We start from the raw sequence: 57394 nt of genomic DNA, 5'->3' as shown, positions 1-57394 counted from the left end.
AATCGGCTCTCAGGTTGGTGATATAGCCAGAACAGAAGGGCAGCTTCGTGCCATAGAGGCGGGTAAGGCCGAACTGGCCAAAAATGGAACTAAAGAGCCGGAGGCAGGAGCAAGTCAGGATGAATGGAATAGATACAATAAGTCAGTTGAAAATACAGAAAGTTATAAATCAACAGCGCAACAGTATGGTACGGGCAGTGACCTGCAACGGGCGATTACTGCTGCCACTGCGGCAATAAGTGGCCTGGCGAGTGGCAATATAAACAGTTCGGTGGCTGGCGCAGCAGCGCCGTATATTGTGAATGAAATAGGGAAATACATCACCCCGAACAGTGCGATGGCGGGTGTCATGGCGCATGCGGTGGTGAATGCTGCCCTTGCCCGGGCACAGGGGCAGAACGCACTGGTGAGTGCAACCGGCGCAGCAGCCGGTGAAGCGACAGGGATATTACTGGCGCAGGAGATATATGGAAAACGCCCAGAAGCGCTGACGGAGTCAGAACGGCAGACAATCAGTGCATTATCGACCCTGACAGCAGGGCTGGCTGGCGGGCTTGCAGGGAACAGCACCGGTTCGGTAGTATCAGGCGCGCAGGCCGGGAAGACGACGGTTGAGAATAACTATCTGAGTGTGTCGGATAAGACAGAGCTTGAGATAGCAAAACAGACGCTTAAAAACAGTAAAGATCCGGCAGAGCGCGAAAAGGCACAGCAGAAATATGATTCATTGCTTGAAAAAGATATTAGCAGTGATGAAGCGGTAATCGCTGCGTGCAGTAATGGAAAGGCAGCCAGCGCGGCTTGTGCCGGTGAAAGATTGAAAGTTTTTGTGGCTAAAGGAGGTTATGAAACCGGAAACTACAACAACCAGATCAGCGATATGTATCCGGATGCTTACGGGCAGATAGTAAATCTGCTGAACATTACAAGCGTTGATGCACAGAATCAGCAGCAGGTGAAAGATGCCATGATTAACTATTTCATGGTCACCAAAGGTGTGGATCGTCAAACTGCAGAAAGCTACACCGAAACGAAGCAGGGCCTGGAGATCATTGCGGCTTCGGTAACACCAATTTTGGGTTCTGCTGCGGCAAAACAATTAAGTAAAATTGTTGATGCTAATCTGAAGGTAATTGCCAGGGGAAATGTGGATGGAGTGAAGTTTTCTGACACAAACCAAGGTATAAGACCTTCACAGTTATCTGATTTCAATAAACCGACGCTTATCAATGATGTTGTGCAGGCCAAGATAGACAAGCGGCCGGATAAAAACCTTCCCAATGGGAATATGGGAACAGCTCATGCAGAGGTAGGTGTAATTCAGCAAGCTTATGAAAAAGGAATGACTAACGGCAAAGATATGCTTATGTCGGTAAGTGGAGAGAAAGTTTGTTCATACTGTCTTAGCGATATAAAAATTATGGCTGAAAGATCAGGTCTTAAGTCGTTAACATTATTTGAAGAAACTACTGGTAGGACCTTATATTGGCAGTCAGGAACAAAGGGCTTCCGCGTAAAAGGAGCTAATGATGAATAGGTTGCTTCTTTCATGGTCGATATCACAAAAAGGTGGTACGAAGAAGCCTGGTTGCTGGGAAGATATTGTTAACTTATTAGCCAAAGTTCGTTTATTTAGTGGTTGTGTAACTGTCGACAGATTAGACTGCGAAGGTTATTTAATTTCAGAAGTACAAGTAAGAATGGAAAAAGGTTTTTATCTGGTTACGTTTTTGAACGAAGATGATGAGGTTATGTCAATTACTGATTTAACACAACCAGATGAAAAAGTGTTAATTCTCGGAGATTACTGGCCAGCAAGTCAGCTTACAAAAAATTATGACCTTGTTGTCAGGATCTTTAGGGAGTTCTTCGATACTGGCAACGTATCAAAAGAACTTCTTAATTGAAATATAAATCCAAGACTTCAGCATCCTAAGTGGTGCTGTAGTTTGCTTATATGATGGTGGCGCGATAGACCTTGTGTCACGGCAGGGCGGTAGTGTCAGTGGCCTCAAAAACGCTTAACAGCGCAAAAAGTTACCGTTCCGGAAGTACAGCAGGGAAAACAGGTTATAACTCACGGAAAAGACAGGTAAAAACTGGGTTCATTGCAGCAACCTGTAGTGGTCAACTATTTCCGGACAGTTTGTTGAGTCGTTTTTCCACATAGTCAGGTGTAAAGCCTGCATTATGGCTATGCGGTCGTTGTTGATTGTAATAACTCATCAGGTAGTAACTGATATCTCGCTGAGCTTCATCTAAATCACTGTAACCTCGTTTTGGCATCCATTCGCTTTTATAACTGCGAAATAGTCGTTCCATCGGCGCATTGACGCTCCTATGTCAAGAGCGGGCGATTGGCATAAGCGAGGTCCGATAAAATCAATGGATAGAGTTCACGAACAATGTAGCGTTTTAGGCATCTCAGGATCTCTTTGGTCGACAGCCCTTCACCAGTCCGTCGGTCAACATAGATTCTTGTGCGCGGATCACTACGCATACGCACAAGGGCTATTGTCCACAGGGCGTTGTTTGCTTCACGTGAGCCGCCACGATTTAATCTGTGTCTGACTGTTTTTCCTGATGATGCTGGTAACGGATTTACGCCACAGAGCGATGCCAGGGCCGCTTCATTTTTTAAACGTTCGGGGTTATCACCTGCAACAGCCAGCAGTGTTGCAGCCGTCTGTGGTCCTACCCCAAACTGGCTGCGAAGGTTACTGGCATATTTGCGGGTCAGTTTATCCAATGATTCGTCCAGTTCATTCAGTTCTTCAGTCAGAGATATCCATCGTTTCGCAAGGCTTCGAAGCGTGCCAAACAGGGCTATCCGCAATGGAGAGTGCTCTGACACTTCGCTGTTAATGCAGGCGGCTACGCATTCGTGCGGTTTCGATTTCCATAGTCTGTCGCGAACATCCTGTGGGGCACTAACCAGCAGCGCACGAAGCTGATTAATCGCCTGCGTGCGGGCTTTTACTGCGCTGCGTCGGGCAACACTGATAATTCGGAGAGCTTCACACGCGCCGGACTGCATTTTTGGTATAGCCTTGCTGCCCCCTGAAAGAACTGTCCGGGCAGCATTTTCTGCATCCAGGGGATCTGACTTCCCTTCAAGGCGACGTTTTGAACGATCTGGCCGGTTAACTTCAATCACATATATTCCATTCTTAATGAGATAACGTGTTAATGCCGCACCATAAGTTCCAGTTCCTTCGATGCCTGCTCGTTCGAGGCTCCCTAAAGAACGTGCCCAATCAAGTAGTTCCAGATAACCAGCTTGATTTGTTTGAATAATGTGAGTTCCAAGCAGTTTCCCTGCCTGACTGATAACAGCACCGACATGAATATCAAGGTGTGTATCGACACCCAGGATCACGCTTTCATAAGATTGGTGGTCGTTTTGCATGGCTTGCCCCCAGATATTGGTAGCACAACCATCCCCACCGCAGGACAGGACACTCGGGATGCAGCACAAAGCTCCTATCAGGTCACAAACGCTGGGCCCGGTTATGCCCGGGAAATACCAGAATCGGACGACAGGTCAACACAAAGGCATCTGAGCCAATCCCAGCACGGGTCAGTCCGATCCGGTATTTGAAAGTATATTAGAATGAGTATCCCAGCAGTTTCCACGCCGACTCATACTCTGCCTGATCCGGTATCGCCACAGTAACTGACGGAACTGCCTGCTCGTATAATGACTGCCTTGATCGCTGTGGAACATCACCCCCGACGGGCTTACCACGGGTTTCCCATGCCATTTCCAGTGCTTTCATGGTGAGCCTGCTGTCCGGCGAGAACGACATGGCCCAGCCCACTGGTTTTCTTGCGAACAGGTCGAGAACAACGGCGAGGTACGCCCAGCGCTTACCTGTCCAGATATAGGTCACATCACCGCACCACACCTGATTGGGTTCCGTTACGGCGAACTGTCGCTCAAGATGATTCGGGATAGCAACGTGCTCATGACCGCCACGCTTATACCGGTGAGTCGGCTGCTGGCAACTGACCAGCCCCAGCTCTTTCATGAGTCTGCCAGCAAGCCAGCGCCCCATCTGGCAGCCTCTCTGGGTTGCCATTGTGGCGATGCTTCTTGCTCCGGCAGAGCCGTGGCTGATGCCATGTAGTTCAAGTACCTGACTGCGTAATACAGCCCGTCTGCCGTCTGGCTTTTCAGGACGGTTTTTCCAGTATTTATAGCTGCTGCGATGAACCCCGAACACATGGCAGAGAGTGGCCACAGGATAACGCGCCCTGAGTTTCCCGATTATCGAGAACTGTTCAGGGAGTCTGACATCAAGAGCGCGGTAGCCTTTTTTAATATTTCATTCTCCATTTCAATACGTTGTAGCTTTTTTCTGAGCTCACGGATTTCAATTTGTTCCGGGGTAATGGGGGAGGCTTTTGGTGTTTTTCCCTGCCGCTCATCACGTAATTGTTTCACCCATCGCGTCATTGTGGAAAGGCCGACATCCATAGCGCTGGCTGCATCTGCCACGGTGTAATTCTGGTCAACGACCAGTTGAGCGGATTCGCGTTTAAATTCTGCGCTGAAACTTCTTCTTTTCATTGGGGCACCTGTAATGTTCTGAGGTGAGCATATCACCTCTGTTCAGGTGGCCAAATTCAGTAAACCACTTCACTATGACGCTCTTACGGTTTGCTGGCAGTAGGGTAATCGCCATTCTCACACAGGCTGTTGTGGGGACACCGGTTCCCTGACTGTGCCCGGAACATAGCATCAGCAGCGCCAGTTTCTATAAATAACGGGAAGAGTGTTGCTGGATGGATGCTGCACTCATGGGGAATCTCAAAGAACTCGAAAAGAATAGCGGTGGCTGAAAAATGTATGCCGAAGAGCAGGTTAAAGCCAAAATCGTTCAGGAAGCAATGACAAAAAAGGGGGGCAGCCATCAGTACGCAGGCAGATGGTGCAGCTATTTAGTGAAACGCCAGCTAACATTAAATTGTTCACAGAATAATGATTCTCAATTATCGCTTAAGATTAAATAATGTTATGCGTTGAATGAAGTAAAACGATTCTGGTATGTTTCTGAAACAGAGATTACTCTCTGAAGAGATTTCATTGTTTTATTGATCGTGACGAGAGCAATATGAATAAAACGCACTGGGATGAAAGTGGCTTATTTCAGGCAATTCTCGATAAATGCCCCGTCGGAATAGCTGTAATTGATTATGAAGGGCTTTATCTCACTGTTAATCCCGCTTATTGCGATATTTATGGCTATACAAAAAGTGAAATGCTGAATCACTCTTTCACAATGATTTTTCCTGCAGAAGCCAAACAATCGGTCCTTGAACGGCATCAGAAATTCCTGGCTGAAGGGATTCGCCTAGGTGGGGAATGGCCTGTGCTCCATCATGATGGACAACAGATGACTGTTTTTTCGGAGTCTGTCACATTTTATCCTGACAAAGGGTTACCAGCACGGCTGGTCTATGTACAGAATATTACCGAGCGCAAGAAGGCGCAGGAGCAAATGAGAATTGCGGCGGCTGTTTTCGAAGCCAGCCAGGAAGCCATTGTTGTGACCGATGGCGAAAATAATATTATTTCCGTTAATCCGGCTTTTAGTATTTTGACAGGGTGGTCATTAGAGGAAGTTAAAGGACATAATCCCCGGGAGTTCAAATCGGGCCGTCACCAACGCTCTTTTTATATCGAGATGTGGCAGTCATTAATGAACACCGGGCAATGGATGGGTGAGGTCTGGGACAGGCATAAAAATGGTACTGAATTTCTCAAGGAACTGAGTATTTCAGTAATTAAAGATCCTGACGGCAATGTTATTAATTATGTTGGTATGTTCTCCGACATTACCTTACGTAAGAAACAAGAAGAGTTAATCTGGCAGCAAGCTAATTACGATGCAGTCACCGGTTTACCTAACCGGCATCTTTTCCAAAGTAAACTTGAGCAGGCTGCTCTCCATGCTTCACGCACCTCTCATCTTATGGCGCTGATGCTTATCGACCTCGATCAATTTAAATCAGTTAACGACAGCATGGGGCACAGAGCAGGGGATGAATTATTAGGTTGCGTGGCGATGCGTTTACTCAAATGTGCACCTGGTGCTGACTGCATTGCACGGCTCGGTGGCGATGAGTTTGCGATTATTATCTCAGATATTAATGAACCATCTGCTTGCACCGGTATTGCCCATAATATTCTCAAGGAGCTGGAAGCCTCTTTTGCAATAAATGGTGAGACCATGTTTGTCTCCGCCAGTATTGGTATTTCTATTTATCCTACCGATACGGAAAATCTGGAGGATTTATTTAAGAATGCTGATCAGGCAATGTATGCTGTTAAAAATTCAGGCCGTAAGAGTTTTCGCTATTACTCACGGGCCCTGCATGATGCGATCCATGCACGTCTGCGCATGATAAGAAATCTCAGAAAAGCACTTGAAGAGAACCAGTTTGAGGTTTATTACCAACCTATTGTCTCACTGAAAACAGGGCATATTACCCGGATGGAGGCGCTGGTTCGCTGGATCCACCCGACTCAGGGAATTATCAGCCCCGATATTTTTATTCCGCTGGCTGAAGATACCGGCCTTATAGTTCCAATAGGTAACTGGATAGCAAACCAGGCCATTAAACAACTGTCATACTGGCGGAAAAAATATAATCCTGAACTCAAAATGGCTATTAATCTGTCTCCCGTACAGTTACGTAGTCAGGAATTTGATGATATATCCTGGATTCAGACTTTACAGCGTGAAGGGTTTCATAGCGGCGCTATCACTATTGAAATTACTGAAGGTCTGCTGCTTAATTCAGAAACACGCGTCAATCATAATTTAAAAATGATGCATCAGGCAGGTATTCAGATAGCCATAGATGATTTTGGCACAGGTTATTCATCTTTGGCTTATTTGAGAAAATTTAATATTGATTTTCTCAAAATTGACCGCTCATTTGTTGAAGATTTACAAGGCGTGGGTTATGAGCTTTGTACGGCCATTATTGCCATGGCGCACAGCTTAGGACTTGGCGTGATTGCTGAAGGTGTTGAAACTGAAGAGCAGAAAAAATTACTGATTGAACTGGGATGCGATTATATCCAGGGGTATTTGTATTCAAAGCCATTGCCAGTCGCTGAAATAGAAAAGCTGCTGATTTTACCCATGCATGACAATCATTCTGTTTAACAGTAAGGAAAAGCGCACTCTTGTCATGGTGACGATGGCATATCTTGTGTGCTGCTGGCGGGGCTTCGTTGGTAATGTAGCTACTCTGAGCGTGATGAAAATTCAAACCAGATTCGCAGACGTGCCATAGCCTGCGCTGTTGCGGGTCTGGTTCAAACCCGCATGTTGATGAATAAGCAGCTATTACCCACCCGGAAACGATTAGGTAAGAATGTCCCGGGTGGGGGTAGCCGCTGGTAATTACTGACCAGCCAGCAGTAAGGGAGTTTCCTGCCTTTGGTCACCAAGCAGGAATACAGAGACTGCTTCATTCAGAACATGTGCCTGGTCTTTGAGTGACTGAGCGGCAGCAGAAGCCTGCTCAACCAATGCCGCATTCTGCTGGGTAACGGTATCCATTTGCGCGACAGCCTGGTTTATCTGTTCAATGCCACGGCTTTGCTCGCCAGAGGAGAGCGCAATCTCTGACATCAGGGTGGTAACCTGGCTTACTGATCTGATAACACGTTGCATGCTTTCGCCGGTTTTTTTCACCAGTAAGCTACCATGAGTGATTTGCTCAGCAGATTGTTCAATCAATTCTTTAATCTCTTTGGCCGCAGTTGAAGAGCGCTGAGCAAGGTTACGCACTTCCGTTGCCACCACAGCAAAGCCGCGGCCTTGCTCGCCCGCTCTGGCTGCTTCAACAGCCGCATTCAGTGCCAGTATATTGGTCTGAAACGCAATACTTTCAATAATACTGATGATGCTGACTATTTTCCCTGAGCTTGCTTCAATGACGTTCATTGAGCTGACCACTTCACCCATTACTGTGTTGCCTTCCATTGCGGATGCCTGCATTTCACTGGCAAGGTGGCTGGTTTGAGCCGTGTTATCAGAGGTCTGCTTAATTGTGGACGTGAGTTGTTCCATGCTGGCTGCGGTTTCGCCTAACGAGGCAGCCTGTTCTTCTGTACGGGCAGATAGATCTTCATTGCCAGCAGCAATTTCTTCAGCTGCATAACCTACCATTTGGCTGGATTCCCGTACCCGGGAAATAATACTGACCAGAGACAGGCGCATTTCTTCAAGGGAACGCATCATGGCGCCAATTTCATCACGGGCGCGGGACGTAATCGTCATGCCCAATTGTCCCCTGGCAATGCTGTCACACAATGATTTCGCCTGATCCAAAGGAGCCAGAACCCGGCGGTTCAGTAAAACTATACTGGCGGCAATCAGTGCGATGAACACCAGTGCGAATACTGCGATAGTGACCAGGCTACCAGTAAAGTGGCTCTGTGCTTGTTGGTTGAGTTCGCGCGCATAGGTTTCATGAAATGCCAGCAGTTTATCCAGCGTTATTTCAAACTGGCGATCAAGTGCTGGTACCTTTGTGGTAACAAGCTCTCTTACTGTCTGGGCATCATTTCGTTTTGCCGCATCCATAAGAGGAAGTAAAGCCTGGGTACGGTAAGTTTCCCATGCTGTGCGATAAGCTTCGGTGAGTGCAGCTTCGCCAGCATATTTGGGGGCATCCATATACTGCTTAAAGGCGTTGTCGGCTTTTCCCAATACAATAGTTGCCTGATTAAGGGCGGTTTCGGCACCAGACATGTCACCTTTAGCCGCGTAGTTCATGGCTTCCATAGCTTTAACGCGCATGGTGCGGCTGTGATTAATGGGGTCAATGATGGAAAGCACCACGCGAATTTCTTTATTGACTTTGTCCAGCGATTCATTACTGCCTGTCAGGGACCAGGCGGTTGTACCGCTACTGCAAAGGTAAATAATCAGTAAAACAGTGAAGGTGATAAGAGAAAAGCGTCGAACAGTCATGAGCTATTCCTTTAGTAGTTTAGAGGGTTATGGGTAAGACATGTCACTTCATAAAGTGTTATCGGCCAGAATGGCTGATTTTTTAGTAGACCGGGTTGTCCTGGAGTGAATAAACCGGTGAATATTGGGCACAGGCTTCCTCCGGAAGGATCTAACCCTGTAAATGGCATGGGGGGCTGGTTGTGCGGGTGAAAGGTTTTTTAACATTAATCACTGGAAAAGCCAGGCAGGCAGTGTGAAGCTCGCTACACTGGTTTACAGGTATTCGGCTAGTATTAACAATATGAAATTACAGTTAAATAGATTGCATTTTGTTCTGGCGTGGCTGAAGCCACACTGCTGGTTAGGTTTGTTAACTTTATTTATCGGGGGGATTTTTCTTCACCCGGTGCTGATGCAGGTGTGGCACACATTACCTGTCGCTATGGAACATTTCACTGACTGGAAAGATGCCATTTCCACTTTTGGGTTACTGAGGTTGCCCCAGGTGGTGCTGGGCAGTGCGATTGGGCTGATGAGCATCGGGCTGTTTTTGCGAGCCAGAGTGGCATGGACGTTTGCGCTGCTGCTGCTGGTAGTGGTGGCATTATTTAATTTCTGGTTTACTGCAGGCAATTTGCGTATTGGCTATCTTGCCCTTTTCGATACCTTGTGTTTGCTTTACTTCTGGCGGGATTTCAGCCATTCAAGCCTGGCTGCAGGGTCATTATTCGCACTTATCAGTTTCGCATCATTACTGACTTATGCACTGTTTGGTTCACTTTACCTGGGCGCGCAGTTTCACCCGGCTATCACTGAGTTTGCTCAGGCACTCTACTTTTCGACAGTCAGTATGTCGACAGTGGGCTATGGCGACATTGTGCCGGTAACCAATACAGCACGCTTTTTTACCGTATCCATTATCATTATGGGAATTACCGTCTTCGCGACATCAGTTAGTGCGATTATTGGCCCGGTGATTGGTGGTAATCTTAATCGAATGATAAAAGGACGAATTTCACACGCTATGCGTAAAGATCATATCATTATTGTCGGAGCCAGCCCGCTGGCAATGAGTGTGTATGCGGGCTTAAAGCAGCGTAATAAAACGGTGACGGTCATCGTGCCACCGGGAATTTCTCATGAGTACCCGGCAGATGCAGACGTGATTGTCGATGATCCTTCAGCGAACCAGACATTACTCAATGCTGGTGCTAATAAAGCCAGCACTATTCTGGTACTGCGGGATGACGACTCAGATAACGCCTTCATTGTGCTGGCGGCTAAAGAAGTGGTTTCACCAGAAACGAAAATAATCGCACTGGTAAACTCAGATAAAAACCTGAACAAAATTAAGCGGGTTCAGCCGGATATCGTGTTTTCTCTGCAAACACTGGCAAGCGAGATGCTGCTGGCAAGGCTCAGCGGTGAAAAGATGACAAACCAGGATCTGATGCAACTGTTGTTCCACGAAAACCATTAGAGATGCGGCTCAATGCCGGCTGTTGCGCGTTGCCACTCACGGGCGAGTATTTCAACCAGCCGGGCAGCACTCTCCTGGCGGGCATAGGGTGCACCAGTTCCGGCCCACTGGGCGCTAAAGCCCTTGATGCCAGCTGACTGCGCGGCTGCGGCCAGTGCTTTACCCAGAGAATAGGCCACAGGGTAATCCGGAATATCTTCCGGCAAAACCGTGCGGGTAGCCTGGCAGAATGCGTTATTCAGGCTGCGTGCCGGGCGGCCCGAAATAGCCGATGTCATGCAGGTATCACCGGGGGTGGCCTTGCTGAGGGCCTCACGCCAGTCTGCGTTGGCAGCAGATTCAGGGCAGAGAATAAATGCTGTACCCATCTGCACACCTGTCGCGCCTTGCTTCATTACGCGCGCAATATCCGCGCCATTCATAATGCCACCGGCGCAAATTATGGGTAGCGAAGTGGCTTCCTGCAACAGGGGCAGTAACTCGGCGGTACTTAACTGGGTGTCTGTCGCGACATCCAGAAATGTGCCACGGTGCCCGCCAGCCTCAAATCCCTGAGCAATAATAAAATCCACACCAGCTGCGGCAATATACTGTGCTTCATTGGGTGATGTGGCGCTGGCGAGGGTTAGACAGCCTGCGGCTTTGAGCGCCTGAATGGCTTCAGGTTCCGGCAGGCCAAAATGGAAACTTACCACGGCCGGGCGTGTATCCAGCAATACCTGCAACATTGCTGTGTTGTGGCAAAAGGTGGCATAAATTTCGGCCAGTCCGGTGGGAGCAGGGTTGCCAAAACTGTGAAACATCTCGCTGAACTGGTTTATCCAGGCCTGCTCTTTGGTGGGGTTACGCCTGGCTGGCGGGTGGCAAAACACGTTCACGTTAAAAGGCGCAGTGGTCAAGGCCTGCGTATGGGCTATCATTTCCCGGGCTTGTTGTGTTGTTGCTGAACCAACACTAATTGAACCCAGCGCACCGCTGTTACTGACGGCGGCAGCCAACTCTGGTGTGGATACGCCAGCCATCGGTGCCTGAATAATCGGATATTTCAGATTTAAAACATCACATAATGGATTCGTCATGGTAATCATGTCGTTAGAAAGCACAGACCATCAAGTGTAGAAGACGTTACAAATAAAGGTAAGTTTATGGGGGGGGGCAACGGTGCTGTTGCTTTACTGGAAGGGGATACCGCCAGTAACAAGTGATGCGTATTTTTATGGTTTATTGTGCTGCTGACGGCGTACAGCATACCAGGCACTGCCTATAATCCCTGCTAACAGGCATAGAAGCGGTAAAAGAATCAGTACTGCCATACCCGCGGCTGAGTTATTTTTAAAGAGTTGTAGTTCTGCCAGATGGCGACCAGCCAGCAAGAGGGTTCCTACCCACAAGATAGCTCCGGGCCAGTTAAAAAGATGAAACTGGCGTTGTTTAAGTGCAGTGATACCGGCCAGTAAAGGAAGTAATGTTCTTACAAAACCGATAAACCGCCCAACCAGTAGTGCGGGGGGGCCGAATCGATGGGATAAGTTTTGGGCACGCTGGTGATAGTGAGCAGGAACTTTACCGAGCCATTTTTTTACCGGATGGGTGTGGCTGAGCCAGCGTCCTGATAAGTAATTTATCCAGTATCCGGTTCCTGTAGCGACAACCAGCAATACCAGAGTGGGGTAAAACGGCAGTATTTGTTTGGCAGTCATTGCTCCGGCAAGTAAAAGTAAGCTGTCGCCAGGCAGAAATGCCGCAGGCAGCAGGGCACTTTCAAGGAATATAGCAAGAATCAGGATGCAGTAGATCCAGCTAATTGTTCCGGGTTGGCTAAGTACAGCCAAATCCTGATGTAATAATGCCGTAATGAGCGCTGTCATTGTTGTCCTGTATTGTTATCTGCTGTAATTATCTTTCATGGAATCGTCATTGCTACATGGTATGGAGCTTACGCCTGTGAGACGAGGGCTGCTGACGGGCTTATGTAGGCCAGATGAAAAACAACCAACATCAGGCTATACCTGTTTTCTTAAGCTTGCCTTAATCAATTTGCTTTGAAAGGGCTCGTCGGCTAATTTCACCAACACAATGTGGCAGGGAGAACTGAAAAGATGGCTTGTCAGTAAGTAATAAGAATGGATGAAGAGCATCCATTCTTATAGTCAAACAAGTTAAGTTATTTATACAGCGTTGCTTCAATGGTCTTGTGATCTGGCTGGCCTTGTGAACCAGTGATAACATAATATTTCCCGCCTTGTTCTGCTGCTTCATGTTTCAGCTGTGTATTATCCATAGAAAAGCCTTGTTGAGTGACAGCAATAGTACCAATTTTTTGATGGTTAACAGCTTGTGCCTGGCTGATTTCTTGCGGTTGTGGCGATACTCTTGCCAGTGCATCACCATGGTCTGCAAAAAATGAGTTAAGCCCACTGGCATAAACGGAACCAGATAAAGATGCAAGAGCAAGGGTAATAATGGCGAAAGTTTTTACATTTTTCATGATATATCTCCGGTAATGGTTGTTCGCACCTTCTTGCGTGGTTCTGAGATTACCGGGGGAGACTTAGCCGACACTGAGTATTCTTTATATTTTTGTCGGGAAATGTCATTTTTTCCTGAGCTTAAAAAAATAACTGCCAGTGCAGGAAAATGGCCGGAAATAGCTTTTACCGGCAATAAATAATAACCGGCGCTGCAGAGTGGCAGCGCCGGCAGGGGAAGCTTAATAACCGTGTGGTTTATAAATTAAACGGAGCTTCACAGCTGTGATAATTGGGGTTGCAGTAATGACTGGTGCTGCCGGTTTTTTTGGCAATCTGCCCCGGGTTGAGATTGAACGGGGCTTCACAACTGTGGTAATTGGGGTTGCAGGTCCGCGCTGTCGGGTGGACGGCCGGGGCGATTTTATCCTTATTCAGGGTAAACGGTGCCTCGCAGCTGTGGTAATTGGGGTTGCAATACTGGGTTGTGGCTGCCTGAGCATAAGAGGCAGCAGTAAATGAAGCCAGGGCCAGTACAGTGGAAGTCAGCAGCATTTTAATATTCATAATCTTTCTCTCCGGTCATTATTATCCGCATCTTCTTGCGTGACTCTGAGATTACCGGGGAAAACTTAGCTGACACTGAGTTGATGTATCTGTGAAAAATATTTTTTTATCTCTCCAAAATACAGTATCTGTTTTATTTTGTAGTGGGTAATGAGAGGGAGAAACCAGGGCTTAATGTAAACACCCTGGAAGAGTTTAAGCAGAGCTTCTGAGGGCAGATAATTACACACCTAGTTTGCTATGGTATTGCTCCATTATACTCCGCAATTTTCGTGCTTCTGTTTTTACTTCGCTAATACTCTGTGTCTGCGCTTTTTGCTCAATGAGTGTCACTTCATTAAGCAATTTTTTCATACCTTCATCAAACGTGACCTTGCCTGAATCATTCAGCGATGTTTTCTGTGCTGCCTGTGCTGATAGTTTGAATGCTGACAGATCTTTTTTAAACGCGTTAATGTCGTTGTCTTTCATCATGGAACGGTAGCTTATGCTCATTTTTTCCATTGACTTTTGAACACTGACTGTACTGGCAGTTGCATTGCCGGCAACGCACATAAAAAAACCTGACAGCAACAAAGGAAGTACACTCTTTTTCATGATCACTCCAGAATAATCGATTTATCGTTTTTGATAAAAACTACCCTTTTAAGGGGAATAGAAAGAACAATTTACTGCTTATTGCTTCACACATTGTTGTGACTGTTTCACCGTATTTTTTCCATACCGGGGCGATGAGCATATTGGCAATAATCGCCATCAGTAGTGCTCCAAGCATGTCGAATGGAAAGTGAACACCAAGGAAAACCCGCGACCAGGCAACAAAAAGGCTGACAGCAAGCAGAAAACCACCTGCGGCTCTGGCTTTGTGCAACATAAATGCAATTGCTGCGCTAAAGAACAGGGTGCCATGGTCACTTGGAAATGAAGAGTCCGGGGCATGAACAATCCACGTATGCCCCAGGGGGATCATAAATGGACGGGGATGAAAGTAAAACGTACTACAAAGAGCCCCTAAAGAGAGCGCGAATAGTGCCGTAATCACGCATACCAATGCCTGGCTTCGGGTGTGTCTGTTGCCCATAAACCACATGGCTGCCAGGATAATGGGAATTAAGTACAAGGTGTATTGCGCACAAAACTTAGCAAATTCGATTAATCCATCGGGTGTACCTGGCGCTGCATTGATAGATAAAAACCATTTTTTGTTCAGTAATTCCAGCATAGCAAAGAGAACCATTTTATGTATCCAGTAAAGGTATTTTGGATGCGGCAGATTAATAAAACCTTAGGTGGTAAAAATGATGCCGGGCTTTTTATTAAGAAAAATTAATATTCTGATTTCTTACTTCCTTTTCATGATAGTGAATGTGTGTGTAAATGTTATCAATAATAACAAAGCATGAAGTCTTAAGAAAATATTGTGAATAGCTACAGTGGGCTAGCAATAAAGTAACTATATAAGCAAGAAAATAATTTAATTACCATTTGGTTTTTTTATTACGCTGCCGATAATCTCGTTGTGCAGTCAGCACAGTGAAATTAAGGAGTCCTTATGTCTGTCAATGCGATTACTAACAACACAGTGCATACACAATATCAACCGACCAGCGCAGGCGATGAAAGTAAAGAGATACGAGCCAAACCTGATCACGATGGCGACAGTGATGATTCAGCCCAGACCACAAAATCACCCTCAGTGAATGCAAATGGTAGTGTAGTAGGCAGTGTTGTGGATGTGAAAGTCTGACGTTATAAAGCCTGCGAGTTTCGCAGGCTTTATATTGTACAACATCGATTTTGAGCAATGTAAAAGATAATGACTGCCGTTAGCATATAAACCGTGCTGCCATTATTCGGCGTTGATGCTGATTAAGATAGCTTTGTGAATGTTTTTTATCCATGAAGGATAACCTTGCTATAACATGCCGGCTTACTTTTATGTAAGTTGACATGAATAGAGATAATATAACTGATAAATTTAAGCGCATAGCCGTCTCCTGTGTTGGGTTGGATATATTATGAGACAGAAGACTTAGTTGAATATGAGGGCTCATCTTTATGGGCGCAGGGAAGTGTTATCCTGGCCAGCAGCCCTGACTGGAAATGTTCGGTGTCATTGAGTGAAACGGTACCTCCTATCTTTTGAATGCAGGCACGCACAATAGATAAACCCAGCCCTGAGCCACTCTGCTCCTGGCCTTCCATGCGATAAAAAGCATCGAAAACGCGCTCTCGCAGTGCTTGATCGATACCCGGTCCATTATCCTCAACCTCTATAACCACCTGATTATGATGCTGATAAACACTCAGATCTATTTGCCCGTTTTCAGCAATATACTTTATTGCGTTCTCGACCAGGTTTTTCAGGGCGACATACAATGTATTTTTTTCAGTAAACAGTGAAATGTCAGGCTGTGAATTGGCACTGACACCAATATCGATATTCTTTTCCAAAGCAAGTGGCAGCACTGTTTCGAGGATTTCCCGGAAAATCTCCTCAACTGAGAAACTTTCATTTTTCTGGCGTTGCTCAGTTTGTTGCTGGCGAGCCATCGTCAGCAATTGCTCCAACAAATATTTGGTACGCTTTAACCCCAGACGCAAGGTGCTTAGCCTGTCGCTGGCCTCAACTGACATTGGTGATTGCGACAAACGTTCTGCCTGGAGTGTCAGGGCTGTGATGGGGGTTCGCAATTCATGAGCCGCATCAGCAATGAAACGTTTTTGTATGCTCATCGCTGTGTCAATGTTGTACAACAAGCGGTTAATACCTTTGACGAAAGGTAAAATTTCATAAGGGACCTGCTGTAGTGGGAGTGGTGCCAGGTCCTGCTCATTACGTGAACGAACTTCCTGAGCCAGTGTGGTTACTGGTTTCAGCGCAAACCGAACCAGCAATACAGCGACCACGACAAAGACTGGCAGCGAGACAGAAAATGGGATTAATGTCCTGAGCGCGCTTTGCATCGCTATTTCATCCCGTACATCCGTTTGCTGGCCAATAACGATTGCCTGTGAAGGGGATTTCCTGGTCACTAATACACGATAGGTTTCTCCGTCCGACTCTATATTATGAAATCCGGGTGCAGTGGAAACAGGAAGATTAAAATGTGTTTGGGAAGCATCATTAGCTAAGGCAGGGGACGATAAATAATCAACAAAAATACGTGCGTCGTTATCGCCTTCACTGCGTAGCGCTAATTTTTGTTGAGAGGCACTGATAGCTGGCGCATTCAGTACCACTGCACTCATTTGCCGTAGCATCCTGTCTTGCAGTTCATGCGCTTCATCAAGAGCTGAGGCGAAAGTCAGTCCACCGGAAATCAGGGCAATAATGATTATTGCCATGGTTAAGGCCAGAGATAATTGCCCCTGAACAGAATGAGTTATTCGCTTTTTGAAACCAGCCATCCAACACCTCTGACATTTTTGATTGCATCGCGCCCCAGCTTTTTGCGCAAAGCGTGGATAAGGAACTCGATTGCATTGCTTTCCACTTCTTCTCCCCAGCCATAAATTCGGTCTTCTAAATTGCTGCGAGAAAGAATACTGCCCGGGCGTAACATTAGCGCTTCAAGTAAAGAAAATTCCCGGTTAGAAAGCTGGAAACGGCTCTGGCTGGCCTGAACGATAACTTCATGTGTGGAGGGGTCCAGTGCTAACTCTCCATTGGTTAGCACTGGGTTGGCTGTACCGTTATTACGCCGCAGAACAGCCCGAATTCTGGCAAGCAGTTCGCTCATTTCAAAAGGTTTGACAATATAATCATCTGCACCGCCATCTAAACCTCGCAGGCGATCTTCCAGCGCATCCCTCGCGGTGAGAATCAGAACCGGTACCGGCGAGGTATTTTTACGGATTTCATTGAGTATAAAAAAACCATCTTTGCCTGGAAGCCCAAGGTCAAGTAATACCACATCATAGTGTTGTGTTTTGAAACTGGCTAAAGCATCGTTGCCATTTTTCACCCAATCGACAGCATAGGCGTTGTCTTTCAGTGAACAGGCGACGATATCGCCAATCATTGGGTCATCTTCAACAAGAAGTGCACGCATATTCTTAACCTTTGTAAGTTACTCTACAGATAAAGTAGTGATCTATTCTTTATCTGTAAGCCGCCATAATCACATTTACTGGATTAAAGTACAGCCAAAAAACTTAAATTTCATCATTGGATGCTGGCTTTTTAGCCAGGTGTAGATATGTGACCAGCACTAAAATGATAGTTAAAAAGCACAGGTTAATTGTTGTACTACCAATGTTCATACCACCACTGGTGACGGGTTGTGATAAAAAGTCACCCAAAGAAGCACCCAACGGACGTGTTAATATATAAGCTATCCAAAAACAAATCACACTGTTGCACTTGAAGAAGCTGTATGCAATTAAGCAGAAAGTAATCAAAAAGCCAAATAATAATGTTGCATTTAAGAAACCCAGTTGAAGTGTTTCAGAAACCCAGTCCCCGCCGGCAGTACCTAATGAAAATGTGAGTAAAATTGCTGTCCAGTAGAAGAGTTCTCTGCGCTGCGTGTTGATGCTGTGAATTGATAATGTCCGTTCTTTTCGATACCAAATAGCGAAAAAACCAACCAGTAAGAAAGTAAATACACCTGTTGATAATATGAGCGGAACACCAAAGTGATCAGTTAAATTATCTGTAACCAAAGTGCCAAATACACTGATTAATAATACGGTTGTCCAGTATTTCACTGGGACGTATTTGGGAGATTTTACTTGTATGAAAAGCGCAATGAAAAATAAGGCACCTATAAAAAGTGATGTATTAGTTAATCCCCAGTGTAGATTAACATTCAAAAAGTCTGCTGCTGTTTCACCGACAGTGGTGGACATCATTTTTATAATCCAAAAAACAAGTGTTACCTCAGGAACTTTATTCCTGTATGTAACTGGCAGGTTAGCGTTGGCTTGTTCCATGATGAACCTCTTTTAATGTTTGCTTTACTTTAAGGAAAATAAGTGTAACTAACTCATTAATGAGTTAATTTAAGTTAATTGGTGTGTTGCGGGTGTTTATTATGGTTTCATACTACTTGTGCATATTTTATAATTTGCTGCTTTCTTCGCTAATTCTTTTTCATGGTGGCGAAAAAAATAATAACTGCAGATGAAGAACAATATTGTGCTGCAAAGGATGGCGAGCCGTAATTCACTATCCAGGCTGAAAAGTTTATCGCCAAAAAAATAAGCAGCTGAGCCGAATAGAGATGCCCATGTGACACCTCCTAAGGCATTCATTAGCAGGAACGTTCTCCAGGGCATATGATTGGCACCTGCAAGAAAGGCAGCCAGTGCTCGCAGTAATGCAATAAACCGCCCGAAGAAGACAATTTTCCCACCATGGTGTAAAAAAAGGTACTCACCAATCTGGAGGCGGGTACTGTCAATGAAAATATATTTCCCGTAGTTTTGGAGTAACCGGGTACCGATAACCCTGCCGAGTAGAAAACCTATATTATCGCCAATGATAGCAGCAACCGACGCGACAAGGATGACACTCAACAATGTCAGGTTGTGGGATGTTCCGGCGTAAACCGCCATGCCAATTAGCATCGCTTCGCCAGGAAGTGGCAGTCCCATACTTTCAAGCATAATTATGGCGAGCAAACCCCATAATCCGTAATGCTGCATAAATTGCATCATGTGAGCTGATGATAAAAGTGTGAGCATGCCATCCTCCTGTTATTTTCAGCTATTTTTAGCCAGGTAAGCACGTTTCTTGTTGCATCGCTTTACAGCTATACACCCATGCGGGAGGAAAATTACGCACTTCGAATACCTTCTCCCAGGAGAAAAAACGTGACAGCGATTTTTCAGACCCATGAGTGTACTGAAACTGTATAAATGAACCATTTGGCGTGAGTTGTATTGATGCTTTTTTTAATATCTTCAGGCGTATTCTTGGTGGCAGTGATAAAAGAGGCAGACATGAAAAAATAATGTCATAGCGCTGCTCCAGTAACTCAGCTGAGTGGGGAATGATTTGCAGCCTGCTGTCATTAATCCGTGAGAGTGTTTTCAGAAAGGACGGATCGATTTCATAAGCATCAAGCTTTGCATCGTTCGGCATCATTGTCAGAATTTTTCGGGTCAGCACGCCTTCCCCGGCTCCCAGTTCTGCTACCCGGGTAATATTCCCCCAGGACACACTGGATATCATGGCGCGGCACAGCCACGGAGAAGAAGGAACCAGTGTGCCGATAGTCCGTGGGGAACGGATAAACTGGCGAATATAATTCCGCTGCGATTTCAGTAAAACATCAATTCGGTACATTATGGCTCTCCATAGATGGGCAACATGTGCAATATAGCGCACCACCCAAAAAACCGAGGATATCTTTGATGTCTGTTATTCTGGCAAATGAAACTTAGGACTTCCTTAGGGGTAAATGGTACGTTCTGTGGATGTCGCTTCAGGGCTGGCGCTTTTTGCCTCGATTGGGAAGGGTGAACGGGGAAGTGTAATAACCAGACAGGAAAACATATCTGGGTTATGAACCACATTCAGTGAGGGTTTCCCCAAAATAATTCGCCGTGCAGGAAGGCGGCAGCGCAGAGAGTTGCCGGGAGCTTACTGGAGTAAGTGACCGGTGCGAACGAGCACAGCCAACGCACCTGCGTGGTGAATTATGCAGGGGAATGACGAGGGTTCTTACCCTCCCTCTGGGAGTATCGGGCAATAAAAAAGCCCGTACCTAAGTATGAGCTTCTCTAAGAATATGGCGGTGAGGGAGGGATTGATTCGCTGCGCTCACCCCTTTGGGGCAACCTGTTGCACAGGTTGTCCTGATACCTGCGGTATCAGTCGAACCCTGACGAGGGTTCTCACCCTCCCTCTGGGAGTTTCGGGCAATAAAAAAGCCCGTACCTAAGTACGAGCTTCTCTAAGAATATGGCGGTGAGGGAGGGATTCGAACCCTCGATACGTTGCCGTATACACACTTTCCAGGCGTGCTCCTTCAGCCTCTCGGACACCTCACCAAATTATTGAACCACCGGAATGGAACGGCGCTTAATTTAGGGAAAAGCGCTGCCAGCGTCAATCAACTTTTTTGCAAAAAGAATCGTTTAGCTAAACTTCACGCAAAATGCTGGCAAAACCAACAAATAATGCCGTTTTTTCTCCCACAGACCTTGCGCTAATGTCACTTTGCAGTAAGCCTGTGCAAAACAGGAGGCGAAATGCAGATACTTTTCTACCACCCCGATTTTGATTCAGCTCGCTGGGTACACAGCCTGGAGCAAGCTATGCCCGGTACTACCGTGCGCATATGGCAACCGGGTGATAACGCACCCGCAGATTTTGCACTGGTATGGCACCCACCGCGGGAAATGCTTGCCGGGCGGCACAACCTGAAGGCCGTTATTGCACTTGGTGCCGGAGTGGATTCCGTGCTTAATCAGCTCAAACAGGACCCGGATTTTATCCCGGCCCATGTCCCGCTGTATCGCCTTGAAGATGCCGGTATGGGAAAACAAATGCAGGAATTCGCGGTAAGCCAGGTATTGCGCTGGTTTCGCCGGTTTGATGACTACCAGGCGTTACAGCGTGAAGGGCGCTGGGAACCTCTGGAAGAGTATCAGTCCAGTGACTTTACTATCGGCATCCTCGGGGCTGGTGTACTGAGCAAGCGTGTGGCAGAAAGCCTGTTACCCTGGGGTTTTCCATTACGTACCTGGAGCCGCCAACCGAAAGACTGGCCGGGTGTGAGCAGTTTTGCCGGCAACGAGTCGCTGGATGCATTTTTAGCAGAAACACGGGTGCTTATTAATTTATTACCACACACCCCGCAAACAGAGGGCATGATTAACCAGGCTTTACTGGCGCGTTTACCACAAGGCGCATTTCTGCTGAACCTCGGGCGTGGTGCGCATGTTGTCGAAGATGACCTCCTCGCTGCAGTGGAATCAGGGCAGATTCTGCGTGCTACGCTTGATGTTGTGCGTCAGGAACCTTTACCTGCAAATAACCCTTTGTGGAGACATCCGCGTGTAACAATTACCCCGCATATTGCTGCCTCCACCCGGCTTGATGACGCTGTCATCTATTTAGCAAAATTGATAAATGCTCTTAAGCAAGGCGCTATCCCACCAGGGCAGGTCGATAAAGAACGTGGTTACTGACACACAGCTGTATCAACATCCGGAAAGATAACTGTTATCATTGTTGTTGTTTTTAACAGGAGATTGCTATGTACCCCGTAGATTTGCATATGCATACGGTTGCCAGTACCCATGCATACAGCACCCTTCACGATTACATCGCTCAGGCGAAAGCTGCTGGTATCAAACTGTTTGCAATTACTGACCACGGTCCGGAAATGGCGGATGCACCGCACTACTGGCACTTCGTCAATATGCGCATTTGGCCGCGGATAGTTAATGGTGTGGGGATTTTACGTGGTATTGAAGCGAACATTAAAAATACCGATGGTGAAACAGATTGCGTGGGGCATATGCGTGATTCACTGGATTTGGTCGTTGCCGGTTTTCATGAGCCTGTGTTCCCTCCGGCAGATAAAGACACCCATACCACAGCAATGATTGCGGCTATGGCATCCGGTCAAGTCCATATCATCAGCCACCCCGGTAACCCCAAATTTCCTGTTGATATCCCGGCCATTGCTGAAGCAGCAGCGCGTTACAATGTGGCGCTGGAGCTGAATAACTCCTCGTTTACCCATTCACGTAAAGGGTCTGAAGCTAATTGCACTGAAATTGCTGCGGCAGTGAAGGAATCCGGAGGATGGTTGTCATTAGGGTCCGATTCGCATACCGCCTTCACTCTTGGGCATTTTCATGAATGTGAAAAGATCCTCAATAAAGTCGCTTTTCCTCGCGAACGCATTTTAAATGTATCGCCACGCCGGTTACTGGATTTTCTGGAATCCCATGGCATGACACCTGTTGAAGAGTTCGCAGCACTCTGAATTTGCTGCAATTGAATTAACCCTGCAGGCTGGTGCCTGGAAAAGGTCATGATAATGAATGAGTTTTCTATTCTTTGCCGTATTTTAGGTTCGCTATTTTACCGTCAACCTCAGGATCCATTGTTGGTACCGCTCTACACGGCGATTCAGGAAGGTAAGCTGGCACAAAGCTGGCCACTGGAGCAGGAGGAACTGCTGTCTCGCTTGCAAGAGCATACAGACATGGCAGCAGTAAGCGCAGACTACCACATGCTGTTTGTGGGAGATGAGTGTCGAGTGAGCCCATTGCGCAGCAGCTGGGTTGAAGGGAGTAGCGAAGCTGAAATCCGTGAGTTTCTCAGCAGCCGTGGTATGCCATTGTCAGATGCCCCGGCAGACAACTTTGGTGGCATTTTACTGGCGGCATCCTGGCTTGAAGACCAGGCTCAGGAAGGTGAGTCACTCGCGCTGCAAACCCTGTTTGACAGTTTTCTGCTTCCCTGGTGCGGCACTTTCCTTGGCAAAGTTGAAGCACATGCTACAACAGTGTTCTGGCGCACACTGGCCCAGGTGACTCGCGAAGCTATTCAGGCTATGTGGGATGAACTTCAGGAAGAAGGTGAGCAGTCACAACCGTAAATATTGCAGCCTGCCCTGCAGAACGATAAAAAAACAGAGAAACCGGCATCAGTGCCGGTTTTTTACATCATATGATTATTGGCCCAGGAAACAGCCTGGGTACGGTTCTTAACTGAAATTTTACGGAACAGATTGTACAGGTGAGTTTTAACCGTATTTTCACTGATAAAAAGCGAACGGGCAATTTCATTGTTGGATGCGCCAATGCGCAATTTATTCAGGATCTCTTTTTCACGCTGAGTCAGTGAAGAAGATTCGTAGATATAAGGTTCAGAGCGTTGTGATGATTTCATCCAGTGGCTGGCAACCTGGCTTGAAAAGTCGTGTTCTCCACGCAAGATACCACCAATACCTTCCAGTACGCTCTTTTCACTCTCACTGACAAAAAATACGCCGGCAATATGCTGCCAGTTACTGACATTATGCTCAGGTTGTGTGTTTGGCATATTGATAAGTAAAACCTGGCTACTTGATGTGGTATGGCTAAGTACTTCTTGCCAGTAATGAATATGGTTACGTTCAGCAAATGCCATATCAAACAGGATAAGCGTATTGCCAGGGATGGCTTCCAGAGGTTGCTGGATATTATGGATGTGACCATCCAGGTCCAGCTCTGTACGCAGATACTGAAACAATGCCGTGGAAAGAAGCGATGGCCTGGTTATCAACAATAATGTCTGGGCATGTAAGCGATGGAATTCATGATACATGATGTAACTCCACGGGTTTATGGCACCTGCAATAGAACGTTTTCACAATTACGGCAAACCTTTTTCAACTGACAGGTGACGTGCTGCTGTGTGACGTTATCACCCCATTCATCCATTGAGGGTGCGAAATCAAAAGGCAATGAAAATCTATTGTTTCAATTTATTCAGTTAGCTTGTTCAGGCAAACCTTTTGGATGTAACATTTAGTAAATTTAGATTTAAAATTATTTCAATATCACTTATGGAATGAATGCAGTCGAATTTATCTGGAAATAAAAAAATACTTCTTTTTATGATCTTTCTTATTTAACTTATTGATTTTATTAAATTTATATTGTTATATTTCAGGGCGTTATCGTATGTTAATCACTTTTTTGAGTGGCTTTTATTTTTTATGGAATTCTTAAGATAAAACTGTATTGATGACATAATTTTATTTAAGTAATGATAACGCCACTGCATCGGTTAAATCGGTTGAAGAGTCAGGTACCTCGCAGAGTGGTTTTCCCTGGTAAAAAAATGGCAACAGAAAAGAGATGTCGCCAGAGGCTTGATGGGGAATTGAGATAAAACTGGGAGCAGGTAAGCAGTTTATCGCCGGAGGCCGGACTACCCTTATAACAGGAAGTCCTGTCGGGCATCCCCGGGAGACAGGTGTTTTTTCTGCGGTAAAAGGGGGGAATATGTCTCGTATCTCTGTTATTTCTGGCGATATCACGTCTCTTGATGTTGATGTTATTGTCAATGCAGCAAATGCGCAATTACAGGGTGGCGGCGGTGTTGATGGGGCGATTCACCATGCGGCCGGGCCTGAGTTACTGGAGCAATGTTCAGCAATTTACCGGCAGAATGGTGCCTGCCCGACCGGGCAGGCTGTAATTACGGGGCCTGGTGATATACCGGTAAAGGCGATTATCCATGCTGTTGGGCCGGTATGGCAGGGGGGAGATCACGATGAAGCGGGGTTATTGGCTGATGCATATCATAATAGCCTGCAACTGGCGGCATCTCATGGCTACCAGCGCATTGCTTTTCCTGCAATCAGTACGGGAATTTACGGTTACCCAAAACCGGCCGCAGCACAGATTGCGATGAGTACCGTATGTGATTTCTTGCGCAACCACTCTTTACCACATCAGGTGGTGTTTTGTTGTTATGACCAGGAAACGCATGATTTATACCAGCACTTGCTGATGAATTATGATTCAGTCTGACAGATATGTTCTGCCAGACTGGAGAGTTAAACTGTCACGGTGTTGCACTTGCGCTGGGGTTTCCCGGAAAAAAGGAAACGCAGCACAGGGATGCGCAGATGAATTTCATACAGCATGATGGCAATACTCATCACGAATACCATGCCAGCGAGAAAGCCCAGCGTGTTGGATGCAATATGCGGCATGATGAAACCACCAAAAATGAGTGTGAGTGGGTGGTGAACCAGATAAATGAACAGAGAGGCATTGACAAAATAAGTCACACGAGGTGAATGGCTGTTAAGTAAAGTATGCCCGAAGGAAAAGACTACATTGACCATCCATACGCCGAGCAGCATGGTTATCACGCTGTCAGTTTCATATAACCACTTATCTCCACTACCATAGTGCTGGTTAAGCATGTAGGCGGCAACGCCCACCAGAGAACCGGCCCAGCACCCAACATGTGGATGGATGAAGCGGGCTTTTAGTAATGGGTATTTAAATGCAAGTGCGCCAAGCAAGAAAAAGGGCAGATAAAACAAGGGTTGCATAATAGTGAAATTAAACAGCCCATCAGAAAGAATTTGTGGCGCGAAAATAAAAATCAGGCGGCGCAGGGCGGCATAACTTAAACCTAACAACAAAAATATAACCGAAAGTTTTCCTAAAGTTAACGTTTCTGGGTCGGGAAATATCCATGAGAACCCTTTGCCCCGTTTTATTCTTTGAAACAAAACTAAACCTAGTGTCGTCAGAATAACCAGCACAAGCAGGAACCACAGATGGGAAATCAACTCCCAGACCAGCGTGTTATATTTCTGGTATAACGTAAAACTTCCCCAGCGACGGTTTTCACCACTTAAATGCTGCAGAAGGAAAAATTGTGGCAGTGTCAGGAGTGGAATGGATGCCAGCATGGGAACAGCCACACGCTCTGTGCGTAGTACCCACCACCGTTTCCGGTTGTAGCGCAGGTAGAGCATCCAGGAAAAGTAGCCAGAAATAACGAAAAAGACCTGCATTCTGAATGCATGGATGAAGTCATTGAAAATGGTCAGCCACAAGGATGGCGTGACACTGTTAATGTGCCACTGGTGGGTGGAGTAGATTAATGATATGTGGAACGGAATCCCTAAAATCATTAACCATGCCCGGATAGAATCGAGAAAAAATTCTCGTTGCACTGGTGTATTACTCATAAAACTCCAACAATCTCAGACTTTTCACCTTATCCCTGAGCGATGAATTGTTTACAGTCCGGGCTAACTTACACGAAGAGACAGAGGCTGTCTCCAGGATTAAAGGACATATTGGAAGCAAACTTGTTGCCGGTTGTTTAATCCATGAGCCAGTGTGTTAAACCAGGAGGGGATTTGGTTGTCGGAAGCCTGGAGTATACTTTAGAATGGATCGGATTGATTTAAGCACACAAAGGGGGATGTGCTGGTTAATATGAAACATAAACTAGAAATGATGAAAATGCGTTGGGTCGGCGCGGCAGTATTAATGTCGCTTTATACCTCATCTGTGTGGGCGTTCTCCATTGATGATGTCGCAAAACAGGCAAAATCCCTTGCGGGCAGCAGCTACCAGGCGCCAAAGAGCAATCTGCCATCTGTTTTCAAGGACATGAAATTTGCCGATTACCAGCAGATTCAGTTCAATCACGATAAAGCCTACTGGCATAACCTCAAAACCCCGTTCAGACTCGAATTTTACCATCAGGGCATGTATTTCGATACGCCAGTCAAAATTAATGAAGTGACGGCGACCAGTGTGCATGAAATCAAATACAGTCCGGATTATTTTAACTTTGGCAACGTGAAGCACGATAAAGACAGCGTCAAAGACCTCGGTTTCGCCGGGTTTAAGGTACTGTATCCTATCAACAGTAAAGATAAAGAAGACGAAATCCTTAGTGTGCTGGGGGCCAGCTACTTCCGGGTAATTGGTGCAGGCCAGGTATACGGGCTTTCTGCCCGGGGTCTGGCAATAGATACAGCGTTACCTTCTGGTGAAGAGTTCCCGCGCTTTCGTGAGTTCTGGATTGAGCGCCCCAAACCAGAAGATAAACGCCTGACTATTTATGCGTTGCTGGATTCTCCTCGTGCCACCGGGGCTTACCGGTTTGTCCTGTTCCCGGGGCGTGATAGCGTGGTTGATGTGCAGTCTAAAATCTACTTGCGCGATAAAGTGGGTAAATTGGGTATTGCGCCGTTGACCAGTATGTTCCTGTATGGGCCGCAACAGCCGTCACCAACGATTAATTACCGCCCAGAAATTCATGATTCAGATGGCCTGTCTATTCATGCCGGTAATGGCGAGTGGATTTGGCGTCCGCTGAATAACCCGAAACATTTAGCGGTCAGCACCTATACCATGGAAAACCCGAAAGGCTTTGGTCTGTTGCAGCGAGGCCGCCAGTTCTCGCGTTACGAAGATCTGGATGATCGCTATGACGAGCGCCCAAGTGCCTGGGTTGAGCCGCAAGGCAACTGGGGTAAAGGGCATGTGGAACTGGTGGAAATTCCTACCAATGATGAAACCAACGACAATATCGTTGCGTTCTGGACGCCAGACCAATTGCCAGATCCGGGCAAGGAAATGGATTTCAATTACAAACTGACGTTTACCAAAGACGAAAGCAAACTGCATGACCCGGATAATGCGTGGGTAACGCAGACCCGTCGTTCTACAGGAGACGTGAAACAAACCAACCTTATCCGCCAGCCCGATGGCACTATCGCATTTATTGTCGATTTTGACGGGCCGCAGATGAAGACATTGCCGGATAATACACCAGTGGCTTCTCAGGCCAGCATTGGGGACAATGGAGAAATTGTTGAAAACAGCGTGCGTTATAACCCGGTTACAAAAGGCTGGCGTTTAACTCTGCGCGTTAAAATAAAAGATCCGAAAAAGACCACAGAAATGCGGGCTGCCCTGGTCAATGGTGATCAGACATTAAGTGAAACCTGGAGCTACCAGCTCCCTGCTAATGAATAAGCTGACTGTAAACTATGCCTGATTATATTGATAATCTGCCGCTGCCTGACACGCAGAAATCAGCTCTTAAAGGGCTGGAAATTAAAGCAATACACCAGGCCCTGCAACCACAGGCCGGTGCTTTTTCAAGAGATGATGATTCGCCACTGGTCTCTGTTAAGCCCCGTCTCGCTCTGAACTGGCCTTGGGTGGCTAACAGCAGCGTCATGGTGAAAGATAAAGAAGGCCGTGATCAATTGCAGGCTATGCCTGCAACCCACCGCTCTTCAATGGCTCCTGAACCCTGGCGCACTAACCCTATTGGGCGTGTCTGGGAACGTTTGCTGGGGCGTGAGCGTTCGCCTCGTCATCACTCCTTGTCTAAAGAAGAGCAAAAAGCAGAGCAGAAGTGGCGCATGGTGGGAACTTTGCGCCGGTATATCCTGCTGTTACTCACTCTCTCTCAGACTGTCGTGGCAACCTGGTATATGAAAACCATTTTGCCATACCAGGGCTGGGCACTGATTAATCCTGCGGATATGGTCAGGCAGGATTTATGGGTGTCGTTCATGCAGATACTGCCTTATGTACTGCAAAGTGGCATTCTGATTCTGTTCGCTGTGTTGTTCTGCTGGGTTTCAGCTGGTTTCTGGACCGCGCTGATGGGCTTTTTACAACTGCTTATTGGGCGGGATAAATACAGTATTTCTGCTTCGACGGTGGGTGATGAGCCGATTAACCCCGAGCACCGTACTGCGCTCATCATGCCTATCTGTAATGAAGATGTTAACCGGGTATTTGCCGGGCTACGGGCAACCTGGGAGTCGGTAAAAGCAACGGGGCAACATGCACATTTTGATGTTTATATCCTGAGCGACAGTTACAACCCGGATATTTGTGTCGCTGAGCAGAAAGCCTGGATGGATTTACTCGCCGAAGTCGGTGGGGAAGGGCAGATTTTTTACCGCCGCCGCCGCCGCCGGGTGAAACGCAAAAGTGGCAACATTGATGACTTTTGCCGTCGCTGGGGCAGCCAGTACAGTTATATGGTTGTACTGGATGCTGACTCCGTGATGACTGGCGACTGTCTGACTGGCCTGGTGCGGTTAATGGAAGCAAACCCGAACGCAGGGATCATTCAGTCTGCACCGCGTGCTTCTGGCATGGATACACTTTATGCCCGTTGTCAGCAGTTTGCGACTCGCGTCTATGGGCCTTTGTTTACCGCAGGTTTGCACTTCTGGCAGTTGGGAGAATCTCACTACTGGGGGCACAATGCCATTATCCGTGTCAAACCCTTTATTGAGCACTGTGCGCTGGCGCCGCTACCGGGTGAAGGCTCGTTTGCCGGCTCTATTCTTTCGCACGATTTTGTTGAAGCAGCATTAATGCGTCGTGCCGGGTGGGGCGTATGGATAGCCTACGATTTACCCGGTTCCTATGAAGAGTTACCGCCTAACCTGCTGGATGAACTGAAGCGTGACCGCCGCTGGTGCCACGGTAACCTGATGAACTTCCGTCTGTTCCTGGTTAAAGGGATGCACCCAGTGCACCGCGCTGTGTTCCTGACAGGCGTGATGTCTTACCTGTCTGCGCCGTTGTGGTTTATGTTCCTGGCGTTGTCTACCGCCTTACAGGTTGTACATGCTCTTACCGAGCCGCAGTACTTCCTGCAGCCGCGGCAGTTGTTTCCAGTGTGGCCCCAGTGGCGTCCTGAACTGGCAATAGCGCTGTTTGCCTCAACGATGGTGCTGTTGTTCCTGCCTAAGCTTTTGAGCGTATTGCTGATTTGGTGTAAAGGCTCTAAAGAGTTTGGCGGTGCGTTTCGTCTGTTGATCTCGCTGATTCTGGAAGTGCTGTTCTCAGTGCTTTTGGCACCGGTACGCATGCTGTTCCATACCGTGTTTGTGGTTAGTGCTTTTTTAGGCTGGGAAGTGGTATGGAATTCGCCTCAGCGCGATGATGACTCTACGCCATGGGGTGAGGCATTTATGCGCCATGGTTCGCAGTTATTACTGGGACTGGTCTGGGCAATCGGTATGGCCTGGCTGGATCTGCGGTTCCTGTTTTGGCTGGCACCTATCGTGTTCTCGCTGATCCTCTCGCCATTTGTCTCGGTGATTTCGAGCCGTGCGACTAACGGATTGCGCACTAAGCGCTGGAAGCTCTTCCTGATCCCGGAAGAGTATTCACCACCGCAAGTGCTGGTGGATACGGAAGCGTATTTGAAACGTAACCGTGAACGTGAGTTGCTCAATGGGTTTATGCTGGCAGTCTTTCATCCGACTTACAATGCGCTGGCTACGGCAATGGCAACAGCCCGTCACGGTAAGAGTGATGTGCTGGAAATCGCGCGTGACCGCCACGTTGAGCAGGCACTGAATGAAACGCCGGATAAACTCAACCGTGATCGCCGCCTGGTGCTTCTCAGTGACCCGATGACAATGGCAAGAATGCATTATCGTGTCTGGACTGCGCCGGAGAAATATTCTTCCTGGGTAAATGCCTGGAAAGATATTTCCGGGGATTCACAAATGAGCAAAGCTCAGTAATGTATATTCAGCCGGCCTTCAGGCCGGCTGTTTGTTACTGGGAGATGAGAAAAATAGCAGTCCTGGTTTTTCACTATGATTAAACAAACGGCTTCATTTTAAAGGCGGTAAATTTGCGAACGACGGGTATTCTGGTGATGGCACTATTATTAAGTGGTTGTGGCAGCATAATCAGCCGGACTGTTCCCGGACAAGGGCACGGTAACCAGTATTATCCCGGTGTACAGTGGGATGTGAGAGATTCCGCCTGGCGCTACCTGACGGTAATTGATTTACCCTTTTCACTGATTGCCGACACACTGTTGTTGCCGGTTGATGCTCATCACGGGCCTTATGAGTGATGACTCCCATCAGGCCCGGGCATCAGGCTGTGCGCACCATTATTCCTGCTCGTCCCATTCATCCGCGGCTGCACTGCCTTCTTCATCGTCCAGTGGCGGTTCATACTGAAATTCACCCTCATCCCATTCATGTAGCGTGTTTTCTTCTGCCCATTCCATTCTCAGCTCTGCTTCATCAAAATCACCACTGAAAACAGCCTGCGCTGCAGGGCCATACAACACAGGAATATAATCACCCTGTTCATCGGCTTCATTTTCGTCATCAAAAAAACAGGCAACCCACATCTCTTCACCATCCTGCAGGATGTATTTTTGAATATTGAGTTGCTGAATATCGACATCATCCTCATCAAGGTCAGGATGACTGGCAAAATACTCTTCGCGGGCTGCATCAAGCGCTTCTTCAAGTGTGGAGAAGTAATTCAGTTCGCTGCCGGTCATACATAAACTCCTGTTACAATGTTGTCGGGGTATCAGGAATTTATAGACATCACTCTGGTGAGCGTCAACCAGATGGCGGTGAGAAGTAAAAGAAAACCTCCCTGCTCAGGCAGAGAGGTGGGCACTTAGTAACGGGAAGGTACCCCTTCCGGGCGGGTTTTAAAGCGGCGATGTAACCACATGTACTGATCCGGCGCGAGTAAAATACACTTCTCGACCACTTTATTCATCCAGGTGGCTGTTTCTTCGGCTGAACCGAGCGGAATATCCAGTTCGGGCTCCAGCACCAGTAACTCATAGCCTGCGCCGTTGGGTTTGCGGCGAGGCACAAAGGGAACAATACAGGCTTTAGACATCCGTGCCAGCATCCAGGTACCCGAAGTGGTTGCGGCCTGGTCAACCGCGAAAAATGGGACAAACACGCTGCTACGCGGGCCGTAGTCATGATCCGGCGCATACCAGACAATCTCGCCACTTTTGAGTGCCTTGACCATACCTTTAAAGTCTTTACGATCCAGCATGGCTTTATTGGAACGAACTCGTCCCCAGGTTTGCAACCAGTCAATCAGCGGGTTGTCATTGGGGCGGTAGACACCAATACCTGGTGTCTGCATCCCAAAGATGCGCGCACCCAGCTCCAGTGTCAGAAAATGCACTCCAATCAGTAAAATCCCCCGTTTTTCAGCCAGTAATTGTTTAACAGCTTCAACGCCAGAAACATCGAACCAGCGGGCGACACGCCAGTCAGGCCAGAACCAGGCCATTCCTGTTTCCATTAACCCCATACCGACAGATTCAAAGTTTTTTACCACCAGTTCCTGACGCTCTGCATCACTTTTATGTGGAAAACACAGCTGCAGGTTACGTTGCGCAATACTTACCCGGTCTTTCATTACGTACATTGCAATGCGGCCGATGAAACATCCAAAGCGATAAATAACTGGATAGGGAAGCAGCACCAGTAACCAGAGGAGACCAATTCCAAGCCAGGTCAGCCAGTATCTGGGGTGAAGAAGTGAACGGGTGAATTGAGGTAAATGTGTCATGCAGCTCCCATCAGAAATTACTGATTTCCATTAGTCGTATTGTGGCATCATTTGGATAATGCCCAAAATATCTCAGTACAGAGTGATGGTTTTATCACCAGTCACATTAATTACGCATAATTATAGCCGTGAAATGTAGCGCATTTTGTATGGATGTTATTTAGCGTTGATTGCTATATCATGCCGGGCTATTTTCTTCAGGAGCAGAATGAACACCATGCCAGTGTTACATAACCGTGTTTCCAATGAGGAACTGAAAGCCCGCATGCTGGCGGAAACAGAACCTCGTAAAACCATATCCTTCTATAAGTACTTCACGATAGAAGACCCGAATACTACCCGTGATGCCCTGTACCTGGCATTTAGCCAGCTTGCGGTTTTTGGGCGCGTCTACCTGGCTCCTGAAGGGATCAACGCACAAATTAGTGTGCCGGAGAGCAATGTCGAAGCTTTTCGTGAACAGTTGTACCGTTTTCATCCAGCGCTTGATGGTCTGCGCCTGAATATTGCGCTGGATGATGACGGTCGTTCTTTCTGGGTACTGCGCATGAAGGTGCGTGACCGTATTGTGGCTGATGGCATCGACGACCCGGCATTTGACCCAAGTAATGTGGGTGATTACTTGAAAGCGGAGCAGGTCAACCAGATGCTTGATGACCCGGATACGGTATTTATTGATATGCGTAACCACTATGAATACGAGGTGGGGCATTTCGAGGGGGCGCTGGAGATCCCTGCGGATACATTCCGGGAGCAGTTGCCCAAAGCGGCAGAAATGATGGCACCTTACAAAGATAAAAATATTGTCATGTACTGCACTGGCGGGATCCGTTGTGAAAAAGCCAGTGCATGGATGAAGTACCAGGGGTTTACCCGGGTTGCTCATATTGAAGGCGGTATTATTGAATATGTTCGTAAGGCGAGAGAGCAGGGACTACCAGTAAGGTTTATCGGCAAGAACTTTGTGTTTGACGCCCGAATGGGGGAGAGAATCTCACCTGATGTTATTGCTCACTGCCATCAGTGTGGGGCACCTTGCGACAGCCATACCAACTGCAAAAATGAAGGGTGCCATTTATTGTTTATTCAGTGCCCGGCCTGTGCGGAGAAATATGACGGGTGTTGCAGTGAACAATGCCAGCAGGAGCACCAGTTGCCTGAGGCTGAGCAGCGCCAGCGCCGTGCCGGGCGCGAAAATGCAGCCCGAATTTTTAATAAATCCCGCCAGCGCCTGAAACTCACGCTGAATAACCCGGAAGATGAGTAACCCCACCGGCACAGCCTGAAACAGGTTGTGCCGGGCAAATCTGAAGCGCTATCTTTCTTCTTCTGCCTTAAACCTGTTGAGGCGAAAAGGGCTTAAATCAAATGTGCTGCTTTTCCCCTGAGCAAACAGGCTGGCAATTTCCCCTAACACTGGCGCAAATTTAAAGCCATGGCCGCTCAGCCCTGTCACGACCATGACATCCGGGTTTTCTGGCAGAGTATCAATGATAAAGTCTTCATCCGGCGAATTGTCGTAAGTACATGACGCACCATACAGGCAGCCACCAATCCCTGGCAGAAACTGGCGTAAAAATGCAAAGCACTCAGAGCCATCGCCTGCTTCACTGCCAAAGGGAGTGCGCTCTTCCGGGGCTGTAATGGGTTGTCCGCCGTTATGCTTACCAATTTTTAGTGCGTTGTCAGTGGCTGGAAAACCATAAAACTGGTTACCATCGGGCAGTTCGCCGGTAAAAGCGGGAAAGCCGTTATCAGCACTGTAGCGGCCGTCGGCCTGGAACCAGCCAAATACTTTGCGCACCGGGCTGACTGGCAGAGATGGAATCAACCGGGTTACCCAGGTTCCGGCACTGACCAGCAGGCGGCCTGCTGTAAAGCTGCCATCAGCGGTATCCACCTGAATGTTGCCATCCTGGTAATGTATTGCGCTAACCGCACAGTTAAATAGTTGTGCACATCCTGCGTCTCTTGCGAGTTTCACCCATGTCGCTACCGCGTTTTCGCTTTTGAGTACACCAGCATTGGGTTCAAATAATGCTTCATAGTCATCGGGAATTCGCAAAGCAGGCCAGCGCTGAGCTATATCTGATGCCGTCATACTTTCTAACGGAATGGACCAGCGTTGTGCACTGTGGCGCATGTTAGCCAGGAATTCGGAGCGTTCAGGACCGACATTGATAACGCCGGTACGTTGAAACAACGGTAGTTCAGTGTGTTGTTGCAGCGCATCCCACAAGGTTTGTGCCCGCAAGATCAGCGGAACATATTTCTCTCCTTCACCATAAGCGTGGCGAATAAGCCGGGTGTCACCATGATGGCTACCCTGTTCATGAGGCGGAATAGCACTATCAATCATTAAGACGGATAACCCCGCCAGCCGGGCATAACAACCTGCAGCCGAGCCAACGGAACCGCTGCCAACAACGATGAAATCGTAGTGGGTCACAAAATTCTCCAAAATTAATACCCCTGCAAAAAACAGGTGATAAAGGCAGAGTGGATATATAGCAGGGTAATTAACAATCGCGTGACAAACAACCCGGGAAATATGAAAAAGGCATCACACTGGATGCCTTTTGTTTACAGTTAACAATTGATTAATGCTTACGGTAATCGTTTTCCTGGTAATCATTTGATTCAATTTTTGCAATACCGGCTTCGAGAATGGAAATAAATTGCCGGGCAACATCTGTCGTTAGCCATAAGGTCTGACCAACTTCAGTCTCTTCAGGATCTTGATGATTTGCTGTCAGATAGTGTAAGCGCAGCATTAGTGCGTCGTAACTGTCTACAGTACTGATATCCCACCCAACGAGGGGATGAGTCTGGATCACATCGTTATTTTTTTCCATCATAACCCCCTTATACGTAACTACGGCGACGACGTTCGAGGTTTAATGCGTGTTTATATGTGAAGCAAGGGTAAGTATACCAATAAATAAATTTTGATGGGAGTGATTAACTGAGAACTAAACTTTTTTTACAATAATTTAGTGTTGTAGCACAATTAATCGCCATTTACGCTGGAGAAAACGGATTCCTGCCGATAATAGCTCAGATAAAGACGAAAAAAGCCGGACGGCGTGCCCGGCAAAAATAGCAAAATGGAAAATTGACAGTGTTATTCTCCGCTGAACCAGTCGTCTGCACTCTCCCAGGTTTCCTGTAAAATCTCGCTAATACGGTCTTTATCTTCTTTGGTACCACCAAAGACAGAGAGCTGATTGGCTCCGGCATAACGTACAGATACATTCCCAGGTTGTTCTGGAAACTGTGCGGTAATTCGACGGGATAATTCATTGGTCAGTGCTTCAATAGCACCGGGTGGCAGTGGCGAGCTTTTCGCCAGAGTAATTTCAATACGCATAACAAACCCCCCTGTAAATATACTGTGTATATATACAGTAATATTATCAAAGGGGCAAGTCAATTAATCAGGGCTTAATACTCCAGTTAAGAACTTCCCCGGCGAGAAAAGGTACCAACGTATCGCTTTCCAGTGAAATTTCTTCCGGCATTACTTCTTCACGGCGCACCAGTGTTAGCTGGTCTTCGTTTATTGGCAGGCCGTAAAAACGTGGGCCGTTGAGTGAACAAAATGCCTCGAAGTGCTGCATAGCATTCATTTCTTCGAATACCGTCGCGTAGATGGCCAGCGCAGAAGGTGCATTAAAACAACCGGCACAACCACAGCTGGCTTCTTTACGGTGCCTGCCATGTGGCGCAGAGTCTGTGCCTAAAAATACCCGGTCACAGCCGCTGGCAACCAACTCACGCAGCGCGGCCTGGTGCACGTTACGCTTGAGAATCGGCAGACAATAGAAATGTGGGCGGACACCACCAACCAACATGTGGTTACGGTTGAACATCAGGTGTTGTGGGGTGATGGTGGCCGCCAGTAGTGAATTACCCTCGCGCACATACTGGGCGGCTTCTTTAGTGGTGATATGTTCAAAGACTACGCGTAATGCCGGAAAACGTTGGCGCAACGGTTCCATCACCGTTTCAATAAAGCGGGCTTCTCTGTCGAAAATATCAATCTCTGCGTGAGTTACCTCACCATGCACCAGCAAAGGCATACCGATTTTTTCCATGCGGGCAAGCACCGGATTAATCGCATCAATACTGCTGACACCATGACTTGAATTGGTGGTTGCATTGGCAGGGTACAGTTTTGCCGCCGTGAATACGCCCTGAACAAAGCCTTTCTCCAGTTCGTCAGGATCCAGGCTGTCAGTCAGGTAGCAGGTCATCAGCGGTTCAAACTGATGGTCGTCGGGGACGGCATCGAGAATACGCTGGCGGTATGCCAGTGCGGCTTCTACTGTGGTCACCGGTGGCACCAGGTTTGGCATAACAATCGCACGGCGGTAGACGGCGCTGGTATAAGGCACAACAGTGCGTAACATGTCGCCATCACGTAAGTGGAGGTGCCAGTCATCTGGGCGGCGGATAGTTAATACCTGGGGTGTAGTCATGAAGTGCTCCGGCGTTGGGAAAGTCAGACACATATTCGTGGGCTTCAGCCGGGCACAAAGGATAAGCGGAAACGTTTACGTTTGCACCTTTTTCTGTACATATTTACTGGCCCGCCAGTATGTGCGGGCAGAAGAACGGTATTACAGCAGAGGAATGACAATTTCACCCGGCTTCACTTCAATACCTTTGGCGTATTTTTTCGCCAGTTTTTCACCGTTACTGCGATCGTCTTTCAGAATATACGCCGGGTGTGTTGCGAACCAGGCGCGAAGTGAATCATTCAGGTAAGGGTTCAGGGTTTGCAATACTGTTTGCATTTTTTGCGGCTGTACATCGGTATCTGTGACTTCAAGGTCTTTCAGGTAAATGGCGCCCTGTTCTGCATTAAACGAAGGTGTTGCTTTCAGAGTGAGTTTCATTAACGCCTGTTGATTGCCAAAAATGGATGTCAGTTTGATATCGGCATCGCCGGTGAGCTTCACTTTACCGGGTTCTTCACGGCCAATTTGTGTTTGCAGGTTAGACAACACAATATGTGCGTCAGCAACACCAGGTAACCCAATGGTTTTATTATACTGGTCATGTTTCGCCAGTGCCTGGTTAACTTCCTGTTCAGTGATGGTGTATTGTGTCAGTTGGTTGCAGGCAACCAGTAAATATGTACAAAACACCACCATACCTAAGAACACTTTCTTCATCCTGTACCCTCAACTTTCTTCATAAGCCAGTTGGCTGACATAACCAGCATCAAATAATTTGCTCTGGCAGGCCAGAAGAATAACCCGAAATAAGCTGACAGGTCATGTTTTACACTTTACAGATACTCTGCAGAGCAATGTTATGGGTTGGGGGCTATTCCTCGTTGACGTGATGCAACCGGGCTGAATTGCCACCATAGCCCGGCAAACGTGGCTATACCGATAAAAGCCAGAACCAGCCAGGGCAATGTCGGGAGATGCAGTGCTTTGCCTGTATCGAGCAGCCAGCCGCCACCGGCATAACCAAGCGCGCCACCAAAAGCCAGCCCCAGCCGGCTGAAACCCATATAACTGCCACGGGCTCGCGGGTCTGCCAGAGATGCACTTAAGGTTTCCCTTGCAGGCTCTGCAATAATTGAACCGAGATAAAACAGGCAGATAAGGAGTAGCAGTTGGTGCAAATTCTCCACCAGACCGATGGGCAGCAAGCTGAAGCTCATAATCAGCAAGCCAGCCATCAGGCGTTGTTCAAGGCGAAAGCGCTTCTCAGTCCAGCGGGCGATGGGGTACAGAAGCGTCAGTGACAGGCAGGCTTCAATGGCATACATCCATTTCACCGCCGCAGGCGTACCCGCAATATCGTTGACCATCACCGGTAGCATCAGCATCACCTGAACACCCAACATGTAGTAGCCAGCAAGTGTCAGAACATATGTCACAAAACGGCGGTCATTCATGACACGTTGCATGCCAGCGCGCAATGGAGTCCGGGTAGTGGATAGCTTATAACGAGGTAGCAAAAATGCATTACACCCGGCACACAAAATAAAGAGTACGGCACCGCTCCAGCATACCAGACGAAAATCGTATTGCAGTAACCAACTGCCCAGCATGGCGCCAATGACCGCACCAGCGCTGTCCTGCATCATCAGAATAGAAAAAAAACGCCCCCGTTGCGTCGGGCGAATCAGTTTAACCACCAGAGCCGAGCGTGGCGGGTCAAACAGTGTTCCCCCCAAACCTGACAACAGGCAGGATACCCACAATACCCAGGGTTCGTGAGCGACAGCCATGGCGGCAAAACCAGCCGCACGCATCAGCATGCCAGTGACAATCATCGGCCGGGCGCCAAAGCGGTCAGCAAAAGCGCCACCAAAGATCCCCAGACCTTGCTGAATAAGCTGACGCAGACCCAGAGCTATGCCAACCAACAAAGCAGCCCAGCCAAGCTGGTCAACAAAATGAATAGAGATAAGTGGGAAAACGACAAAGAAGCCAAGAACTACCAGCATATTGTCGAGAAGAAGGAATGCTTTCCCCAGATTCCTTGCCTGCCTGACGCGCGCCATTTCCCCTCCAGGGGAATGAAAGATAAGAAACTTATCATCGCTGATTTCTCTGTTTTTGCCCAGAGAGCCGCAAAGATATTTTTATTGGCTGCGATAACTCTCATTTGTGAATAAAATCAAAAAAGTGCCTTGTTCTTTACGGGCAGTACAACACACTTTTTATTATGATGCTCTGCACTATACTCGTCATCAGTATACGAGTGAGGTTTACGACAGGGAATTTTGGCACAGGAAGCCCTGAAACAGGAGCGGGGAGATGTTTGGCTATCGTAGCAATGTACCTAAGGTCAGGCTGACCACAGACCGGCTGGTTGTACGGCTGGTGTATGACAGAGATGCGTTCCGGTTGGCAGAATATTATGCGCAAAATCGAGTGTTCCTTAAGCCCTGGGAGCCCATACGCGATGAAAGCCATTGTTATCCTTCAGGCTGGCAAGCCCGGTTAAGTATGATTAATGAGCTGCATAAACAAGGGGGCGCGTATTATTTTGCGTTACTGGATCCGGATGAAAAAGAAATCTGTGGAGTCGCGAATTTTTCCAATGTGGTGCGTGGTGCTTTTCATGCCTGTTACCTGGGGTATTCGTTAGGGGAAAAATGGCAGGGCAAGGGATTGATGTTTGAGGCGCTGACCAGCGCGGTGCGCTATATGCAACGGACTCAGAATATTCACCGGATTATGGCGAATTACATGCCGCATAATAGTCGCAGTGGTAATTTACTGGCGCGTCTGGGGTTTGAAAAAGAAGGTTACGCCAAAAATTATTTATTAATCGATGGCCAATGGCAGGATCACGTTCTTACCGCCCTGACCACTAAAGACTGGACTCTCGGGCGCTAAAAGGAGAGAGCATGAAACATCAATTTTCCCCAGAAGAAGCTCGCGTGATTGGCGTCTTACTGGAAAAGCAAGTGACTACGCCAGAACAATATCCATTGTCGCTCAACGCTATTGTCACCGGGTGCAATCAGAAAACTAACCGTGAACCGGTGATGTCGCTAAGTGATGCAGATGTTCAGTCTGTGGTTGATGAACTGGTCCGCCGCCATCATGTCAGCCCACAAAGTGGTTTTGGAAACCGGGTGACCAAATATGAGCAGCGTTTTTGTAATTCGGAGTTTGGGCAATTAAAACTTTCCGAAGCTCAGGTAGCTTTGCTGGCAACCTTGTTACTCCGTGGCCCACAAACACCAGGTGAATTGCGAATGCGCGCCGCACGTATGCATGATTTTGCGGATATGCAGGAAGTTGAACAAGCACTGGAAGTGCTGGTCAGCCGTGAGGATGGCCCGATGGTGGTGAAACTGCCTCGTGAACCTGGCAAGCGTGAGCATCGCTACCAACATTTGTTTGGTGATGGGAGTGAGCCGGTTGTGGTGCCCATAAGTAGTGAAAACGAAATGGACTCGGGTAGCCTGGTGCAACGTGTTGCTGCGCTGGAAGACGAACTGGCGGCGTTAAAAGCACGTCTTGAAGCGGCGGGGTTATAATGGGCAAATTACGGGTAGGGATCGCCGGTCTTGGCAATATAGCCCAGAAAGCCTGGTTGCCAGTGTTGGCACATGAACAAGGTTGGCAAATAACCGGAGCCTGGTCTCCTGGTCAGGAGAAAGCTCAGCGTGTTTGCCAGGCCTGGCGAATACCTTGTGCTGCGAGCCTGGCTGACGTGCTGGCCGGTTGTGATGCCCTGTTTGTCCATACCGCAACCCACAGCCATTATGATGTCGTCAGTGCAGCACTCCGGGCTGGGGTGCATGTCTGTGTGGATAAACCCCTTGCTGTGACGCTCAGTGATGCTGAGAAACTGGTCTCCCTGGCCCGCCAGAAACAGTGTGCACTGATGGTCGGTTTTAACCGGCGTTTTGCACCCCATTACCAGACACTGAAGTCACGCATTACAGATAATCTGGCTTCACTGCGTATGGAAAAGCACCGTGCAGATAGCGTTGGGCCTCATGACCTGCATTTTACTTTGCTGGATGACTACCTGCATGTAGTGGACACAGCACTCTGGCTTGCGGGCGGTGAAGGAAAGGTAATCAGTGGGCGAATTCAAACCAGTGAGCAAGGTGAAATGCTGTATGCCGAGCACCATTTTTCTGTGCAACAGGCCCTGATTACAACCAGTATGCATCGCCGGGCAGGAAGCCAGGCTGAAACTATTCAGGCTGTGACGGATGGTGGTTTGTTCTGGGTCAAAGAAATGCGTGAATGGATTCAGGAATGTGGGCAGGGTGTGGTATCTGTGCCTGTACCTGGTTGGCAATCAACCCTTGAACAACGCGGGTTTTTTGGCTGTGTGCAGCACTTTATTTCCAGTGTGGAAAACCAGACTCCGCCGCTAACATCGGGTGAACAGGCCTTGCTGGCACAGCGTATTGTTGAAAGATTGTGGCGGGAAGCGATAAGTGAATAGCCTGGTGGTTATGTCCTGTAACGCTCTGTGGCTGGTTTTTTGTATTTCCTCTCAGGTAGACTAAGCCGCTTTGTTGCTATGTGCTATCTGAGGGGCTTACTGGCAAGTAACGCAATGCACAGCTGCTGGCATTAAATAAAAATTGTGCGTATTGACTCTGTGGTGGCATGTTCTGTTGGTTAGTGGGTAACCCTGACGTTGCTCAGTAACATCAAAAATTTTGTCATCAGTCTGGCGCCTGCATTGCAGGCGTTGTTGTTTTTGTGGAAACCGTACTGTAATGAACTTGTTAAAATCGCTGGCCGCGGTCAGTTCGATGACGATGTTTTCCCGTGTTCTCGGGTTTGCCCGTGATGCCATCGTAGCCCGGGTTTTTGGCGCAGGGATGGCGACAGATGCTTTCTTTGTCGCATTTAAACTTCCCAATTTGTTGCGGCGCATTTTTGCTGAAGGAGCTTTTTCTCAGGCTTTTGTTCCCATTCTTGCTGAATACAAAAGTAAAGAGGGAGAAGAGGCCACACGCGTATTTGTTGCCTATGTATCTGGCTTACTGACGCTGGCACTGGCACTGGTTACTGTTGTTGGGATGCTGGCGGCACCCTGGGTGATTATGGTTACCGCACCGGGTTTTGCTGATACAGCGGACAAATTCGCACTGACTTCACAACTGCTGCGGATAACCTTTCCCTATATTCTGCTTATCTCACTGGCATCGCTGGTGGGGGCCATTCTCAATACCTGGAATCGGTTTTCGGTTCCGGCGTTTGCACCGACATTGCTCAATGTCAGTATGATAAGTTTCGCGCTGTTTGCCGCACCTCATTTCCACCCTCCTGTGCTGGCTCTGGCCTGGGCGGTTACTGTGGGCGGGGTGTTGCAGTTGTTTTATCAATTACCGCATTTGCGCAAAATCGGCATGCTGGTATTGCCGCGTATCAGTTTTAAAAATGAAGGGGCGATTCGTGTTTTGCGCCAGATGGGGCCCGCTATTCTCGGGGTTTCCGTCAGCCAGATATCGCTCATCATTAATACTATTTTCGCGTCATTTCTGGTGTCCGGTTCAGTTTCCTGGATGTACTACGCCGACCGTCTGATGGAGTTCCCTTCTGGCGTACTGGGTGTGGCTCTGGGGACTATTCTGTTGCCATCGCTGTCGAAAAGTTTTTCCAGTGGGAATCATGAGGAATATAACCGCCTGATGGACTGGGGGTTGCGACTGTGTTTTCTGCTGGCCTTGCCCAGTGCTGTAGCCCTGGGGTTGCTGTCTAAACCGTTGACCGTGTCGCTGTTCCAGTACGGGAAGTTCACGGCGTTTGATGCGCAGATGACTCAGCGGGCGCTGATTGCGTATTCCGTTGGCCTTATGGGGTTAATCGTCGTGAAGGTGCTGGCTCCAGGGTTTTATTCCCGCCAGGATATCAAAACACCCGTCAAAATAGCTATTGTCACACTCATTATGACTCAGGTCATGAACCTGGCGTTTATTGGCCCGCTTAAACATGCTGGCTTGTCGTTGTCTATCGGGCTGGCTGCCTGTCTGAACGCCGGGCTGTTGTACTGGCAGTTACGCAAGAAAGCGATTTTTACACCCGAACCAGGATGGCGGTTGTTTCTGTTCCGCCTGGTGTGTGCGGTATTGGTTATGGCGGTGGTGTTGGTGGGCGTGATGTCAGTCATGCCCGCGTGGCATTTGGGGGGCATGCCTGATCGCCTGCTGCGCCTGGTGGCAGTGGTTGTGGCTGGGGTTGTGGCTTACTTTGCCACTTTGCTGGTTCTGGGATTCAGGATAAAAGAATTCATTCGCAGGACATTATAGCAAGGGGAAAGGTTTGAAAGGACGAGCCCCCTGTAGCCAGGGGGTTTAATCAGACGCTAAATTTTTTACCGCTGCGGTTAGGTGCTGCCGTTTGCCCGTCTGAGCCATATAACCCGGGTTCCTGGTGTGGGCGCAACACTTCCAGCGCCTCTTTATTTCGCTCCAACTGGCCCTCAAGTAACCAACCGTTGTGAGTATTCAGGTCGTTCAGATAACGGGTTTTCTTCTTGATTGTCTGCCAGCGCAATTCCACCGGGTCATCATTGGCTGCAGCATGGTGAGGGTGTTGCTCCATTCGCCGTAACTGTTCAAGGTAGTCGAGGGTTGCGAGTAACGAGCTTTTTTCTTCAGTGATGCGCTGTAACGCCACACCATTGACAAAACCCGCAGAGAGCTGTGCCTGCTCTGCGTCCAGAACACGTTTAAGGTCATTCAGCACTGAAGTCATTTTATCCATCAGTTCTAACAGGCGGCTCATGGCAGTATTACTCTTTTAAATAGCTTTTCGCATCCTGAATCAGCGCATCGGCGATTTTACCGGTGTCCATTTTCAGTTCGCCATTTTTGATGGCCGTTTTGATTGCTTCAACACGTTCCATGTTGATGTCACTGGAACCCGGTTGCATCAGTTTGGCCTGAGCGTCACTCAGGGTCACGGTGCTACTGGTCTCAGAGCCAGTTTTGTTCAGGCGAACTTTCGCCGAAGTTGTGTCACTGCTTTCGCGTGTTTGCACAGTGCTCACGGGCTTAAGTGGTGATGTGCGCTCAATGCTCATATCTGTGTCCTCAGTGGTGGTCGCGCCGGGCGATACCTGTCATCTCGTTTCGTTGCTAAATTTATCGGCAGCCTGAACAGAATCTTTAAGGGATTATAGATTAATAAGAATATTCCCATCACTGTCGACAGTCCCACTGACCACCTGGCCAGACGACATTCTGACCCGGGCATTTTGCGTGACTGCAGCATTGTTTAATGCCTTGCCTTCACTGTTCACGCTAAACCCTTGTCCCGCGGCGATAACTTGCACTTTTTGACCTGCTTTTACCCGCCACTGAACGCGCAGCATGCTGCGCATAATAGGCTGTCCGGCCGCAACATTTCGCAGGGTAATGGCATTGAGCGCATCGTCTACAGAAAACAGGGTATTCGGAGGCAGCAGGTCAAGACGACCATATTTTAGCTCAACATTACCCGTTGTGACCGGTGTACCGCGTTCTAAAACCTGGCTTGCCACCACATAGTTTCCACTTGCCTGGACAGTAACCAGCACATAACGCTGCTGGTTACCGCAACGCATCATTACGCTCAGGTTACCCCAAAAGCGGCCGTTAGTTGGCAAACGGAATTCAGGGTTAGCGCACTGAGGTAATTGCGACTGGGGCGAATTGATTTTCACCTTCACATTATCACTGACTCCTGTCAGGCGTTGTTGAAAAAACGCCTCCATTTGGGAATCAAGTTCACCCGCAAGGCAGGTCAGCGGTAGCACAGTGATAAGCACCGCAACAGTGCTGAGTATTCGGGAAAACATAAGCACCTCCAGTTAGGGATGTTAAGGATTCTACCTGTAAGCAAAGTATTTCAAGGCGACAAATAGCGAAGCATTTTGCGTTTATTCCGTCGATAAAGCGCGCGCAAGGAGAATTAAGCTGTCGGCTATAACTCATCGTCTGCGCGGAGGAAACATGCTCGATAAACTGGATGCTGCACTGCGCTTTGGGCAGGAAGCACTCAACCTGCGGGCTCAGCGCCAGGAAATTCTCGCCGGAAATATCGCCAATGCCGATACTCCGGGTTATCAGGCCCGTGACATCGATTTTTCCAGTGAACTGAAAAAGGTCATGGATCGCGGCAGGGCGGCGGAAGGGGGACTTCCCCTGACGCTGACATCTTCACGACATATTGCTGCCGAGACATCGTCATCGCCTTCAGTGGATTTGATGTACCGGATTCCAGACCAGCCAGCAGCAGATGGCAATACTGTGGATATGAACCGCGAGCGAACTGCTTTTGCTGACAATAGCCTGAAATACCAAATGGACATCACCGCTCTTACCGGGCAAATCAAAAGCATGATGTCTGTATTGCAACAACAGGGGTAACCGATGGCGCTGCTTAATATTTTCGATATTGCAGGTTCAGCGATGTCAGCAGAGTCTGCTCGTTTGAACGTTGCAGCCAGTAACCTTGCGAATGCCGACAGTGTCGCAGGGCCGGACGGGCAACCTTATCGAGCTAAACAGGTAGTCTTCCAGGTTGATGCACCGGTTGGTGCGGCTACTGGTGGAGTAAAGGTCGCCGGGGTCGTGGAAAGCAAGGACCCGTTCAAGATGGTTTACCAGCCAGGCAATCCGCTGGCGGATACCAACGGTTATGTGCGGATGCCGAATGTGGATGTTGTGGGAGAAATGGTTAACACCATGTCTGCATCGCGTAGTTATCAGGCTAACGTTGAAGTGCTCAACACAGTGAAAAGCATGATGTTGAAAACACTGACACTTGGTCAATAAAGGAGGAAACAATGTCTGTTTCAGTCAGTGTTAATGATACCAGCAGTGCGCTGGCGTCCAGTTCGGCAACCAGTTCGTCATCCGCATCAAACAGTTTGACGGCGAGCAGTGCAGATGATTTGCAAAACCAGTTTTTGACGCTGCTCGTTGCGCAGATGAAAAACCAGGATCCGACCAACCCGATGGACAATAGCCAACTGACTTCTCAGTTGGCACAGATAAGCACGCTCAGCGGTATTGAAAAACTCAATACCACACTGGGATCTATCTCCGGACAGATTAATGACAGCCAGCAATTGCAGGCGTCATCACTTATCGGCCATGGTGTCATGGTGACGGGTTCTACAGTACTGGCGGGCAGTGGTACAACCACGCCTTTTGGTGTGGAACTGGAACAGGCATCAACGGCAACCACTGCCACGATTACCGACAGTACCGGCAAAGTGGTGCAAACCATTAACCTTGGTGCACTGAGTGCGGGTGTCCACACATTCTCATGGGACGGTACGACTACAGATGGTTCAACGGTTGCAGATGGCTCTTACAATGTCACCGTTACTGCTGCCAATGGCTCTACGCAATTGACAGCTCAACCACTTCAGTATGCGTTGGTGAACGGTATCACCAGTAGCAGCAGCGGTAATTTGCTCGATTTAGGTACTTATGGCACCACTACGCTTAGCGAAGTGCGTCAAATTCTCTAACTTAACCATCAGGGGTAGGACACATGTCTTTTTCTCAAGCGGTCAGTGGCCTTAACGCCGCCTCAAGCAACCTGGACGTTATCGGCAACAACATTGCCAACTCCGCCACTTACGGGTTTAAATCCTCCGGGATCGCCTTCGCCGATATGTTTGCCGGTGCCAGCTCCAAAGTAGGTCTGGGGGTAAAAGTAGCGGCTGTTATTCAGAACTTCTCGGATGGTACCGTCACCAATACCAGCCGCGGGCTGGATGTGGCTATTAACCAGAACGGTTTTTTCCGTATGACAGACAGTGCGGGTTCGGTCTATTACAGCCGTAATGGTCAGCTGCAACTCGATGAAAACCGCAATCTGGTTAACTCACAAGGCTATTTTGTGACAGGTTATCCGGCAACCGGAACCCCGCCCACCATTAACCAGGGGGCAAACCCGGTAACGTTGTCTATTCCCAGTTCTCCAATGCCTGCGAAAACCACCACAACCGCAGCAATGGAAGTGCAACTGAATTCATCAGACGATGCGATTACCAGCACCTTCGATTCAACAGATTCCACCACGTACAATAAGAAAGGCACGATCACGGTGTATGACACCCAGGGCAACACCCATGATATGAACGTGTACTTTGTTAAAACTGCAGATAATACCTGGAGTGTTTACACCCAGGACAGTAGCGTCAGCGGTAGTTCATCATCTCTGTTGGGAACGATGACCTTTGATTCTAACGGTAACCTGACCAGTACTACAGACAGCACTGGTACCGCAACCGCCACTGCCGGTATCTTCCCGAGCCTGACCACCGACACCAGCAGCGGTGCAACGCCTGCCACATTCTCGCTGGATTTTACCGGTTCCATGCAGCAGAACTACGGTAGTAACAACATAGTTTCTACTTCTCAGGATGGTTATGCACCGGGCGAAATGGTGAGTTACGCCATCAATGACGACGGCACTATTAGTGGTACCTACTCCAACGGTGAATCCCAATTGCTGGGCCAGATTGCCCTGGCAAACTTTGCTAACCCTGAAGGCCTGCAGTCTGAAGGTGACAACCTGTGGAGTGCAACTTCATCTTCAGGTGCTGCGCTGTTGGGGATTGCTGGGACTGGTACTTTCGGCACATTGACCAGTGGAGCGCTGGAGTCTTCCAACGTTGATCTGAGTAAAGAGCTGGTGAATATGATTGTTGCGCAACGTAACTATCAGTCAAACGCCCAGACGATTAAAACTCAGGATCAGATTCTTAACACGCTGGTTAACCTGCGTTAATCGACTGACGGGGTGGCTTAATGGATCACGCAATATATACCGCCATGGGCGCAGCCAGCCAGACGCTGGATTTACAGTCTGTGACGGCTAACAACATGGCTAACGCGTCGACACCTGGTTTTCGTAAACAACTTGAGGCACTGCGTGCAGTGCCGGTTGAGGGGTTATCTCTACCAACCCGCACACTGGTCGCTGCCTCTACACCAGGTTCGGATATGAGTACCGGTTCGATGGATTACACCGGCCGAAATCTGGATGTGGCAATGCAGCAGGATGGCTGGCTGGCGGTACGGACCCCGAATGGCCAGGAAGCTTACACCCGTAACGGTAATATGCAGGTGAACGTCAATGGGCAGTTGGAAGTGAATGGCAATCTGGTGATGGGTGATGGTGGTCCTATTGCCGTTCCCCAGAATGCTGAGCTGACTATTGCTGCTGACGGTACCATCACTGCGCTAAACCCGGGGGATCCACCTAATACCGCAGCCCCTATTGGCCGGCTGAAACTGGTTAAGGCTACCGACAAGGAAGTGGAGCGTGGTGATGACGGGTTGTTCCATCTCACCCAGCAGGCGCAGGCCACGCGTGGCGCTGTACCTGCAGCGGACCCGACGCTGAAAGTGATGGCGGGTGTGCTGGAAGGCAGTAATGTCAACGCCGTTGAAGCAATGGCTGAAATGATTAGCAACTCGCGCCGTTTTGAGATGCAAATGAAAGTTATCAGCAATGTTGATGGTAACGAACAGCGTGCGAACCAACTGCTGTCACTGACTTAATAAAACAGGACTTCACCATGATAAGCTCATTATGGATCGCGAAAACCGGTCTGGATGCACAACAAACCAATATGGACGTTATTGCCAACAACCTGGCAAACGTCAGTACCAATGGTTTCAAACGCCAGCGTGCAGTGTTTGAGGATTTGCTGTACCAGACAGTACGTCAGCCAGGAGCCCAGTCTTCTGAACAAACAACATTACCGACGGGCCTGCAAATTGGTACCGGGGTTCGCCCGGTGGCAACGGAGCGTATTCATACCCAGGGTAACCTGAACCAGACCGATAACAGCAAAGATATTGCGATTAAAGGCGAAGGTTTTTTTGAAGTACAGCTCCCGGATGGCACCACAGCCTATACCCGTGATGGTTCATTTCAACTCGATTCCAACGGGCAGTTAGTGACTAACGGTGGGTTCCCTGTGCAACCAGCTATCACCATTCCCAGTAATGCTCTGAGTATTACTGTGGCGCGTGATGGTGTGGTAAGCGTCACCCTACAAGGGCAGACAGCAACACAACAGGTGGGGCAACTGAACCTGGCTACATTTGTCAATACTTCTGGGTTAGAGAGTATTGGCGAAAACCTGTACACAGAAACCCAGGCCTCCGGTGCGCCGACAGAATCAACTCCGGGTCAGAATGGCGCGGGGCTGCTGTACCAGGGATATGTGGAAACCTCAAACGTGAATGTGGCTGAAGAACTGGTCAATATGATTCAGGTTCAGCGTGCATATGAGATTAACAGTAAAGCCGTATCAACTACTGACCAGATGCTGCAGAAACTGTCACAACTTTAAAATCTGGCCGGCTTCGCCGCCGGCTAATATTTTCTGAAGATAAACGTAATGCAAAACCGTAACCAGTGGTATCGACCGCTTGTCATTAGCCTGAGTGTCGCCCTCGGTGGCTGTTCACTGGTCCCGAGTAAGCCGCTTGTTCAGGGGCCAACCTCGGCACAGCCTATTCCAGGTCCGGTTCCGGCGGTTAATGGTTCTATTTTTCAGACTGTTCAGCCCATTAACTATGGGTATCAGCCGTTATTTGAAGACCGTCGTCCGCGCAATATTGGTGACACACTCACCATTAACCTTCAGGAAAACGTCAGTGCCAGCAAATCCTCGTCTTCAAACGCATCGCGCGATGGAAGCAGTAGTCTGGCGGTAACGACCGCCCCTCGCTATTTGCAGGGATTGTTTGGCAATGCCCGGGCAGACCTTGACATGGAAGGTAAAAATGATTTCACAGGCAAAGGTGGTTCCAGTGCGCAAAACACCTTTACAGGTACATTGACTGTGACGGTAGACCAGGTGCTGGCTAACGGTAACCTCCATGTAGTAGGGGAAAAACAAATCGCGATTAATCAGGGCGCGGAATTTATTCGTTTCTCTGGTGTAGTGAATCCACGCTTTATTTCAACCAGTAATACCGTCGCATCAACACAGGTGGCGGATGCCCGCATTGAGTATGTTGGTAATGGCTATATCAATGAGGCACAACAAATGGGCTGGTTGCAACGTTTCTTCCTCAATATTGCGCCGTTTTAAGCGAGGTGAATTATGTTTAAGTCAATTTTCGCAATCGGATTGCTGCTGGTGGCGACACTGGCTCAGGCAGACCGTATTCGCGATCTCACCACTGTACAGGGCGTGCGTGATAACTCACTTATTGGCTATGGCCTGGTAGTTGGGCTGGATGGAACCGGTGACCAGACCACTCAGACTCCATTTACTACCCAGAGCCTGAATAACATGCTGTCACAACTGGGTATTACTGTTCCCACTGGCACCAATATGCAGTTGAAAAACGTGGCAGCAGTCATGGTGACGGCCGATTTACCCGCTTTTTCTCGCCAGGGACAGAGAATTGATGTGGTTGTTTCTTCTTTAGGTAATGCAAAAAGTCTGCGGGGCGGCACGCTATTAATGACGCCTCTCAAAGGTGTGGACAATCAGGTCTATGCGCTGGCACAAGGTAATATCCTGATTGGTGGCGCGGGGGCATCTGCAGGTGGCAGCAGTGTTCAGGTTAACCAACTCAATGGTGGGCGGATTACTGGTGGAGCAGTGGTTGAGCGTGAACTGCCAAGTAATTTTGGCAGTGGGAATACACTAACCCTGCAACTTAATCAGGAAGATTTCAGCCTTGCTCAGCAGATTTCTGACACCATTAACCGTTCCCAGGGTTATGGTGTAGCTCAGGCTATTGATTCCCGTACTGTTCAAATTCGTGTTCCACCGGGAAATAGTTCCCAGGTGCGTTTTCTTGCGGATGTGCAAAACCTGCAGGTGAATGTCCCGGTGCAGGACGCCAAAGTGATTATCAACTCGCGTACTGGCGCTGTAGTGATGAACCGCGAAGTCACTCTGGATAACTGTGCAGTTGCCCAGGGCAACTTGTCGGTAACAGTCAACCAGCAGAATACAGTGAGCCAACCCAATACGCCCTTTGGCGGTGGACAAACTGTCGTGACACCACAAACGCAGATTGATATGCGCCAGAGTGGTGGCGCACTGCGCCGCATTAACTCAAGCGCCAACCTGAACAATGTGGTGCGTGCCCTCAATGCGCTGGGTGCAACACCGATGGACTTAATGTCTATCCTGCAGGCCATGCAAAGTGCAGGTTGTCTGCGAGCGAAGCTGGAGATTATCTAATGATTAATGATACCCAGTCTATGGCTGGCGCAGCCTGGGATGCGCAATCGCTGAATGAATTAAAACGGGCAGCAGCGAATGACCCACAGGCTCACCTGAAAGCAGTAGCCAGGAAAGTTGAAGGGATGTTCGTGCAAATGGTACTGAAGAGTATGCGCCAGGCTTTGCCGAAAGATGGCCTGCTCGACAACGACCAAACCCGTTTGTACACCAGTATGTACGACCAGCAGATTGCGGATGACCTCAGTGCCAAAGGCCTTGGTCTGGCAGACATGATGGTAAAACAGATGACCAATGGCACGCAGTCACCGTCTGAAAAGGCGGGGACTGTGCCAATGAAACTCGATATGGATACCGTCATGCAGTATCAAGCTCAGGAATTTACCCAACTGGTGCGTAAAGCTATTCCCAAAGCACCTCCCAGTTCCGGGGCGATTGTTTCGTTTGCAGATAAAGACCTTGATGGTGAAAGCAAAGACTTTCTGGCGCAGTTGTCTTTACCCGCCAAACTCGCCAGCGAACAAAGTGGCATTCCTCACCACCTGATTCTGGCGCAGGCGGCGCTGGAATCAGGTTGGGGGCAACGGCAAATTCGCACGGCCAGTGGTGCGCCCAGCTTCAATATTTTTGGGGTGAAAGCAACCGGAAATTGGAAAGGACCAACTACCGAAATCACCACCACTGAATTTGAAAATGGTCAGGCGAAAAAGGTGAAAGCCGCGTTTCGTGTGTACAGTTCGTACCTTGAAGCGCTGTCAGATTATGTGAGTCTGCTGAGTAAAAATCCGCGTTATGCAGCGGTGACTACAGCGGCAACAGCAGAGCAGGGCGCTCAGGCATTGCAACGCGCGGGTTACGCAACAGACCCGGGCTATGCCAACAAACTTACCTCATTGATTCAGCAGCTAAAATCTATGAGTGATAAGGTATCTAAAGCGTATAACAATGATTTAAGCAATTTGTTCTGATTAGCCTCAAGTCCTGGTCTGTGCTGCCGATAATCTCAGTCGGGACCCGTGATTAAACGCTCAAAAGGAAACACCATGTCCAGTAGCCTGATCAACAGCGCGATGAGCGGACTGACTGCCGCACAGACCGCGCTGAATACGGTAAGTAACAACATTTCGAACTATAACGTAACCGGTTATAGCCGCCAGACCACCGTACTGGCCCAGTCTAATAGTACCCTTTCCGGTAATAGCTGGATTGGTAATGGTGTGTATGTCAGTGGTGTTCAGCGTGAATACGATCAGTTTATTTCCAGCCAGTTGCGTCAGGCGTCAAATCAAAGCAGTGCACTGTCTAGCCGTTATGACCAGGTTTCGCAAATAGATGACCTGTTGTCCAGCACAACGACCAGCATTTCAACGTCATTACAGAGTTTCTTCTCTGCGCTGACTACATTGACCAGTAATGCCAGTGACTCTTCTGCCCGTGAAGCATTAATTGGCCAGGCTCAGGGGTTGGTAAACCAGTTTAAAACGACGGATAACTACCTGCGCAGCATGGACAGCCAGGTAAACAGCGCCATCGAATCCAGTGTTCAGGAAATTAACACCTATACCAGCCAGATTGCTGATCTGAATAAGAAGATTGCGCAAATGACGGCGACAGGCGGCGGTGCCAGCCCGAACGACTTGTTGGACCAACGCGACCAACTGGTGAATGAACTTAATAACATAGTAGGTGTGACTGTCACAATCCAGGATGGAAACACCTATAACGTGAGCCTGGGTAATGGTACGTCTCTGGTTCAGGGATCGCGTTCATTCCAACTTGCTGCAGTTGCGTCAAGTGCTGATCCTGGACGGAAAACAGTGGCGTATGTTGATGAAGCCGCTGGAAACGTCGAAATTCCTGAAAGCCAGTTAACCAGCGGTTCTCTGGGGGGCTTACTGACTTTCCGTTCAACAGACCTGGATGCAGCACGTAACCGCCTTGGGCAACTGGCATTATCCTTTGCGGATGCATTCAATACTCAGCATGAAGCGGGTTTTGATGCCAATGGCGATGCAGGCGAAGCTTTCTTTGCTGTCGGTGCGCCTGCGGTGGTGAGCAATGCGAACAATACCAGCTCCACAACACTGACTGCTGAAGTAACAGACAGTTCTGCTGTTCTGGCAACCAATTATAAAGTGGCCTGGAGCGGATCTGCCTGGACGGTTACCCGCACATCAGATAATACCACTGTGACGCCGACAACCGGCACTGATGGTAGTGGTAATACGACACTGGCTTTTGATGGCCTGACGGTAACTGTAGACGGCTCACCTGATGCCAAAGACAGCTTTCTCGTCAAACCGGTAACCAACACAATCGTCAATATGGCCGTTTCAGTAACGGATGAAGCGAAAGTGGCGCTGGCGAGCTCAGCGACCTCTGGCGAGAGTGATAACACCAACGCCCAGGCGCTGCTTGACTTGCAGGACAAAAGCCTGGTGGGTGGCAACAAAACCTTTAACGATGCTTACGCAAGCCTGGTGTCTTTGGTAGGTAACACCACCAGTACACTGAATACAACCAGTACGACACAGGCGAATGTGGTTACGCAGTTGACCAACCAGCAACAATCTGTTTCTGGTGTGAACCTGGATGAAGAGTACGCCAACCTGCAGCGTTATCAGCAATATTATCTGGCGAACTCACAGGTGTTGAAAACAGCATCAACGATTTTTGACGCGCTGCTATCCATTAATTCATAGGAGTCATGACCAATGCGCATCAGCACGCAGATGATCTTTGAACAAAATGTTCGTGGTATCACCCAGTCGCAGCAAAAGTGGCTGAATTATGGTGAACAGTTATCCACGGGCAAACGGGTTAACCGCCCGTCTGATGACCCGGTTGCGGCTTCTCAGGCAATTGTAGTTTCACAGGCCCAGGCACAGAACAGCCAGTATGCTACAGCCCGAATTTTCGCAACCCAAAAGGCTTCGCTGGAGGAAAGCGTCTTAAGCCAGGTAACCAGCAGTATTCAGACTGCGCAGGAAAAAATCGTTTATGCAAGCAATGGTACGTTGAGCGATGATGACCGGGCTTCACTGGCTACCCAGTTACAAGGGGTCCGTGACCAGTTACTGAACCTGGCAAACAGCACTGACGGTAACGGCCGCTATATTTTCGCTGGCTATAAAACTGATTCACAGCCTTTTGTTGATTCAGGTACCAGCGTTAATTATGTCGGCGGTACTGAGGATATTACTCAGAAGGTTGATTCTGCGCGCACCATGGTTATAGGCCACACGGGTACGGAAGTGTTTGATTCGATAACCAGTAACGCTGAAGCAGAACCCGATGGCAGTGCCAGCGAAACCAACTTATTTACCATGCTGGATACCGCTATTGCAGCACTCAATACACCGCAGGAAGATCTTGATCAGACTGGCAGAGATGCTTTACAGGCAGTGGTTGATAAAACCAGCCGCGGTCTGAAAAACTCACTCAATAACGTACTGAAAGTCCGTTCTGAATTGGGTACTCAGTTGAATGAGCTTGATAACCTCGATTCACTGGGTGATGACCGCAGCCTGCAACAATCCCAGCAAATGAGTAACCTGGTCGATGCGGACTGGAACTCAGTGATTTCGTCTTATGTAATGCAACAAACAGCGCTTCAGGCCTCTTATAAGGCCTTCAGCGATATGCAGGGGATGTCTCTGTTCCAGCTCAATAGTTAGTGGCTTTGCTCTTTTTGGTATGTCGTGAAACTGGGCATACCTTGTCTGCCCGTACTGGCACCCCGGTACGGGATTTTTTTATTCTTCGGCAACACTAGCGGTAAGGCTGGCACAATGGCGGCGAATTGCCCACCAACGAATTGCCAGACTCAGTAAGCCTGCTGCGCTGGCGAGCACCAGTACACCGGGCCACCCACCGATTAACCATGCTTTACTACCCAGCACAGAGCCTGCAGCCATGCCAATAAATACCACAGTGAACAATAAGGCATTCAATCGCCCCCGCGCCTGAGGTTCAAGGCTGTACACCAGTGTCTGGTGGGCAATTAATGTTGACTGGAGGCCAAGGTCGAAACCAATTGCAGCCAGTGCTATCAGGCACAATTGTGCATGCACAGACAGTAATGGTAGAAAAAACATGCTGGCGAAAGAGACCGTGACCAGTGCGGCTCCCATCACTGTTACGCGCTCCGGACCTATTTTGTCTGACAGACTACCTGATAACGGTGCTGCCAGTGCGCCAGCGGCACCCGCCAGGCCAAACCCCCCGGCTACAGCGCTGCCGAGGTGGTAGTTCTCCAGCAGCATTAATGCCAGTATCGACCAGAATGCACTAAAGCCGATGGAAAGCAGGCCCTGAGCGACTGCCGCCATCCGCAAACCCGGGTAACGGCGCCATAGTGTCACCATTGAGCGCAGCAGACCAGGGTAGCTCAGCTCAGAATGTGTGGCAAACCTGGGTAGAACCCGCCACAGCACGATGCCAATAAGCAGAATGCTGAGTGCCGCGAGTTGATACATCGCTCGCCAGCCCAGCCAGGTGGCAACCAGGCCACTAACGGTCCGGGACAGTAATATACCCAGTAGCAGGCCGGTCATTACCGTCCCGACAATTTTCCCCTGCCTGCCCGCCGGAGCCAGAATGGCGGCGGCAGGAACAATATCCTGAGCGATAGTCGCTGTCATTCCAATTAGCAGGCTGGTCGCCAGCAGCCCGTGTAACGAACCGGTAAAACTGCATCCGGCAAGTGTCAGAGCCAGAATAATACATTTGAACAAAATAATGGCCCGGCGATCATAACGGTCGCCGAGGGGAATCAAAAATAAGATACCTAACGCATAACCCATTTGCGTCAGAGTAGGGATTAATCCCATTCCATTAACAGAAAGTGATAATGACTGCCCCAGCAGTGGCAGGATAGGTTGCGCATAATAAATCGATGCGACACTCAACCCTGCTCCAGCAGCCAGTGAAAATATCAGACCCGCGCTTAGCGGGCGTTCAGAATGCAACGTCGTACCGGACATGGTTGTTTCCTCATCAGGACATAGTGTGTATGGCCGGTATTGTGAGGGTGAAACCACTGGCGGTGTAGCCCATGCCGGTGTACAACAGTTATACGTATAACGTATAGCAGGCTACAGAGTGAAAACAACTGAGCGTATAGACAGAATTGAATTGCTTGAAACCTTTGTGCGCATTGTCGAAGCGGGTTCGTTATCAGCAGCGGCACGCCAGCTTGCTTTAACCCAGGCAACAGTTAGCCGGCGTTTAAAAACGCTGGAAACGATGCTGGGTGTTAAACTTTTACTGCGCACCACCCATGCGATGAGCCTGACGGAGGACGGTGAACACTGCTATCAGCATGCGCGTCATGTCGCGGGCTCATGGTCGGCGCTGGAAGACGAGTTGAGCAATGCGGACAACCAGCCATCAGGCTTGCTGCGTGTTCGTGCGCCTCATGCTTTTGGTCAGGATCAACTGATGGCGCCGCTCATCAATATGCTTGCCCGCTACCCTGGGTTGAATGTGGAATGGTTGCTTAATGACAAATCGCCGGACTTTATTGCAGATAACCTCGATTGCGCCATTCATGTCGGGGATGTAACTAATCCGGATACAGTCGCTATCCAGCTTGCTGAAGTGCCACGCATTGCAGTTGCTACGCCAGAGGTTGCTGCACGGTTAAACCCACTTACCCGGCCTTCAGAGTTAAGTCAGTTACCCTGGGTTTCAGTAAGTTCTTTTTACCGGAAAGCACTTATTCTGGCGAACCAGAAAGGTGAAACAGTTGAAGTAACACTTTCTCCCCGCTTATATACGGATAGTCTGTATGCGGCGCGCAGGGCTGCACTGGGCGGGGTAGGCGCTGTGGTGCTGTCAGCATGGATAGTTGAGCAGGATTTACGTAGTGGCGCGCTGGTTCATATATTGCCTGAGTGGCAGGCCTGGCCGTTACCTGTCTGGCTGCTCTACCCCTGGGCGAGTTACTACCCTGTAAGGTTACGGATGTTCATTGACTTAATGCGTGAGGTGATGCCCGGAGTCAGTGGTATGCAGGCAGGGAAACGTCAGCGGTGACAGGTGACCAGTTGTGTGATTGAAAATAAAAAGGCCTGCTTAATAGCAGGCCTTTCCGTTGTTGCTGTTACACGCTGTTATGCCTGCGACTGTGGCCGTGTAGCGGGCGCAGCCGCCTGGTGGCTGGCACTGTGAGCACCAGCAGAGCCTTTACCCTCGAAATTCCATGCCGGGCGAACCCAATCACTGTGGCGTGCTGGCTCTGGCACATATACCGGAGCGGGTGCACGAGTGGCTGGCGCAGTCGCGGCGCCATGGAACTGGCGAGTTTCGCTATGATGAGGCGAAACATTTTCCACTACGGGACTATGTTCCACTTCTGGCTCTTCAGCAGGAAAGAC

General features: G+C 48.6%; 57 protein-coding genes, 1 tRNA gene, 1 other RNA gene and 2 pseudogenes (1 of these 61 cut by a window edge). 29 read left to right on the top strand and 32 right to left on the bottom strand.

From position 1 onward, the window contains the following. Positions 1-1537 (top strand): cytidine deaminase-like fold-containing protein (locus A9B99_RS23530; protein WP_074388864.1); only part of this gene is annotated, 1537 nt, incomplete at its 5' end. Beyond that, positions 1530-1907, top strand: coding sequence for a DUF6911 family protein (locus A9B99_RS22980; RefSeq protein ID WP_064601414.1), 378 nt, complete (start codon positions 1530-1532; stop codon positions 1905-1907). The genes A9B99_RS23530 and A9B99_RS22980, both read left to right, overlap by 8 nt. A 220-nt stretch (positions 1908-2127) precedes the next feature. On the opposite strand, the pseudogene A9B99_RS23990 reads toward A9B99_RS22980, so the two are convergent. The 3 genes and pseudogenes from A9B99_RS23990 to A9B99_RS23680 form a co-directional block, all read right to left on the bottom strand. Then, positions 2128-2331 (bottom strand): annotated as a pseudogene (locus tag A9B99_RS23990) (integrase core domain-containing protein); the annotation flags it as partial. A 7-nt stretch (positions 2332-2338) separates the two neighbouring features. Next, positions 2339-3409, bottom strand: a complete 1071-nt coding sequence (locus A9B99_RS22975; protein ID WP_064601413.1) for an IS110 family RNA-guided transposase — start codon at positions 3407-3409, stop codon at positions 2339-2341. A 210-nt stretch (positions 3410-3619) separates the two neighbouring features. Next, positions 3620-4573 (bottom strand): annotated as a pseudogene (locus A9B99_RS23680) (IS3-like element ISEc52 family transposase); the annotation flags it as partial. Between the two features lie 544 nt (positions 4574-5117). On the opposite strand from A9B99_RS23680, the gene A9B99_RS22960 reads away from it, so the two are divergent. Continuing rightward, positions 5118-7181: a sensor domain-containing protein gene (locus A9B99_RS22960; RefSeq protein ID WP_064601411.1), complete on the top strand. Its 2064-nt coding sequence runs from the start codon at positions 5118-5120 to the stop codon at positions 7179-7181. Positions 7182-7421: 240 nt separating this feature from the next. On the opposite strand, the gene A9B99_RS22955 is transcribed toward A9B99_RS22960, so the two are convergent. After that, positions 7422-8999 (bottom strand): methyl-accepting chemotaxis protein, encoded by a 1578-nt coding sequence (locus A9B99_RS22955; RefSeq protein WP_064601410.1) that lies wholly within the window; start codon positions 8997-8999, stop codon positions 7422-7424. 283 nt (positions 9000-9282) lie between these two features. Here A9B99_RS22955 and kch point away from each other — a divergent pair, with 283 nt between their 5' ends. Continuing rightward, the gene (gene kch, locus A9B99_RS22950; RefSeq protein WP_064601430.1) at positions 9283-10461 is read left to right on the top strand and encodes a voltage-gated potassium channel protein; all 1179 of its coding nucleotides are present in this window, start codon (positions 9283-9285) and stop codon (positions 10459-10461) included. Here the strand turns inward: kch and A9B99_RS22945 are convergent. The 6 genes from A9B99_RS22945 to A9B99_RS22920 form a co-directional block, all read right to left on the bottom strand. Next, on the bottom strand, positions 10458-11540 hold the full coding sequence (locus A9B99_RS22945; RefSeq protein WP_064601429.1) for an NAD(P)H-dependent flavin oxidoreductase: 1083 nt from the start codon (positions 11538-11540) through the stop codon (positions 10458-10460). The two genes, kch and A9B99_RS22945, sit on opposite strands and share 4 nt — an antisense overlap. Positions 11541-11675: 135 nt before the next feature. Further along, positions 11676-12329: a DedA family protein gene (locus tag A9B99_RS22940; protein ID WP_064601409.1), complete on the bottom strand. Its 654-nt coding sequence runs from the start codon at positions 12327-12329 to the stop codon at positions 11676-11678. A gap of 296 nt (positions 12330-12625) precedes the next feature. Continuing rightward, positions 12626-12949, bottom strand: a complete 324-nt coding sequence (locus tag A9B99_RS22935) for a YdgH/BhsA/McbA-like domain containing protein (RefSeq protein ID WP_064601408.1) — start codon at positions 12947-12949, stop codon at positions 12626-12628. A 238-nt stretch (positions 12950-13187) separates the two neighbouring features. Beyond that, positions 13188-13496: a hypothetical protein gene (locus A9B99_RS22930; RefSeq protein ID WP_064601407.1), complete on the bottom strand. Its 309-nt coding sequence runs from the start codon at positions 13494-13496 to the stop codon at positions 13188-13190. Between the two features lie 222 nt (positions 13497-13718). Continuing rightward, positions 13719-14093, bottom strand: coding sequence for a cytochrome b562 (locus A9B99_RS22925; protein WP_064601406.1), 375 nt, complete (start codon positions 14091-14093; stop codon positions 13719-13721). Between the two features lie 40 nt (positions 14094-14133). Next, positions 14134-14718 (bottom strand): undecaprenyl-diphosphatase, encoded by a 585-nt coding sequence (locus A9B99_RS22920; RefSeq protein ID WP_064601428.1) that lies wholly within the window; start codon positions 14716-14718, stop codon positions 14134-14136. A gap of 330 nt (positions 14719-15048) precedes the next feature. Between A9B99_RS22920 and A9B99_RS22915 the strand changes: the two genes are divergently transcribed. After that, positions 15049-15243, top strand: coding sequence for a hypothetical protein (locus tag A9B99_RS22915; protein WP_064601405.1), 195 nt, complete (start codon positions 15049-15051; stop codon positions 15241-15243). A gap of 269 nt (positions 15244-15512) precedes the next feature. Here the strand turns inward: A9B99_RS22915 and A9B99_RS22910 are convergent, their stop codons facing one another. From A9B99_RS22910 to A9B99_RS22880, 7 genes are all read right to left on the bottom strand, one after another. Continuing rightward, entirely contained in the window at positions 15513-16907 is a 1395-nt protein-coding gene (locus A9B99_RS22910) for a sensor histidine kinase (RefSeq protein ID WP_064601404.1), read from the bottom strand. After that, complete coding sequence (locus tag A9B99_RS22905; protein WP_064601403.1) at positions 16883-17551, bottom strand: response regulator; 669 nt, start codon at positions 17549-17551, stop codon at positions 16883-16885. Before A9B99_RS22905 ends, A9B99_RS22910 begins: the two co-directional genes overlap by 25 nt. Before the next feature lie 103 nt (positions 17552-17654). Further along, positions 17655-18434, bottom strand: coding sequence for a COG4705 family protein (locus A9B99_RS22900; RefSeq protein WP_064601402.1), 780 nt, complete (start codon positions 18432-18434; stop codon positions 17655-17657). A gap of 99 nt (positions 18435-18533) precedes the next feature. After that, on the bottom strand, positions 18534-19187 hold the full coding sequence (locus A9B99_RS22895; RefSeq protein WP_082917940.1) for a DedA family protein: 654 nt from the start codon (positions 19185-19187) through the stop codon (positions 18534-18536). Between the two features lie 28 nt (positions 19188-19215). Continuing rightward, complete coding sequence (locus tag A9B99_RS22890; protein ID WP_064601401.1) at positions 19216-19791, bottom strand: class I SAM-dependent methyltransferase; 576 nt, start codon at positions 19789-19791, stop codon at positions 19216-19218. A 446-nt stretch (positions 19792-20237) separates the two neighbouring features. After that, positions 20238-20366, bottom strand: a non-coding RNA gene (locus tag A9B99_RS22885) — RtT sRNA. A 44-nt stretch (positions 20367-20410) separates the two neighbouring features. Beyond that, positions 20411-20498: transfer RNA gene (locus tag A9B99_RS22880), tRNA-Ser, on the bottom strand. Between the two features lie 201 nt (positions 20499-20699). On the opposite strand from A9B99_RS22880, the gene ghrA reads away from it, so the two are divergent. The 3 genes from ghrA to A9B99_RS22865 all read left to right on the top strand — a co-directional run bounded on the left by ghrA (position 20700) and on the right by A9B99_RS22865 (position 23065). Further along, complete coding sequence (gene ghrA / locus A9B99_RS22875; RefSeq protein ID WP_064601400.1) at positions 20700-21641, top strand: glyoxylate/hydroxypyruvate reductase GhrA; 942 nt, start codon at positions 20700-20702, stop codon at positions 21639-21641. Between the two features lie 68 nt (positions 21642-21709). Further along, on the top strand, positions 21710-22447 hold the full coding sequence (locus A9B99_RS22870) for a phosphatase (RefSeq protein WP_064601399.1): 738 nt from the start codon (positions 21710-21712) through the stop codon (positions 22445-22447). 54 nt (positions 22448-22501) lie between these two features. Continuing rightward, on the top strand, positions 22502-23065 hold the full coding sequence (locus tag A9B99_RS22865) for a TorD/DmsD family molecular chaperone (protein ID WP_064601426.1): 564 nt from the start codon (positions 22502-22504) through the stop codon (positions 23063-23065). A 62-nt stretch (positions 23066-23127) separates the two neighbouring features. Here A9B99_RS22865 and csgD read toward each other — a convergent pair whose 3' ends face one another. Next, on the bottom strand, positions 23128-23775 hold the full coding sequence (gene csgD, locus A9B99_RS22860; RefSeq protein ID WP_064601398.1) for a biofilm master transcriptional regulator CsgD: 648 nt from the start codon (positions 23773-23775) through the stop codon (positions 23128-23130). A gap of 683 nt (positions 23776-24458) precedes the next feature. Between csgD and A9B99_RS22855 the strand changes: the two genes are divergently transcribed. Continuing rightward, a complete protein-coding gene (locus A9B99_RS22855) occupies positions 24459-24989 on the top strand; it encodes an O-acetyl-ADP-ribose deacetylase (RefSeq protein WP_064601397.1) in 531 nt (176 codons plus the stop codon). A gap of 26 nt (positions 24990-25015) precedes the next feature. On the opposite strand, the gene mdoC is transcribed toward A9B99_RS22855, so the two are convergent. After that, positions 25016-26170, bottom strand: a complete 1155-nt coding sequence (mdoC, locus tag A9B99_RS22850; protein ID WP_064601396.1) for a glucans biosynthesis protein MdoC — start codon at positions 26168-26170, stop codon at positions 25016-25018. 271 nt (positions 26171-26441) lie between these two features. On the opposite strand from mdoC, the gene mdoG reads away from it, so the two are divergent. The 3 genes from mdoG (at position 26442) to A9B99_RS22835 (ending at position 30849) form a co-directional block, all read left to right on the top strand. Continuing rightward, on the top strand, positions 26442-27977 hold the full coding sequence (mdoG, locus tag A9B99_RS22845; RefSeq protein WP_156519122.1) for a glucans biosynthesis protein MdoG: 1536 nt from the start codon (positions 26442-26444) through the stop codon (positions 27975-27977). 14 nt (positions 27978-27991) lie between these two features. Next, positions 27992-30508: a glucans biosynthesis glucosyltransferase MdoH gene (gene mdoH, locus A9B99_RS22840; RefSeq protein ID WP_064601395.1), complete on the top strand. Its 2517-nt coding sequence runs from the start codon at positions 27992-27994 to the stop codon at positions 30506-30508. 113 nt (positions 30509-30621) lie between these two features. After that, positions 30622-30849: a YceK/YidQ family lipoprotein gene (locus tag A9B99_RS22835; RefSeq protein WP_064601394.1), complete on the top strand. Its 228-nt coding sequence runs from the start codon at positions 30622-30624 to the stop codon at positions 30847-30849. Positions 30850-30888: 39 nt separating this feature from the next. Here A9B99_RS22835 and A9B99_RS22830 read toward each other — a convergent pair whose 3' ends face one another. Together A9B99_RS22830 and A9B99_RS22825 are read right to left on the bottom strand one after the other, a co-directional pair. Then, a complete protein-coding gene (locus A9B99_RS22830) occupies positions 30889-31290 on the bottom strand; it encodes a MysB family protein (protein WP_064601393.1) in 402 nt (133 codons plus the stop codon). A gap of 125 nt (positions 31291-31415) precedes the next feature. Then, positions 31416-32336, bottom strand: a complete 921-nt coding sequence (locus A9B99_RS22825; protein ID WP_064601392.1) for a Kdo(2)-lipid IV(A) acyltransferase — start codon at positions 32334-32336, stop codon at positions 31416-31418. A 217-nt stretch (positions 32337-32553) separates the two neighbouring features. On the opposite strand from A9B99_RS22825, the gene trhO reads away from it, so the two are divergent. After that, entirely contained in the window at positions 32554-33603 is a 1050-nt protein-coding gene (gene trhO / locus A9B99_RS22820; protein ID WP_064601424.1) for an oxygen-dependent tRNA uridine(34) hydroxylase TrhO, read from the top strand. A 48-nt stretch (positions 33604-33651) separates the two neighbouring features. Here trhO and solA read toward each other — a convergent pair whose 3' ends face one another. The 6 genes from solA to mdtH form a co-directional block, all read right to left on the bottom strand. After that, entirely contained in the window at positions 33652-34797 is a 1146-nt protein-coding gene (gene solA, locus A9B99_RS22815; protein ID WP_231889240.1) for an N-methyl-L-tryptophan oxidase, read from the bottom strand. A gap of 139 nt (positions 34798-34936) precedes the next feature. Continuing rightward, positions 34937-35191, bottom strand: a complete 255-nt coding sequence (gene bssS, locus A9B99_RS22810; protein WP_036108130.1) for a biofilm formation regulator BssS — start codon at positions 35189-35191, stop codon at positions 34937-34939. A 269-nt stretch (positions 35192-35460) separates the two neighbouring features. After that, entirely contained in the window at positions 35461-35706 is a 246-nt protein-coding gene (dinI, locus tag A9B99_RS22805; RefSeq protein ID WP_064601391.1) for a DNA damage-inducible protein I, read from the bottom strand. 67 nt (positions 35707-35773) lie between these two features. After that, entirely contained in the window at positions 35774-36817 is a 1044-nt protein-coding gene (pyrC, locus tag A9B99_RS22800) for a dihydroorotase (RefSeq protein ID WP_064601390.1), read from the bottom strand. Between the two features lie 141 nt (positions 36818-36958). Then, positions 36959-37516: a lipoprotein gene (locus A9B99_RS22795; RefSeq protein ID WP_064601389.1), complete on the bottom strand. Its 558-nt coding sequence runs from the start codon at positions 37514-37516 to the stop codon at positions 36959-36961. A 140-nt stretch (positions 37517-37656) separates the two neighbouring features. Continuing rightward, a complete protein-coding gene (mdtH, locus tag A9B99_RS22790; RefSeq protein WP_064601388.1) occupies positions 37657-38865 on the bottom strand; it encodes a multidrug efflux MFS transporter MdtH in 1209 nt (402 codons plus the stop codon). Positions 38866-39121: 256 nt separating this feature from the next. Between mdtH and rimJ the strand changes: the two genes are divergently transcribed. From rimJ to murJ, 4 genes are all read left to right on the top strand, one after another. Then, positions 39122-39706 (top strand): ribosomal protein S5-alanine N-acetyltransferase, encoded by a 585-nt coding sequence (gene rimJ, locus A9B99_RS22785; RefSeq protein ID WP_064601387.1) that lies wholly within the window; start codon positions 39122-39124, stop codon positions 39704-39706. Between the two features lie 11 nt (positions 39707-39717). Then, on the top strand, positions 39718-40356 hold the full coding sequence (locus tag A9B99_RS22780; protein ID WP_064601386.1) for a DUF480 domain-containing protein: 639 nt from the start codon (positions 39718-39720) through the stop codon (positions 40354-40356). Next, positions 40356-41282 (top strand): Gfo/Idh/MocA family protein, encoded by a 927-nt coding sequence (locus A9B99_RS22775; protein WP_064601385.1) that lies wholly within the window; start codon positions 40356-40358, stop codon positions 41280-41282. Before A9B99_RS22780 ends, A9B99_RS22775 begins: the two co-directional genes overlap by 1 nt. Before the next feature lie 280 nt (positions 41283-41562). Next, complete coding sequence (gene murJ / locus A9B99_RS22770) at positions 41563-43098, top strand: murein biosynthesis integral membrane protein MurJ (protein WP_064601384.1); 1536 nt, start codon at positions 41563-41565, stop codon at positions 43096-43098. A 49-nt stretch (positions 43099-43147) separates the two neighbouring features. On the opposite strand, the gene flgN is transcribed toward murJ, so the two are convergent. From flgN to flgA, 3 genes are all read right to left on the bottom strand, one after another. Further along, a complete protein-coding gene (gene flgN, locus A9B99_RS22765) occupies positions 43148-43576 on the bottom strand; it encodes a flagella biosynthesis chaperone FlgN (RefSeq protein ID WP_064601383.1) in 429 nt (142 codons plus the stop codon). Between the two features lie 7 nt (positions 43577-43583). Next, on the bottom strand, positions 43584-43874 hold the full coding sequence (flgM, locus tag A9B99_RS22760) for a flagellar biosynthesis anti-sigma factor FlgM (protein ID WP_064601382.1): 291 nt from the start codon (positions 43872-43874) through the stop codon (positions 43584-43586). Positions 43875-43967: 93 nt separating this feature from the next. Further along, entirely contained in the window at positions 43968-44630 is a 663-nt protein-coding gene (flgA, locus tag A9B99_RS22755) for a flagellar basal body P-ring formation chaperone FlgA (RefSeq protein ID WP_064601381.1), read from the bottom strand. A 154-nt stretch (positions 44631-44784) separates the two neighbouring features. Here flgA and flgB point away from each other — a divergent pair, with 154 nt between their 5' ends. From flgB to flgL, 11 genes are all read left to right on the top strand, one after another. Beyond that, positions 44785-45201 carry a flagellar basal body rod protein FlgB gene (gene flgB / locus A9B99_RS22750; RefSeq protein ID WP_064601380.1) on the top strand — a complete coding sequence of 139 codons (417 nt, stop codon included), beginning with the start codon at positions 44785-44787 and terminating at the stop codon, positions 45199-45201. Positions 45202-45204: 3 nt separating this feature from the next. Next, a complete protein-coding gene (flgC, locus tag A9B99_RS22745; RefSeq protein ID WP_064601379.1) occupies positions 45205-45609 on the top strand; it encodes a flagellar basal body rod protein FlgC in 405 nt (134 codons plus the stop codon). An 11-nt stretch (positions 45610-45620) separates the two neighbouring features. After that, entirely contained in the window at positions 45621-46313 is a 693-nt protein-coding gene (gene flgD, locus A9B99_RS22740) for a flagellar hook assembly protein FlgD (protein ID WP_064601378.1), read from the top strand. 23 nt (positions 46314-46336) lie between these two features. Next, positions 46337-47581, top strand: a complete 1245-nt coding sequence (gene flgE / locus A9B99_RS22735; protein WP_064601377.1) for a flagellar hook protein FlgE — start codon at positions 46337-46339, stop codon at positions 47579-47581. A 20-nt stretch (positions 47582-47601) separates the two neighbouring features. After that, the gene (locus A9B99_RS22730; protein WP_064601376.1) at positions 47602-48357 is read left to right on the top strand and encodes a flagellar basal body rod protein FlgF; all 756 of its coding nucleotides are present in this window, start codon (positions 47602-47604) and stop codon (positions 48355-48357) included. A 17-nt stretch (positions 48358-48374) separates the two neighbouring features. Then, positions 48375-49157, top strand: coding sequence for a flagellar basal-body rod protein FlgG (gene flgG / locus A9B99_RS22725; protein WP_064601375.1), 783 nt, complete (start codon positions 48375-48377; stop codon positions 49155-49157). Positions 49158-49205: 48 nt separating this feature from the next. Next, complete coding sequence (locus tag A9B99_RS22720; RefSeq protein WP_064601374.1) at positions 49206-49904, top strand: flagellar basal body L-ring protein FlgH; 699 nt, start codon at positions 49206-49208, stop codon at positions 49902-49904. 12 nt (positions 49905-49916) lie between these two features. Continuing rightward, positions 49917-51014, top strand: a complete 1098-nt coding sequence (locus A9B99_RS22715; RefSeq protein ID WP_064601373.1) for a flagellar basal body P-ring protein FlgI — start codon at positions 49917-49919, stop codon at positions 51012-51014. Continuing rightward, positions 51014-51982 (top strand): flagellar assembly peptidoglycan hydrolase FlgJ, encoded by a 969-nt coding sequence (flgJ, locus tag A9B99_RS22710; RefSeq protein ID WP_064601372.1) that lies wholly within the window; start codon positions 51014-51016, stop codon positions 51980-51982. The genes A9B99_RS22715 and flgJ overlap by 1 nt, the downstream gene beginning before the upstream one ends. A gap of 75 nt (positions 51983-52057) precedes the next feature. Beyond that, entirely contained in the window at positions 52058-53716 is a 1659-nt protein-coding gene (gene flgK, locus A9B99_RS22705) for a flagellar hook-associated protein FlgK (RefSeq protein ID WP_064601371.1), read from the top strand. A gap of 12 nt (positions 53717-53728) precedes the next feature. Next, positions 53729-54691: a flagellar hook-associated protein FlgL gene (gene flgL, locus A9B99_RS22700; protein ID WP_064601370.1), complete on the top strand. Its 963-nt coding sequence runs from the start codon at positions 53729-53731 to the stop codon at positions 54689-54691. Between the two features lie 78 nt (positions 54692-54769). On the opposite strand, the gene A9B99_RS22695 is transcribed toward flgL, so the two are convergent. Next, on the bottom strand, positions 54770-55999 hold the full coding sequence (locus A9B99_RS22695; RefSeq protein WP_064601369.1) for an MFS transporter: 1230 nt from the start codon (positions 55997-55999) through the stop codon (positions 54770-54772). Between the two features lie 118 nt (positions 56000-56117). On the opposite strand from A9B99_RS22695, the gene A9B99_RS22690 reads away from it, so the two are divergent. After that, positions 56118-57053 carry a LysR family transcriptional regulator gene (locus A9B99_RS22690; protein WP_064601368.1) on the top strand — a complete coding sequence of 312 codons (936 nt, stop codon included), beginning with the start codon at positions 56118-56120 and terminating at the stop codon, positions 57051-57053. 77 nt (positions 57054-57130) lie between these two features. Here A9B99_RS22690 and rne read toward each other — a convergent pair whose 3' ends face one another. Then, positions 57131-57394: the 3' portion of a ribonuclease E gene (rne, locus tag A9B99_RS22685; RefSeq protein WP_064601367.1), read on the bottom strand. The gene runs 2961 nt beyond the window's last position; only the last 264 of its 3225 coding nucleotides appear in the window; its start codon lies beyond the right edge, outside the window; the stop codon is at positions 57131-57133.

It is taken from the genome of Mangrovibacter phragmitis (genome assembly GCF_001655675.1).
GTDB lineage: Bacteria > Pseudomonadota > Gammaproteobacteria > Enterobacterales > Enterobacteriaceae > Mangrovibacter > Mangrovibacter phragmitis.
This window is presented reverse-complemented; position numbering and strand designations above follow the sequence as displayed.

Coding starts and splice junctions, on each gene's coding strand:
- A9B99_RS22980 (WP_064601414.1), top strand. CDS start 1,530: ATGAATAGGTTGCTTCTTTCATGGTCGATATCACAAAAAGGTGGTACG.
- A9B99_RS22975 (WP_064601413.1), bottom strand. CDS start 3,409: ATGCAAAACGACCACCAATCTTATGAAAGCGTGATCCTGGGTGTCGAT.
- A9B99_RS22960 (WP_064601411.1), top strand. CDS start 5,118: ATGAATAAAACGCACTGGGATGAAAGTGGCTTATTTCAGGCAATTCTC.
- A9B99_RS22955 (WP_064601410.1), bottom strand. CDS start 8,999: ATGACTGTTCGACGCTTTTCTCTTATCACCTTCACTGTTTTACTGATT.
- kch (WP_064601430.1), top strand. CDS start 9,283: ATGAAATTACAGTTAAATAGATTGCATTTTGTTCTGGCGTGGCTGAAG.
- A9B99_RS22945 (WP_064601429.1), bottom strand. CDS start 11,540: ATGACGAATCCATTATGTGATGTTTTAAATCTGAAATATCCGATTATT.
- A9B99_RS22940 (WP_064601409.1), bottom strand. CDS start 12,329: ATGACAGCGCTCATTACGGCATTATTACATCAGGATTTGGCTGTACTT.
- A9B99_RS22935 (WP_064601408.1), bottom strand. CDS start 12,949: ATGAAAAATGTAAAAACTTTCGCCATTATTACCCTTGCTCTTGCATCT.
- A9B99_RS22930 (WP_064601407.1), bottom strand. CDS start 13,496: ATGAATATTAAAATGCTGCTGACTTCCACTGTACTGGCCCTGGCTTCA.
- A9B99_RS22925 (WP_064601406.1), bottom strand. CDS start 14,093: ATGAAAAAGAGTGTACTTCCTTTGTTGCTGTCAGGTTTTTTTATGTGC.
- A9B99_RS22920 (WP_064601428.1), bottom strand. CDS start 14,718: ATGCTGGAATTACTGAACAAAAAATGGTTTTTATCTATCAATGCAGCG.
- A9B99_RS22915 (WP_064601405.1), top strand. CDS start 15,049: ATGTCTGTCAATGCGATTACTAACAACACAGTGCATACACAATATCAA.
- A9B99_RS22910 (WP_064601404.1), bottom strand. CDS start 16,907: ATGGCTGGTTTCAAAAAGCGAATAACTCATTCTGTTCAGGGGCAATTA.
- A9B99_RS22905 (WP_064601403.1), bottom strand. CDS start 17,551: ATGCGTGCACTTCTTGTTGAAGATGACCCAATGATTGGCGATATCGTC.
- A9B99_RS22900 (WP_064601402.1), bottom strand. CDS start 18,434: ATGGAACAAGCCAACGCTAACCTGCCAGTTACATACAGGAATAAAGTT.
- A9B99_RS22895 (WP_082917940.1), bottom strand. CDS start 19,187: ATGCTCACACTTTTATCATCAGCTCACATGATGCAATTTATGCAGCAT.
- A9B99_RS22890 (WP_064601401.1), bottom strand. CDS start 19,791: ATGTACCGAATTGATGTTTTACTGAAATCGCAGCGGAATTATATTCGC.
- ghrA (WP_064601400.1), top strand. CDS start 20,700: ATGCAGATACTTTTCTACCACCCCGATTTTGATTCAGCTCGCTGGGTA.
- A9B99_RS22870 (WP_064601399.1), top strand. CDS start 21,710: ATGTACCCCGTAGATTTGCATATGCATACGGTTGCCAGTACCCATGCA.
- A9B99_RS22865 (WP_064601426.1), top strand. CDS start 22,502: ATGAATGAGTTTTCTATTCTTTGCCGTATTTTAGGTTCGCTATTTTAC.
- csgD (WP_064601398.1), bottom strand. CDS start 23,775: ATGTATCATGAATTCCATCGCTTACATGCCCAGACATTATTGTTGATA.
- A9B99_RS22855 (WP_064601397.1), top strand. CDS start 24,459: ATGTCTCGTATCTCTGTTATTTCTGGCGATATCACGTCTCTTGATGTT.
- mdoC (WP_064601396.1), bottom strand. CDS start 26,170: ATGAGTAATACACCAGTGCAACGAGAATTTTTTCTCGATTCTATCCGG.
- mdoG (WP_156519122.1), top strand. CDS start 26,442: ATGATGAAAATGCGTTGGGTCGGCGCGGCAGTATTAATGTCGCTTTAT.
- mdoH (WP_064601395.1), top strand. CDS start 27,992: ATGCCTGATTATATTGATAATCTGCCGCTGCCTGACACGCAGAAATCA.
- A9B99_RS22830 (WP_064601393.1), bottom strand. CDS start 31,290: ATGACCGGCAGCGAACTGAATTACTTCTCCACACTTGAAGAAGCGCTT.
- A9B99_RS22825 (WP_064601392.1), bottom strand. CDS start 32,336: ATGACACATTTACCTCAATTCACCCGTTCACTTCTTCACCCCAGATAC.
- trhO (WP_064601424.1), top strand. CDS start 32,554: ATGCCAGTGTTACATAACCGTGTTTCCAATGAGGAACTGAAAGCCCGC.
- bssS (WP_036108130.1), bottom strand. CDS start 35,191: ATGGAAAAAAATAACGATGTGATCCAGACTCATCCCCTCGTTGGGTGG.
- dinI (WP_064601391.1), bottom strand. CDS start 35,706: ATGCGTATTGAAATTACTCTGGCGAAAAGCTCGCCACTGCCACCCGGT.
- pyrC (WP_064601390.1), bottom strand. CDS start 36,817: ATGACTACACCCCAGGTATTAACTATCCGCCGCCCAGATGACTGGCAC.
- A9B99_RS22795 (WP_064601389.1), bottom strand. CDS start 37,516: ATGAAGAAAGTGTTCTTAGGTATGGTGGTGTTTTGTACATATTTACTG.
- mdtH (WP_064601388.1), bottom strand. CDS start 38,865: ATGGCGCGCGTCAGGCAGGCAAGGAATCTGGGGAAAGCATTCCTTCTT.
- rimJ (WP_064601387.1), top strand. CDS start 39,122: ATGTTTGGCTATCGTAGCAATGTACCTAAGGTCAGGCTGACCACAGAC.
- A9B99_RS22780 (WP_064601386.1), top strand. CDS start 39,718: ATGAAACATCAATTTTCCCCAGAAGAAGCTCGCGTGATTGGCGTCTTA.
- A9B99_RS22775 (WP_064601385.1), top strand. CDS start 40,356: ATGGGCAAATTACGGGTAGGGATCGCCGGTCTTGGCAATATAGCCCAG.
- murJ (WP_064601384.1), top strand. CDS start 41,563: ATGAACTTGTTAAAATCGCTGGCCGCGGTCAGTTCGATGACGATGTTT.
- flgN (WP_064601383.1), bottom strand. CDS start 43,576: ATGAGCCGCCTGTTAGAACTGATGGATAAAATGACTTCAGTGCTGAAT.
- flgM (WP_064601382.1), bottom strand. CDS start 43,874: ATGAGCATTGAGCGCACATCACCACTTAAGCCCGTGAGCACTGTGCAA.
- flgA (WP_064601381.1), bottom strand. CDS start 44,630: ATGTTTTCCCGAATACTCAGCACTGTTGCGGTGCTTATCACTGTGCTA.
- flgB (WP_064601380.1), top strand. CDS start 44,785: ATGCTCGATAAACTGGATGCTGCACTGCGCTTTGGGCAGGAAGCACTC.
- flgC (WP_064601379.1), top strand. CDS start 45,205: ATGGCGCTGCTTAATATTTTCGATATTGCAGGTTCAGCGATGTCAGCA.
- flgD (WP_064601378.1), top strand. CDS start 45,621: ATGTCTGTTTCAGTCAGTGTTAATGATACCAGCAGTGCGCTGGCGTCC.
- flgE (WP_064601377.1), top strand. CDS start 46,337: ATGTCTTTTTCTCAAGCGGTCAGTGGCCTTAACGCCGCCTCAAGCAAC.
- A9B99_RS22730 (WP_064601376.1), top strand. CDS start 47,602: ATGGATCACGCAATATATACCGCCATGGGCGCAGCCAGCCAGACGCTG.
- flgG (WP_064601375.1), top strand. CDS start 48,375: ATGATAAGCTCATTATGGATCGCGAAAACCGGTCTGGATGCACAACAA.
- A9B99_RS22720 (WP_064601374.1), top strand. CDS start 49,206: ATGCAAAACCGTAACCAGTGGTATCGACCGCTTGTCATTAGCCTGAGT.
- A9B99_RS22715 (WP_064601373.1), top strand. CDS start 49,917: ATGTTTAAGTCAATTTTCGCAATCGGATTGCTGCTGGTGGCGACACTG.
- flgJ (WP_064601372.1), top strand. CDS start 51,014: ATGATTAATGATACCCAGTCTATGGCTGGCGCAGCCTGGGATGCGCAA.
- flgK (WP_064601371.1), top strand. CDS start 52,058: ATGTCCAGTAGCCTGATCAACAGCGCGATGAGCGGACTGACTGCCGCA.
- flgL (WP_064601370.1), top strand. CDS start 53,729: ATGCGCATCAGCACGCAGATGATCTTTGAACAAAATGTTCGTGGTATC.
- A9B99_RS22695 (WP_064601369.1), bottom strand. CDS start 55,999: ATGTCCGGTACGACGTTGCATTCTGAACGCCCGCTAAGCGCGGGTCTG.